Raw genomic sequence first — 55,527 nt, 5'->3', positions numbered from 1 at the left:
CGACGATGTCCCAGCAGGCGATCTCGAGCCCCGAGAGCACCGCCACCAGCGAGGCGTCGGGCCTGAGCGTGTAGCCCGAGCCGTAGGTCAGCCGCCACAGATGCTCGATCCGGTGCGGGTCGGCGCCCTCGAAGTGCCGGGCGAACACGTCGCGCACCATCTGCGCCACCACCTGCGGGCCGAAGGTCGCGGCATAGACCTCGCCCAGCCCGGTGATGCCGTCGTCGGTGCTCAGCCTGACGATGATGAAGTAGCGCCCGCCCTTCCTGGGCGGCGGGTTGCCCACGATAAACACCTCGCAATCGGTCAGCTTCATGTGCCCTCTCCGCTCGCTGGCGCGACCGGGGCCATTCTTCGGGCGATTCGACCGCCATTGCACCCCCTCGCGCGACCGCGACACCGCTTTTCGGCGTCGCATTCAGCCCTTCGCAGTCCGGGCGCCCTGGGGCATACTGGCCGGGAGGGGATGCGGCGGTGGAGCGATGTCGACGATGACTTCGGCACATTGCACGCATTGCGGATCGGAGATCGGCGCGGCGGACGAGTTCTGCCGCCTGTGCGGCCATGCCCAGCGCGCCGACGGCGAGATCTTCTTCCCGGTCTCGCCCACGAAGTTCGTGCTGATGAACCTCGCCACCTTCACGCTCTATTCCTACTACTGGGCCTATCGCTGCTGGGCATACGCGGCGGCCATATCGTCGCGGCGGATCAGTCCGTTCTGGCGCGCGACGCTGCTGCCGGTGACGGCGTTCTGGCTGCTGCGCCATGTCGAGGCCGCGAAGACGCGGGCCCGCAGACGAAGCGGGCAAGCCCGGCCCGAGGCCGGCGGGAGAAGCTCGATCAACGTCCTGCTGGCACTGTCGTTCCTGATCCTCAGCGCCGCCAGCAGGCTGCCGGACCCCTACAATATCGTCACAGTGTTCACCTTCGCGCCGCTTCTGCCGGCCTTGGGCGACATCAACAGGCTGAACCTCCGGCAGCCCGACCACTACCGGCGCAATTCCAGGTTCGGCATCCTCAAGGGCGCCTTCGTCTTGGTGATGCTCCCCGTCGTCGCCCTGCTCTCGGCCGAGACGGTGGGGATTCTCTCGCCCGGCGGGATCGCCAGCGACACCGGGCTGCTCGGCTGGGAGCAGCAGATGATCCACAAATACACCGGGCTCGCGTTTCAGTCCGACGGCAATCCCTGCCAGCCCGGAGGCGAGCTGGCGCTCAATTCCGTCTTCAAGCTCCCGGGACTGACGACCGATCGAAACGCGCCGGCCCCCCATCCCGACACCGGTCAGCTTCGTCTCGCGCAGGGACAAAGCTCCGCACTGCCCAAAGGGTTCAAGCGCGTCCCCGATGCCACGCCCGCCGCGGCGCCGGCGGCGCGGACCGCCAAACCGGCGGGCACCGCATGCCCTAGTCCATGATCAGGACATTGCGCAGGCCGATGCCCTTGCGCACGTTGTCCATCGCGGTGTTGATCTCGTCGAACGGGTAGCGGTGCGAGATCAGCTCGTCGAGCTTCAGCTGCCCGTCCCGGTAGAGCTCGGCCAGCCGCGGGATGTCGGCGCGGATGTCCGACTGGCCCATCTTCGAGCCCAGGATGCGGCAGGACTGGTCCGACAGCGCCAGCGGGTTAAAGGTCGAGCGCGCGTCCTTGTGCGCCATGCCCACCAGCACCGCCGCGCCCCCCGGCGCCAGCATCCGGTAGCTGTGGCCCATGGCCTCGGTGCTGCCGACGGTGACGAAGACATAGTCGGCGCCGCGCCCCCCGGTCAGCTCGCGCACCGCCTTGGCCGCGTCGGTGCTCGAGGCGTCGACCACGTGGCTGGCGCCGAACGCCTCGGCCGCGGCCAGCTTCTCGGCCGAGACGTCGACCGCGATCACCCGGTGCGCGCCGCCCAGCGCCGCCCCCTGCACCGCGTTCAGCCCGACGCCGCCCACGCCGATCACCACCGCATCCGTGTTCGGCCGCATGGCGGCGGTGTTGACCACCGCGCCCCAGCCGGTGATCACGCCGCAGGCCAAAAGCGAGGCGACGTCGAAGCCGATATCCTCGCCGATCCGGACCATCTGCGAGTTGTGCACCACCACCTCCTCGGCGAAGGCCGAAGTCCTCAGGCCCTGGATCAGCGGCGCACCGTCGGGAAAGCTCAGCGGGCTGTTCGAATCCAGCGGAAACCGCGTCTCGCAGCTGCCGCGCATGTTGCGCGCGCAGCACGGGCAGGCGCCGCAATTGCGCACCAGCGTGATCACCACGCGGTCGCCGGCGGCGAAGTCCTTCACATCGGCGCCGACCTCGGTGACCACCCCGGCCGCCTCGTGGCCATAGACCGCGGGCAGCTTGCCGCCCCAGCCGCCGTCGGCATAGGTCACGTCGGAATGGCAGATCGCCACCGCGTGCACCCGGGCGCGCACCTCGCCCGGCCCGGGCCGCGCCAGCCTAACCTCGCCGATCTCGAAGGGTCGCCCGAACTCTTTGCAAATGGCCGCGCGCATGGTTTTCCTCCCCCGGACTGCCGAGCCCGCGCCATTGTTCGACCGATTCGCCGCCGATTACAGCCCCCCGCGCGACGGAGGGGTCGTTTTTCGACCTTCCCGGAATCGAAAGGCCCGCCCCGGTGTGCCGGAGCGGGCCATCGGATCCGGCGCGGTCCCGGATCAGGCCCCGGGACCGATGGCGCGTCTCAGCCCTGCATCTTCGCCACCTCGGCGGCGAAGTCCTCCTCGGCCTTCTCGACCCCCTCGCCCACGGCGAAGCGCACGAAGCCGGTGAGCTCGATCGGCGCCCCGGCGGTGCCCTCGGCCTCCTTGACCGCCTTCTCGACCGACAGATCGGGGTTGACCACGAAGGGCTGCTTCACCAGGCAGACCTCCTGGAAGAACTTGCCCATGCGCCCGGTGATCATCTTCTCGATCACCGCCTCGGGCTTGCCCGAGGCGCGGGCCTGCTCGCTCAAGACCTGCTTCTCGCGCTCGATCAGCGCGGGGTCGAGGTCGGCCTCGCTCAGCGAGGCGGGGCTGGTCGCGGCGACGTGCATGGCGACCTGCTTGCCGATGGCCTCGACCGCGGCGCGGTCGCCGTTGCACTTGAGCCCCACCAGCACGCCGATCTTGCCCATGCCGGGCGCGGCGGCGTTGTGCACATAGCTCGAGACCACGTCGGCCTCGAGCCGGGCGAAGCGCCTCAGCGCCATGTTCTCGCCGATGGTGGCGATCTGCTCGGTCAGCGCCTCCTCGACCGTCTTGGCCCCGATCTTCGCCGTCTTCAGCGCATCGAGGTCGCCGCTCACCCCCAGCGCGGTGCGCGCGATGGCGCCGACCAGCTCCTGGAAGCTGGGGTTGCGCGCGACGAAGTCGGTCTCCGAGTTCACCTCGACCAGCACGCCGACGCCGCCCTCGACGGCTGCCGCGACCAGCCCCTCGGCGGCCGTGCGGCCGGCCTTCTTCTCGGCCTTGGCCAGCCCCTTGATGCGCAACAGGTCGACGGCCGCGGCCATGTCGCCCCCGGTCTCGGTCAGCGCCTTCTTCGCGTCCATCATGCCCGCGCCGGTCTTGTCGCGCAGTTCCTTCACCATGCCTGCGGTGATCGCCATCGCCTCGCCTCCATCTCGCGCCCGCGCCGCGTTCGTGTCAGCCCGACGTTCGGGTGGATCCGACCTTCGGGTGAACCCCGGGGCGGCTGCGCGGACTGTCCAACGTGAATCCGTCACGCCGCGGCGCCCGGGGCGGTCCCGGCGCCACGGCAAGGACCGCTCAGCCCTTCTGCTCGCCGACGGTCTCCTCGGCCTTCTCCTCGGCCTTCTCTTCGCCGGAGCCCTCGGTGGCGGTCTCGGTGGCCGCCTCGGCCGCCTCGCTCAGTTTCGCCTCGCTGCCGCCGGCGTCAGCCGCGACCTCGGGCGTCGCCTCGTTCGACTTGGCCTCGTCCGACTTGGCCTCGTCCGACTTCGCCTGCTCGGGCTTGGCCTCCCCGGCTGTCGGCTGCTCGGACGGAGACTCCTCAGCCGTGGCCTCCCCAGCCGCCGGCTCCTCGGCCTTCGGCGCCGCCGCCTTGGCCTTTGCGTCCTTGGGCGCAGCCTTGGCCTTCGCGGCCTTTGGCTTGTCCGCCTTTGGCTCGCTGGCCCCCGCCTCGGCCGCTGCGGCCACATCCTCGACCGGCGCCTCCTCCAGCTCGCCCAGGTCGAAGCCCGCGGCCTCGAGCTGGCCGGCCATGCCGTCGATCACCGAGCGCGCGGCGAGGTCGCAATAAAGCCCGATGGCGCGCCCGGCGTCGTCGTTGCCGGGGATCGGGAACTGGATGCCCTCGGGGTCCGAGTTCGAGTCGAGCACCGCCACCACCGGGATGCCCAGCTTGCGCGCCTCGGCGACCGCCAGCGCCTCCTTGTTGGTGTCGATCACGAACAGCATGTCGGGCAGCCCGCCCATCTCGCGGATGCCGCCCAGGCTCATCTGCAGCTTGTTGCGCTCGCGCTCCAGATGCAGGCGCTCCTTCTTGGTCAGCCCCGTGGCCCCGGCCTCGAGCTGCTCGTCCAGCGCCTTGAGCCGGCTGATCGAGTGCGACACGGTCTTCCAGTTGGTCAGCGTGCCGCCCAGCCAGCGGTGGTTCATGAAGTACTGGGCCGAACGCTCGGCCGCCTCGGCGACCGGGCGCTGCGCCTGGCGCTTGGTGCCGACGAACAGGATCCGACCGCCCTTCGACACCGCCTCGCGCATGGCGTTGAGCGCAGCGTCCAGAAGCGGCACGGTCTGGGTCAGGTCGATGATGTGGATGCCGTTGCGCTCGCCATAGATGAAGCGCCCCATCTTGGGGTTCCAGCGATGCGTCTGGTGGCCGAAATGCACGCCGGCCTCGAGCAGCTGGCGCAGGTTGAAGTCTGGCAGAGCCATTGCGTCTGTCCTTTCCGGTTTCAGCCTCGGCAGGGGTGAGAGCGTGGCGCCCAACCGGCGGACCCTCCGGGATGTCTCCCCGGACGGGCCCAGGAACCCTGCCTGTGGATTTGTGGGCGCGCATATAGCGGGGATCGCCACCCCGCGCAAGGGCCGCACACCCCGGCCAGCGCACCCGGCCAGCGCACCCGGCCCGCACACCCCGGCCCGCACACCCCGGCCCGCACACCCCGGCCCGCACACCTCGGCCCGCACACCTCGGCCCGCACACCCCAACGCCCCCCGGCCGTTTGCGGGTGACGGGGGGTGGCCCGGTCTGGTAGAACCAGTGCAACAACAGCCGAGCGGCAGGGCATGCAGGCGATCGAGAGCACAACGGAGCCCGAAGGGCCGGAGCACGGCGCCCGCAGCCCCGTCGATCCGCTCAGGAACGCCGCCCGCATCTGTCTCGTCGTTTTCGCCCCGGCCTTCGTCGGCTTCTTCGGCTCGCCGCTTTGGCAGCTGCACCAGCGCGCCGACCCGACCTGGGCGGCACCGACGCTCGGCCATCTGGCGCGCGAGGCGGGGATGGCCCGCGCCGTCTCCCTGCTCACGCTGCCGATCCTCACCGGCTTTTCGGTGCCGGTCCTGCGCGAGGCCGCACTGGCGCGGGCCGATGCGGCCGGCTGACAATTCTTCCGTCGGGCTCGCGCGCGCCGGCGACCCGGCGCTGCGCGCGCGCATCGAGGCCGCGTTCGGCGCCTCCGCCCCGCCGATCCGCCGTTTCGCCTGGATCGCCGCGGCGGTCATGGCCGCGGCCTATCTCAGCTACCTCGTGCAGATGATCGTCGAGGTCACGGCGCCCGGTTATGGCGGCCAGGCGATCCGCATCGACTTCACCGCCTTCTGGGCGGCGGCGAAACTGGCGGTCGCGGGTCACGCAGCCGCGGCGTTCGACCCCCGCACCCTGCAGGCGGCGATGCAGCTGCCCGCGACCCTGCCGCCCGGGGACCTGCTGTGGCTGTACCCGCCGGCCTGGCACATGCTGATCGCGCCGCTGGGGCTGATGCCGTTCCTGCCGGCCTATCTGGTCTACTCGGCCGTCAGCCTCGTCGCCTTCGCCGCCGCCGCCCGGCCGCTGGCCGCGCCGCTGCCGGGCGGCCTGCCGCTGGCGCTGGCGGCGCCGGCGGTGCTGATGGGGCTGATCCTGGGCAACAACAGCCTGATCTGGACCGCGGGGCTGTTCGGCGCGCTCAGCGCCCTGGCGGCGGGGCGTGCGGCGCTGGCGGGCCTTCTCATCGCCTGTCTCACGCTGAAGCCGCAGCTCGGCCTGCTGATCCCGGTGGCGCTGCTCGCCGGACGGCACTGGCGGGCGATCCTGTGGGCCGTGCTGGGCACGGCGGGCATCGTGCTGGTCTCGACCGCCGTGATGGGCCCGGCCTACTGGGCGCGGTTCTTCGGCGCGCTCGGCCTCATGTCGGGGCTCATGTCGACCGACGTGGTGCACTTCGAGCGCATGATAAGCTGGTACGCGCTGGCCCGCCTGGCCGGGGCGCCGCACGCCACCGCCATGGCCATGCAGGTCGTGATCGGCCTTGCCGCGGCCGGCGCCGTCGGCTGGATCTGGAGCCGCGCGCGGGCCGGCGCCGACCTCCGCGCCGCCGCGCTTTGCGCCGCGATCCCGCTCGCCACCCCCTATGCCTATCACTACGAGCTCACCCTGGCGCTGGCCGCAGCCCTGTTCCTCGCCCGCGACGGCTTCGGCGCCGGCCGCGGCCAGCGCGCCTGGCTGCTTGCGCTCTGGATTGCCCCGGCGCTGAATCTGGGGCTCGCGGGCACGCTCGCCCCCGCCGTCTACGCGGCGCCGATGTTGAGCGCGACGCTCGCCCTGTGCGCTGCCCGCGCGGCGCGCCTCGCGGCGCCGGCCACGGCCTGAGCGGCCATGGCGAGGCCGATCCTCCTGGCCGGGCCGACCGCCTCGGGCAAGTCGGCGCTGGCGCTGGCGCTGGCCCGGCGCCTGCGCGGCGCGGTGATCAACGCCGACTCGCAGCAGGTCTACCGCGAATGGCGCCTCCTCACCGCGCGCCCCTCGCCCGCAGACGAGGCCGCCGTGCCGCACTTCCTCTACGGCCATGTAACGATCGCCGCCAACTACTCAGTGGGCGCCTGGCTGGCCGAGGCGGGCCGCGCGCTCGAGACCTGCCGCGCCCGCGGCCTGCGCGCCATCGTCGCGGGCGGCACCGGGCTCTATTTCCGCGCCCTGACCGGGGGTCTCGCGCCGATCCCGCCGGTCCCGCCCCCGATCCGCGCGGCCGCCGAGGCCGCGCTGGCCCGCCTCGGCCCGGAGGCCCTGTTCCACCGCCTCGCCGCGCGCGACCCCGAGACCGCCGCCGGCCTCGACCGCGCCAACCCCGCGCGCCTCCTGCGCGCCTGGGAGGTGCTCGAGGCCACCGGCACCGGGCTGGCCACGTGGCACCGCCGCACGCCGGCGCCGCCGCTGCCGCCGCAGGCCGCCATTCCGCTCGCCCTGACGCCGCCGCGCGCGGCGCTCTACGCCCGCTGCGACGCGCGGCTCGAGGACATGGTCGCGGCGGGCGTGCTCGACGAGGTCGCCCGCGTCACGGCGCTCGGCCTCGATCCCTCGCTGCCGGGCATGAAGGCGGTGGGCGCGCCCGAGCTGATGGCGCATCTGACCGGCGAGCTGCCACTGGCCGAGGCCCTCGCCCGCGCCAAGACCGCCACGCGCAACTACGCCAAGCGCCAGCTCACCTGGATGCGCAACCAGATGCCCGGCTGGCACCGGCTGACCAGCGGCGATCCGGCAACAGACCTCGCGGGTGCGACCGAATGGATCGAAAAAGCCGGTTGACCGCCCGCGCGCGCGTGCTTATTGCTCATGGCCAAGCGGCAACTGGCCAAACAGAAACTGGCCAAGCAGCAACGGTGCGATGGATGACGCGGATTCTCGTAAGGCGGGCGCGTGGGGACCGGATGGGCTGAGGCCCACACGGAACGCGCGCGCATGGGCCCCTCTCGGGGCTCTTTTCGTTTCTGGCCACGGGAAATCCGCGCTATGCAGCGCAGCGCGAGGACGGAGAAGACCATGACGAGCGACGAGATGACCGGCGCGGAGATCGTCGTCAGGGCGCTGAAGGACCAGGGCGTCGACACCGTGTTCGGCTACCCCGGCGGCGCCGTGCTGCCGATCTATGACGAGATCTTCAAGCAAAACGACATCCGCCACGTCCTCGTGCGCCACGAGCAGGGCGCGGCCCACGCGGCCGAGGGCTATGCGCGCTCGACCGGCCGGCCGGGCGTGGTCCTGGTCACCTCGGGCCCCGGCGCCACCAACGCTGTGACCGGCATGACCGACGCGCTGATGGACTCGATCCCGATCGTCGTGCTCACCGGCCAGGTCCCGACCTTCCTGATCGGCAACGACGCCTTCCAGGAGGCCGACACGGTCGGCATCACGCGCGCCTGCACCAAGCACAACTGGCTGGTCAAGGACCCCGCCAACCTGGCCGACATCATCCACCGCGCCTTCCACGTCGCCACGCATGGCCGCCCCGGCCCGGTGCTGGTCGACATCCCCAAGGACGTGCAGTTCGCCTCGGGCACCTACATCCCGCCCGATCGGGCCCGCACCCACACCTACCACCCCCGGACCGAGGGCGACCCCGAGGCGATCCTCGCCGCGGTCGAGCTGATCGAGCAGGCCGAACGCCCGGTGATCTACTCGGGCGGCGGCGTCGTCAATGCCGGCCTCGAGGCCAGCCGGCTCCTGCGCGAGCTGGCCGAGGCCACCGGCTTCCCGCTGACCTCGACGCTGATGGGGCTGGGCGCCTACCCCGCCTCCGGCGCGCGCTGGATCGGCATGCTGGGCATGCATGGCACCTACGAGGCCAACATGACCATGCACGACTGCGACCTGATGCTGTGCATCGGGGCGCGCTTCGACGACCGCATCACCGGCAAGGTCGACGCCTTCTCGCCCGGCTCGGCCAAGGTGCATGTCGACATCGACCCCGCCTCGATCAACAAGAACGTGCATGTCGACGTGCCGATAATCGCCGACTGCGCCTCGGCGTTGGCCGACATCGTGGCGCTGTGGCGCAAGCGCGGCGCCAAGACCAGGACCCGCAAGCTCGCCGAGTGGTGGAAGCAGATCGAGGCCTGGCGCGCCGTCGACTGCCTGCGCTACCGGCCCTCGAGCGAGGTCATCAAGCCGCAATACGCGATCCAGCGGCTCGAGGCGCTGACCCGCGACCGCGACCGCTACATCTGCACCGAGGTCGGCCAGCACCAGATGTGGGCCGCCCAGTTCATGGGCTTCGAGGAACCGAACCGCTGGATGACCTCGGGCGGCCTGGGGACCATGGGCTACGGCGTGCCGGCCTCGATCGGCGTGCAGATCGCCCACCCCGGGAGCCTCGTCATCAACGTCGCCGGCGAGGCCTCGTTCATGATGACCATGCAGGAGATGGCGACCGCCGTGCAGCACCGGTTGCCGGTCAAGCAGTTCATCATCAACAACGAGCGGCTCGGCATGGTGCGCCAGTGGCAGCAGTTGCTGCACGGCGAGCGCTACAGCCACAGCTATTCCGAGGCGCTGCCCGACTTCGTCAAGCTGGCCGACGCCTTCGGCTGCAAGGGCATCCACTGCGCCGACCCCGCCGCGCTCGACGACGCGATCGGCGAGATGCTGGCCTATGACGGCCCGGTGATCTTCGACTGCCTGGTCGAGAAGCACGAGAACTGCTTCCCGATGATCCCCTCGGGCAAGGCGCACAACGAGATGCTGCTCGGCGAGGCCGCCACCGAGGGCGCCATCGGCACCGCCGGCGCCGTGCTGGTCTGAGCCGCGCGATGGCCGACCGACCGCGCGCGACCGTTGCATGGGTCCCGGCCGCGAGCCGGGACCTCCCTGCGCACCGCGCATAACCGAAGAGAGTTTCATGTCCCCCCTCGTCATCAAGCCCGGCTCGTCCAGCCACTCGGCCTACAACCTGCGCCAGACCCGCGTCGAGGCCGAGGAGCGCCACACCCTGTCGGTGCTGGTGGACAACGAGCCCGGCGTGCTCGCCCGCGTCATCGGCCTGTTCTCGGGGCGCGGCTACAACATCGACAGCCTCACCGTGGCCGAGACCGACCACGCCAGCCACCTCTCGCGCATCACCATCGTCACCACCGGCACGCCGATGGTGATCGAGCAGATCAAGGCCCAGCTCGGCCGTCTCGTGCCGGTCCACGACGTGCACGACCTGACTGTCGAGGGCTCGCATCTCGAGCGCGAGCTGGCGCTGATCAAGGTGGTGGCCACCGGCGAGCACCGGGTCGAGGCGCTGCGCATGGCCGACCTGATCGGCGCCCGCGTGGTCGACGTCACGCTCGAGAGCTTCGTCTTCGAGCTCGCCCGCACCACGCAGGAGATCGACGAGTTCATCGACCTGATGCGTCCGCTCGGCCTGGCCGAGGTGACCCGCACCGGCGTGTGCGCCATGCTCAGGGGCGCGGACGGCTTCCGCCTGCACGAGCCCCAGCCCGAGCCGCCGGCCCCGCGGCCGAAGAAGAAGCCGTCAAAGGCCGCGCCGGCGAGGTGAGCCCGAGATGAGACCGGTCGCCGTCGCCCTCGCCGCCGCCACGCTGCTGGCCGCCTGCGCAACCGTGGGGCCCAAGGCGCCAGGGCCGAACGCCCCGGCCGCCGGCGCCTCCGCCTCCAACGCCTCTGCCCCCGCTCAGGCCGGGGCCGAGGCCGGCCCCTCCATCGTCGATCTGCTGCGCGCGCCGCAGGGCCAGGGCAAGACCGCAGCGCAGGGCACCGCCGAGCCGTCGGCGGCGCCAGCCCCGCGCAAGGCCCCGCCGGTGCCCCGGATCTACATGGCGCTCCAGCCCGGCGCCTCGGGCCGGCCGCACTCGGTGATCTTCGCCATCGACGCCTCGCGCGACGGCACCCCCTCGGACGACCCGGCGATCCGGCTGAGCCCGCAGAACGGGCACTGCAACCCGCAGCAGATGCGCCACTACGACTTCCCCGCCGGCGCCAAGCCCGTGGTCAGCGAGGCCGAGCAGGCGCGCGGGCTCACCGTCACCGACCTGCCCAACTATCTCGCGGCCACCGTCACCCAGCGCATGATCGAGGCCCGCCTGGCCGCCACGCCCGAGGACACCCGCCCCCAGAACGTGTGCACCCGCAAGCTGTGGGAGCGCCTGGTGCTGGCGCGCAACCAAAGCCGCGTCGCGGGGGCCAAATAGCGCGGCGCCAGCGCGGCCGGGACCAAATAGCGCCGTGCCCGCGACGCGGGGGCTTCATTCGCGCCGCGATCCGCCCTAGCTTCGCGCGATGCTCACGGACCCGCTCCACCCCGCCGCCCTCCTGGCCGTCGTCGCCGGCGCGCTGGTCGCGGGCTTCACCACCGGCTTCTCGGGCTTCGGCACCGCGCTGGTCACCTCGGGGCTTTGGTACTACGCGCTGCCCGCGCCGATGGTGCCGCCGCTGGTGGTGATGGCTGCCGTGGCGGGCCAGGTCGTCGGGCTCATCACCGTGCGCCGCTCCTTCGACTGGCAGCGCACCGCGCCCTTTCTCGCCGGCGGCGTGGTCGGGGTACCGCTGGGCGTCGCCGCGCTCAGCGCCGCGGCGCCGGGCACGCTCAAGACCTCGGTCGGGGTCTTCCTGGTCGCCTATGCCGTGCTCCAGTTCAGCGGCCTGGGGCGCCTCTCGGTCGGCACCTGGGGCGGGCGCCGCGCCGACGCCGCCATCGGGCTCGGCGGCGGCATCCTGGGCGGCTTCGCCGGGCTGTCGGGGCCGCTGCCGCTGGTCTGGCTGCAGCTCAGGGGCGGCCCCAGCGCCGGGCAGCGCGCCACCTACCAGCCGTTCAACCTGGTGGTGCTGGCCGTGGCCGGCCTCGGCATGGCGCTCAGCGGGGCGATGACCCGCCAGGTCCTGTGGGTCGCGGCGTTCAGCCTGCCGGTGACGCTTCTCGGCGCCTGGATCGGCGCCCGCGTCTATGTCGGCGTCAGCGAGGCCGCCTTCCGTCGCGCCGTGCTGGGGCTGCTGCTCGCCTCGGGCGCCGTGCTGGTCGGGCAGGCGCTGGCGGGCTGAGCACGCCGCGGCCCAGCGCCGCGCACACGGCCGCTTTTTGCAAAACACAATAAAATCAGTATCTTACGGCGCTGTGCAATGTGCACACCCTTGCGCACGGCTTTCGCGACACCCGCGCAAGCTCCGAAGATGGCCGCGCCGCCCGGCCCTGCCGGCAGCGCGCCGGGCTCCCTTGACAACCTCGGCGCGCGCGGTCATGCCCGCGCCAGAGAAACGCCAGCAAAACGCTCATCGAAGGGGGCCCGGAGGACCATGCGCGTCTATTACGATCGCGACTGCGACATCAACCTGATCAAGGACCGGAAGATCGCCATCGTCGGCTATGGCAGCCAGGGCCATGCCCATGCGCTGAACCTGCGCGATTCAGGCTGCAAGAACGTCGCCGTCGCGCTGCGCCCGGGCTCGGCCAGCGCAAAGAAGGCCGAGGCCGCCGGGCTCGACGTCAAGACCATCGCCGACGCCGCGAAATGGGCCGACCTGATGATGATGGCCATGCCCGACGAGCTGCAGGCCGACACCTACTACACCCACATCCACGACAACCTGCGCGACGGCGCGGCGCTGGCCTTCGCCCACGGGCTGAACATCCACTTCAACCTGATCGAGCCCAAGCCCGGCGTCGACGTCATCATGGTCGCGCCCAAGGGCCCCGGCCACACGGTGCGCTCCGAGTTCGCCCGCGGCGGCGGCGTGCCCTGCCTCGTCGCGGTGGAAAACGATGCCTCGGGCCGCGCGCTCGAGGTCGGCCTCAGCTACTGCTCGGCGATCGGCGGCGGCCGCTCGGGCATCATCGAGACCAGCTTCCGCGAGGAATGCGAGACCGACCTGTTCGGCGAGCAGGCGGTGCTGTGCGGTGGCCTCGTCGAGCTGATCCGCAACGGCTACGAGACCCTGGTCGAGGCCGGCTACGCCCCCGAGATGGCCTATTTCGAGTGCCTGCACGAGGTGAAGCTGATCGTCGACCTGATCTACGAGGGCGGCATCGCCAACATGAACTACTCGGTGTCGAACACCGCCGAGTACGGCGAGTACGTCTCGGGCCCGCGCGTGCTGCCCCGGCGCGAGACCAAGGAGCGCATGCGCGCCGTGCTCGACGACATCCAGTCGGGCCGCTTCACCCGCGACTGGATCACCGAGTGCAAGGCGGGCCAGCCCTCCTTCAAGGCGATCCGGCGCAACAACGACGCCCACCACATCGAAAAGGTGGGCGAGAAGCTGCGCGGCATGATGCCCTGGATCAAGGCCAACCAGCTGGTGGACAAGTCGAAGAACTGAGCGAGATGCGGGCGGGCCGGCGCTGCGCCGGCCCGCCTCTGCCCCCGTCGATGGCACCGGCCCGAACGGTGCCGCCGGCCTCAGAAGGGAATGCTCAGACCCACCTCGCCGCTGATGCCCGGCGCCTGGGTGAACAGGCCCGAGCCGGTGGCCGAGGCGGACAGCCGCGCGTCCGTGCCCGAGATGGTGAACTCGAAGCCCGCCTTGACATAGCCGCCCAGCCGGTCGTTGTCATAGTTGGTCAGCGTCAGCGGCCCGGCGGTCGAGATGACGTTCGCGTTGACGTATTCGGGCCCCGCCGCGGCAAAGGCGTGCAGCGTGCCGGTGTTCAGAAGGTCGGTGGTGCGCGAGACCTCGACGCCGGCGCGGGCGACCATGAAGTCCTGGGTGTCGTTGCCGCCGGCCACGTCGAACTTCTCGGTTCCGCCGGCCACATATCCAAACGGCCCCGCCGTCACGCCGCCCATCACCGGCATGGCATAGGCCAGCGACAGCGAGCCGGCATAGCGGTTGCCCGAGTCGATGTTGTTCGTCGAGTCGTCATAGTTGGTGTGGGTGTAGATGAGGCTCGCCACGGCCGTCATGGGGCCGTTTACGTAGGCCGCGTAGGGCTGCACGAAAACGCCGTCGCCGTCGAGCTTGTCCGTCGAGGTCTGGGCCTTCGAGGTGATGCCTCCGACGCCCATGCCCACGGCGATCGTGGGCGTGAAGCCGTATTCCAGCCCCACCTGCCCGGCGAAGTGCGACACGTCGAGCGAGCCGCCGAAATCGGCATTCACGACGCCGCCGCCCATCCTGGCCCAGGTGCTGAATCTCGGCGTCGAGACCGAGTTCGAGGTCGCCACCATCGAGCTCATGCCGTCGGTCGCGGTCTTGTGGTTGGCCGCGTTCTGGCGCGCGGCGTGGTTGGCGCGGACCGTCTGGCGCATGCCCTCGCTCTGCGCCTTGGTGCTCGCGAGCGCCGTCTCGGCCGCCATGTAGCCGTCGTCGTTGCCGTAGCGTATGGCGATCATCCCGCCCTGGGAGAAGAAGATATATCGCCCGGGAACGTCGCTGTTCACGCTGTTGTGGATGAGCGAGGTCGCGACCGGGCCGCTGTCGAGGAAGGCGCCGTTCACGGCCGAGCCCGGCAGCTCGTAGTAGGTGCCCGGATGGCCGGTGCCGTTCGAGAATCCGGCCCGCGCCGATTGGCCGCCCAGCCCGTTCGCGTCGCCGCCGCTGGCTTCGCCGGCCTCCCACTGAATCTGATCGTAGTTGAACTCGATGTTGAAATCGCCGCCGCCGAAATTGATCAGAACCAGCTGGAAGCTGTTGCGGTTGGTGTGCGTCGAACTGCTGGGGAAATAATCGACGTTGACCCAGTTGACGCCGAAGGCGGCGTGCGTGCCGACCGTCCCGGTGCCATAGGTCACCGGGCTGCCGGCGCTGCTCGTGTCCACGTCGGCGAAGAACGGCGCGATGATCTGCCGACCGGTCGAGGTGAGGTCGAAGGGCGTGTAGGTGCCGAGCGGCGAGTCGAGCGTCACGTTGCCGTTGTTGTTGACGTAAAGCGTGTTGGTGACCACGCCGAAGAAGTTGATGCTGAAGCCGATGTTCACCGCCCCTGTCGAACCGTCGTCGTTCGGCGCAAGCGTGTTGGCGTCGAACCCGGGCAGGATGGCGCCGGCCTGGGCGGATGAAAGCCCGCATGCGAGCGCGAGCACCGAGGCGGTCGCAAAACAGCGCGCCTTGTCAAACATGTAATAGCCCCCCTTTTGCCAGGCTGGGCCAGGTCATGGATGGAAAAGCTGCATAACGCGAACGAAGGCGAAACCATTCCCCCGAGGCCCAACGCGGCCACGCTACCTCATAGGTTGAAATTGTGTTAACAGACTCGCGCTTTGCGTCAAAAAATGGCGGCAACTGTGGCCCATGAACCACGATTGACTGCCGATGCGCCGGCAATACGGCACAGACCGGGCTACGGCAGTGTGCAATGCTGTCCGGGCGACTTTTTCTTCGGGCGCCGGCCCGACCGGCGCTCGACCTGCACTCCACACGCATCGCGGCTCTGTCCCGGGACCGCAGAACAGCGAAAAGCGCGCTCCGTGCGGGGCGATGACCGGGGCAATGTGCAGCCGACATGCGGGGAATTCGGCCCCGGCGGCCGGCGGCCGGCCGGCCCGATCGCCGCTTACGCGGGCGCGTCCGCCCTCGTTTCGCGCTGCGGCGCCACGGCAACCGCTCCCGCCGAGACGATCAGCGCCAGCCCCGCAAGCCCCGTCGCGGTCGGCATTTCGCCCCAGATCATCGCCGAGACGATCGCCGCCCAGACCAGGTAGGAATAGTCGAACAGGGCGACGGAGGCATTCTCGCCCATCTGGTAGCCGCGCATCAACAGCCCCGCGCCCAGGATCGAGGACAGCCCGAGCGCCGCCGCGACCAGCAGCATCTGCACCCCGACCGGCGCCGGCGGCTCGAGCAGCGCCTCGGGCGCGGCCGTCGCCATCCCGCTCGCCCCGGCCCACAGCGCGACGGCGAGGCCCGCGAGCCCCAGGAGAAGAAAGCCGGCGATGCTCCAGAACAGCAGCGCGCAGGGGTCCTCCTCGCGGCAGTGCCGGTTGGTGATGAGGATCGAGACGGCGTTCAGCGCGCCCGCGGCCACCGGCACCAGCGCCAGCGGGTCGAGCGCGCCGGCGCCGCCCAGGCCCACCGCCAGCGCCGCGCCGCCGAAGCCCAGGCCGACCGTCAGCCACAGGCGCGCGTCCGGTGCGCCCCCGCCCGCCAGACTCATCGCCAGCACCACCCAGATCGGCGTGGTGAAGAACCCGGCCGCCGCCTGCCCCATCGGCACCAGCGGCAGCACCGCGAAATAGGCGCCGAGCGCCAGCACGTTGAGCGCCGTCCTGAGCGCCACCGCCCCGGGCGCCCTGGGCAGGATGCGCCGCCACGAGCCGAAACCCGCCGCCGCGGCCAGCGCCACCGGCAGCATCAACGCCGCGCGGATCGCCTGGAACTGCCAGATCGACATGTCGTTGGCGACGAAGGGGGCGAAGCTGTCGGTCAGCGCGAACAACCCCTGGGCGACGACCACGAGCAAGGCGGCGGCAGCGCCGGAGCCTGCCGATCCAAGCATCTGCCACGCACGCGCCATCGCAGCCAGCCTCGCCTGCTTGCCGCCGCCCGCCGTGCCGGGCGGGCGACGAAACCCCGCGAGGCTGCGAAAAAATGGTTAGCAAACGGTTACGATCGGCGCCGCCGCTCAAGGCACCTGCCGCCCGCGGGGCGCCGCCGCGCCCCCCTGCGCCGCGCCCCCCTGCGCCGCGCCGGCCGCGGCCCGCCGCTCGCCCGACCACACGGCCAGACCGCCGGCCGCCACGATCAGCGCCATGCCAAGGGCCATGCGCACCGTCACCGTCTGGCCCCACAGCGTCCAGGCGAAGAACGGCGCCCAGAACAGGAAGCTGAAGTCGAACAGCCCCATGATCGAGGCCGCTCCGCTCATGTAGCCGCGCGCCACACAGGCGGTGGCGACAAAGCCCGACAGCCCGATCAGGAACACCAGGCCCAGCATGGCGCTCCCCGGCGCGCGCCATGCCTCGGTGGCGAAGCGCGCGCCCTCGACCCCTGCCAGCGCCCCGCTCAGCCAGGGCAGCGCTGCCAGCCCGGCCAGCCCCGCCACCAAAAAGGCGACGAATTGCCACACCGCCAGGCCGGTCACGCTCTCCGCGCGGCAAAAGCGCCGCGTCCAGATCACCCCCAGCCCCCACAGCAGGCCCGCGCTCACCGCTACCAGCGCCATCGGCCGCACCGGCTGGGCGCCGCCCAGCCCCAGCACCAGGCACACCCCGGCGAAGCCCACCGCCACGCCGGCGATGCGCCGCGGCCCGACCCGCTCGCCGAACACCAGCGCCGAGACCAGCACCACCCAGATCGGCGAGGTGAACAGCCCCGCCGCGGCCTGCGCGATGCCCACCGCGGGCAGCGCCGCGAAATACATCAGCAGTCCCACGGTCGCGAACGCGCTGCGCAGCGCCACCGCCCGCGGCGCCCGCGGGCGCAGCATCTGCGGCCGCCGCGCCGCCAGCGCCGCCGCCACCGCGACCGGCAGGATCATCCCCGAGCGCAGCACCTGGAACTGCCACAGCCCGATCTCGCGCGCGACCGAGCCGACGAAGTTGTCACTGATGGCGACCAGCGCCATGCCGCCGGCGATCCAGAGCGCACCAAGGGTGGTCGGGTTCATGGCCAGGGTCCGGAAGATGACTCGCGGGGCTCGCGCCGCCCGCGCACCCTGCCCGGCGCCCGCGCGCCGCGCAAGCGCGGACTTGAGGGCGGCGGCCCGGCTGCTAGAGTGACCCCCGGGACAAGACGCCAGCAGGGAGACGCGCCGATGCTCGGGCTGATGCAGGACTGGCCGCTCCGGGTCACCTCGATCCTCGACCACGCCGCGAAATACCACGGGGCACGGCCCGTCGTCAGCCGCTCGGTCGAGGGCCCGATCACCCGCACCACCTGGGCCGGCATCCGCGCCCGCGCGCTGAAGCTGCGCCAGGCGCTGGCGCGGCTCGGCATCAAGCCCGGCGAGGTGGCGGGCTGCATGGCCTGGAACACCGCGCGCCACATGGAGGCGTGGTACGGCGTGCCCGGCGCCGGCGCGGTGCTGCATTCGCTCAACCCGCGGCTCAGCCCCGAGCAGCTGATCTACATCATCAACCACGCCGAGGACCGCTGGATCTTCTGCGACGCGGACCTCGTGCCGGTGCTCGAGGGGCTCGCGACCGACCTCCCCGGGGTGCGCGGCTATATCGTCCTGGCCGACCGTCCCCGGCTGCCCGAGACCAGCCTGCCCAACGCGCTCAGCTACGAGGAGCTGCTCGAGGCCGAGGACGGCGACGCCGCCTGGGAGCCGGTTGACGAGCGCGCCGCCTGCGGCATCTGCTACACCTCGGGCACCACCGGCGAGCCCAAGGGCGTGGTCTACTCGCACCGCTCCAATGTGCTGCACGCCATGGTCTTCATGCAGGCGGACATGCTGGGGCTGTCGTGTTGCGACGTGATGATGCCGGTGGTGCCGCTGTTCCACGCCAACGGCTGGTCCACCGGCTTCTCGGCGCCAATGGCCGGGGCCGGGATGGTGCTGCCCGGCTGCCAGCTCGACCCCGCCAGCCTCTACGAGATGCTGGGCCACGGGGTGACCATCACCGCTGCGGTGCCCACCATCTGGCTGATGCTGCTGCCGCATCTGCGCGACAATGGCCTGAAGCTGCCCACGCTCGACCGCGTGGTGATCGGCGGCTCGTCCTGCCCCAGGGCGGTGATCGAGGCGTTCCAGAACGAGTTCGGGGTGCGCGTCATCCACGCCTGGGGCATGACCGAAACCTCGCCGCTGGGCACCCTGTGCTCGTTCAAGCCCGAGATCGCGGCCCTGCCCGAGGCCGAGCGCCTCGAGACCCAGCTCACGGTCGGCCACCCGCCCTTCACGGTGGACATCGCGCTCAGGGACGAGGACGGCCACGAGCTGCCCTGGGACGGCCAGACGCAGGGCCGCCTGATGGTGCGCGGCTCGGGCGTGGTGCGCCGCTACCTCAAGAAGGAGGCCGACAGTATCGACGCCGAGGGCTGGTTCGACACCGGCGACGCGGCGACCGTCACGCCCCTGGGCTATGTGCGCATCACCGACCGCTTCAAGGACGTGATCAAGTCGGGCGGCGAGTGGATCAGCTCGATCGACCTGGAGAATTTCGCCGTCAGCCACCCCGACGTGGCCGAGGCCGCGGCGGTCGCCGTCGCCCATCCGAAATGGGACGAGCGCCCGGTGCTGGTGGTCGTGCCCCGCCCCGGCAAGAGCCCGCCGCCGGCCGAGATCATCGACCGGCTGCGCCCGCATTTCGCCAAGTGGCAGCTGCCTGACGACGTGATCCTGGTCGAGGAGATCCCGCACACCGCCACGGGCAAGATCTCCAAGCTCAGGCTGCGCGAGCTGCTCGACGGCATGGGCTACCGCCACCCGGACCTGCGCCAGGGCGGCTGAGTTCCGGGGGCAAACGACGGCGTAAACGACGGGGCGAACAACCTGGGATTGCATTGCCGGCACCGGCCTCGCGTCGGGGTCGCAAGCTGTGCGGCCGGAATGCCCCGCCGGCGCGCCTTTGCCACCGCACTTGGCCCGAGGCGCGATGACAAGCGGGCCGGAATCCGTCATAGTTTTGCGCCACCATACGCAACGTATCGGGCGGGGGCGCGCGGGCATGGACGACGGAACGGACGGGCGCAAGCCCTGGGACATCGAGCGCTACCGCGGGGTGCGCCGCTATGCCGAGCGCCGCAAGGACTGGGAGCTCGATGACGGCGACGAGCTCGTGCTGGGCGCCGACGGCCCGGGCGGCACCAGCGGGGGCGGCGGCGGCGGCGGCGGCCCGGGGGGCCCCGGAGGCGGAGGCCCCGGCGGAGTCACCGGCGGGGGCGGCGGACTGGGCGGCGGCCCCAGCGGCTTCGGGGGGGCCGAACAGGGCCCGTCGCAGCCACACTACGCGCGCTCCGGGCCATCGCTGTTGTGGCTGGCGCTGAAGGGCTCGCTCCTGACCGTCGTCACCGTCGGCATCTACCGCTTCTGGCTGATCACGGCGCTGAGGCGGCACTACTGGAACGCCATCCGGCTCGAGGGGGACCCGCTGGAATATACCGGCACCGGGCTCGAGAAGCTTTTGGGCTTCCTGATCGCCATCGTCATCCTCGCCATCTATCTGGGCCTGGTGAACCTGGGGCTCGCCTTCATCGGCCTGACCTATTTCGGCAGCAACCCGTTCGCGCTGCAGATCACGCTGCTCGCCGCGGTGCCCTTCCTGTTCTTCGCCATCTACCGGGCGCGGCGCTATGCCATGGCGCGCACGCGCTGGCGCGGCATCCGCCTCGGCATGGATACCGGCGCCTGGGGCTATGTCGGCCGCGCGCTGTGGTACTGGTTCCTGACCATCGTCACGTTGGGCCTGCTGTTCCCGCTCAAGCAGTTCCGGCTGGCCAAGTACATGGTCGACCGCACCTGGTTCGGCGATCGCAAGTTCCGCCAGGACGGCTCCTGGGTCGGGCTGTTCGCCTACTGGGTCTGGCTCTACATCGTGCTCGGGCTGATCGCGCTGGCCGGCTGGGGTGTGGCCGCGGACCCCGGCAATCCCTCGACCACGGTGTTCGGGGCCACGATCGGCTTCATTGGCTACCTGGCGCTGTTCATCATGTTCATGCGCTACGAGATCGTCGCTTTCCGCTACATGTGGTCGAACCGCGCGCTGGGTGAGACCCGCTTCCAGAGCGACGTCAGCCCGCCCCAGATCATCAGCCTCTATGTGGTGGGCACGCTCCTGGTCGGCATCTGCACGACGCTGGTGGCAATCGCGTTGATCGCAGTGCTGGGGGCAGTGGCCCTTGCGGTGGTCGGGCCGGGCCACCTGCCCCAGCTCGGCCGCGCGGTCGACAACCCCCTGGCCGCGCTCGGCCAGCTGCAGATGATCGGGCTCGCCGGCGCGGCCGCGCTCGCCTATCTGCTGGCGATGGCCTCGGCCTTCTCGTTTGGCCAGGTGTTCATCACCCGGCCGATCCTGATGCGCAAGACCGAGACCATGCTGGTGCACAACGTCGGCGCGCTCGACGAGGCCCGGCAGCGCCCGCACGACAAGGCCACTGAGGCCGGCGGCTTCGCCGACGCGCTCGGCGTCGATGTCGGGGCCGGCTTCTGATGACGGCGCTCGAGCGATACGCCAAGCTCGAGGCCGAAGCGCGCTATTTCGACGGCGAGTCCGCCGAGCCGCGCAACGTGGTCGTCAGCTTCGGCGAGCGGTCGCTGGTCATCATGGGCTTCGACGAATCGGCGCTGGCGCACTGGCCGCTGGCCAGCCTGCGCGCGCTCGGGCGCAAGGGCGACAGCGCCGTGCAGCTGGTGCCCCATGCCGACAGCGACGAGCGGCTGGTGCTCTCCGATCCCGACATGCTCGCGGCCATCCGTCAGGTCTGCCCCGGGCTCTACCAGCGGCCGGTCGACCGGCGCGGCATGCGCACCGTGGTGCTGTGGGGCGGCGGCGCCGTGGCGGCGCTGGTGCTGATGATGTTCGTGCTGATCCCCGCGCTGGCGGGGCAGCTCGCGCTCCTGATCCCGCCCCAGCGCGAGCAGCAGCTCGGCGACGCGGTGATCGAGCAGCTCAAGGGCATGCTCGGCTTTCTCGGCGCCGGCCATCGCCCCGGGACCTGCGACGCGCCCCAGGGCGTGGCGGCGCTAGAGGCGATGACCCACCGCCTCGCCCCTCACCCCGGCCTGCCCTACCCGCTCAGGGTCAGCGTGCTCGACCACCCCATGATCAACGCCGTGGCGCTGCCGGGCGGCCGGATCGTGATCTTCCGCGGCCTGCTCGACGAGGCCTCCTCGCCCGAGGAGGTCGCCGGCGTGCTGGCGCACGAGATCGGCCACGAGATGCACCACGACCCGACCCGCATGGCGCTCAGGGCGGCGGGCACCGCCGGCATCCTCGGCATGGTGCTGGGCGACGTGTTCGGCGCCTCTGTCGTGGTGGTCACCACCGACGCCGTGCTCAACGCCTCCTACCATCGCAAGGCCGAGGCAGCCGCCGACCAGACCGCCTTCGACCTGCTCGCCCGGGCCGGGCTGCCGAGCAAGCCCTTCGCCCGCTTCTTCGAGAAGATGCGCGCCAAGTACGGCGACTCCAAGGGCGTGTTCCGGCTGCTCGCCAGCCACCCCGGGCTGGCCCGGCGCGCCGAGCGCGCGGCCGCGGCCGACAGGATCGGCGACGGCCCCTACAAGCCCGCGCTCGACGACCAGCAATGGGTGGCGCTGCGCGGTATCTGTCAGGACAGCCTGCCCGGCGTGCGCCGCGGCGGCAGGCTGGAATAGCGCGCCGTCGCCTCAGCCCGCAGCCCGGGGGCCGGGGCCGCGTCAGCCCCGCGCGATGCGCTGCTCGGAGGGGTAGGCGATCTCGAACTTCGTGCGCACGAGCATGGTGACCACCACCAGCGCCCCGGCCTGGTGCAGCGAGGACAGGTCCACCGGCGCCCCGTGCATCAGCGTGGTGATGCCGATCACCACCTGCGCCAGCACCACCACGCCGACCCAGCGCCCCAGATTGCGCGTCCGCGCGTGGACCGCGCGCGTGCAGCGCAGGGCGAAGACGATGGCCAGCACAAGCACGAGATAGCCGATCATGCGGTGCACGAACTGCACCAGCGAAGGGTTCTCGAAGAAGTTGCGCCACCACGGCGTCAGGTCGAACGGCCCGGGCGGCAGGAACTGGCCCTGCATCAACGGCCAGTCGACGAAGGCGCGCCCCGCATGGTTGCCCGCCACCAGCGCCCCGGCCAGGATCTGCAGGAAGACGCAGGCCAGCAGCACCCCGGCGAAGCCGAGCAGGCGCGGCATTCGCCGGCGCCGCGCCTTCAAAAGCTCGACCTCGTCGAGCCGCACCTTCAGCGCCAGCCAGATCAGCACCATCAGGATGATCACCGCCAGCCCCAGATGCAGCGCCAGCCGATAGGGCGCCACGCTCAGCCGCCCGACCAGCCCCGAGGCGACCATCCACCAGCCGACCGCGCCCTGCAGCGCGCCCAGGACCCCCGGCAGCAGCAGCCGCCCGGTCCAGCCGCGCGGGATGCGCCGCGCCGCCAGGAAGGCGATGAAGCCCAGCGCCCAGACGACGCCTATCATGCGGCCCAGAAGCCGGTGGCTCCACTCCCACCAGTAAAGCGGCTTGAAGTCGGCCAGCGTCATCCACGAGTTCTGCACCTTGAACTCGGTGGTCTGCTTGTAGGCGTCGAAGGCGTGCTCCCACTGGGCGTGGCTCAGCGGCGGGATCACGCCCATCACCGGCTCCCACACGGTGATCGAGAGGCCGGAATCGGTCAGCCGCGTCAGCCCGCCGACCAGCACCATCGCCGACACCAGGACGGCGAGCAGCGCCAGCCACAGGGCGATGGCGCCGCGGGCGGCGCGCAGGCGCGCAGGCTGGGGCGCAGGCGCCTCGGCGCGCTCGGTGCCGACCTCCTCGAAAATCGCTCGCTTGCTCATCCGCCGCTCCCGGCCGCAAATTTCCGGCAGACCCTTAGCCGCCCGCCCCGCGGCAGACAAGGGACAGGGCGTCTCACCCGCGCCGGCGCTTCGGCCCCTCGGCCAGCGCGCGGATCACGCCCCAAAGCGTGCGCACCTCCTGGTCGGTCAGCGGCGCCCGGTGGAACAGGTTGCGCAGATTGGCCTCCATCGAGGCGCGCTTCTCCTCGGGCCAGAAGAAATGCGCTGCCTCCAGCTCGCCCACCAGGTGGTCGAGCATGCGCGCCACCTCGCCCGCCCCGGCCGGCTGCCAGCGGCCGGTGGCCGCGACCTCGGCAGGCGTCGCGTCGCCCTGCCGGCGCCACTCATAGGCCATCAGCAGCACGCATTGCGCCAGGTTCAGCGACGGGAACTGAGGGTTCACCGGCACGCTGACGATGGCGTTGGCGCGCACCACGTCGGCGTTTTCCAGCCCCGTGCGCTCGCGCCCGAACAGGATGCCGACGCGGCTGCCCCCCGCGATCATCTCGCGCGCATGCGCCATGGCGCGCTCGGGTGTCATCACCGTCTTGGCCATCTCGCGCGGGCGCGCGGTGGTGGCATAGACGAAGTTGAGGTCGGCCACCGCCTCGGCGGTCGTGCCGCACAGCTGCGCCGCATCCAAGACGCGGCCCGCCCCGCTCGCCATCGCCACGGCAGAGGGGTTCGGCCAGCCGTCGCGCGGGCTGACCAGGCGCAGCGCGCTCAGCCCGAAGTTCCACATGGCGCGGGCGGCCGCGCCGATGTTCTCGCCAAGCTGCGGCTCGACCAGGATCGTGACGGGCGCCGCTTGCGGGACCGGCACGTCCTCGCTTGGCATGTTCCGGCTCGGCATCTCTCGGCTCATGGCACCTCCTCGCCGCGCCCTCTAAGCCGACGCGCGGCAGCGCGCAACGTTGGCACGGGCGTCAGGTGCGCCTCAGCCAAAGGCTGGTCTCGACGGCGCCCGCGACCAGCGGCAGTTCCGCCACGCCCGGACGGCGCGCCGCGCCCATGCGGCTCACCGCATACTGACTGGCGAACACCGGCTGGTAGGCGCCGCCCAGGAACCACCCGGCCAGCGCGTGCTGCTCGGTATAGCCGCGCCAGGCCCAGCCCGCCGGATAGGGGTCGGGCAGCGTGACGTCATGCACATGCGCCAGCACGCCCGCGCGCAGCACCGGCAGGATCCGGTTCAGGATCGTGTCCACGTCCGAGCCCGGCCACAAAAGGTGCGAGGAATCGAAGAAGGCGATATCGCCCTCGCCCAGCGCCTCGAACAGGCCCACGTCCTCGGGCCCCAGCACACGCGCGCGCCACTCGACCTCCAGCCCCGCCAGCGCCGCGCGCGGCGCCGGGTCGATGCAGGTGATCCGCGTGCCCCTGCCCCCGTCGCGCGCCGCCCGCGCCAGGAAGCGGGTAGAGTGGCCCGAGCCCACCTCGACGATGCGCCGCGCGCGGCGCGCCAGCACATAGGCCGCCGCACCGTCGAGCCGGGGAAACCACGACTGCCCCCAGCGCGGCTCGGGCGGCGGGCCGTCGAAGCCCGCCAGCCTGGGCGCGTGCGCCTCGATCTCGTCGAGCACCCCGGCGAAGGCGGGCTCGGCCGCCCGCAACGCCGCCTCGATCGCCGGATAGGGCCCGGGCGGCGCGACGGTCGCCGCATAGCGGTAGGGCGAGAAGAACCCGCGCGGCCGCCCCGCCAGCGTCGCCAGCCCCAGCCCCAGCCGTCGCGCCCTGCCCCGCAGTCCCGTCACGCGTGCCTCCCTCGCGGCCCTGCCCCCGCCATCGCTGCCGCCCGTCCCGCCTCGATCCGCGGCATCAAGCCTTCCTTAACCATAAAAACCGTCCACATCGCAACTACAATGATTCCAACGGCTTAACATAGTGTCCACACGTGGACACCTCTCTTTGGCCCCAATCCCGGCCCCGACCTGGGCAATTCCGGGGCCCGCGCCCTGCGCCCCGGCGGCGGCACCACCCACCCACATTGCCGCCCGCGCGCGGCGCCGCTATTGTCCGCCGCGATTCCGCACCCAGCGCAGCCTCGGTGGAGAGAGACACATGGCGAAGATCAAGGTGGAGAACCCGATCGTCGAGCTCGACGGCGACGAGATGACCCGGATCATCTGGGCCTACATCAAGGAGAAGCTGATCCACCCCTATCTCGACATCGACCTGAAGTATTTCGACCTCTCGATCCAGGAGCGCGACCGCACCGACGACCAGATCACCGTCGACGCCGCCCACGCCATCCGCGAGCACGGCGTCGGTGTCAAGTGCGCCACCATCACCCCCGACGAGGCGCGCGTGAAGGAGTTCGGCCTCAAGCAGATGTGGCGCTCCCCCAACGGCACCATCCGCAACATCCTGGGCGGCGTGATCTTCCGCCAGCCGATCATCTGCAAGAACGTGCCCCGGCTGGTGCCCGGCTGGACCAGGCCCATCGTGGTCGGCCGCCACGCCTTCGGCGACCAGTACCGCGCCACCGACTTCCGCTTCCCCGGCCCGGGCACCATCACCATCCGCTTCGAGGGCAAGGACGGCAAGGTGATCGAGCGCGAGGTCACCCAGGCCCCCGGCGCCGGCGTGACCATGGCCATGTTCAACTACGACGAGTCGATCCGCGACTTCGCCCGCGCCTCGATGAACTACGCCCTGATGATGGGCTGGCCGCTCTACATGTCGACCAAGAACACCATTCTCAAGGCCTATGACGGCCGCTTCAAGGACCTGTTCGAGGAGGTCTTCGAGGCCGAGTTCAAGGGCAAGTTCGAGCGCGCCGGCCTCACCTACGAGCACCGCCTGATCGACGACATGGTGGCCTGCGCGCTCAAGTGGTCGGGCGGCTATGTCTGGGCGTGCAAGAACTACGACGGCGACGTGCAGTCCGACACCGTGGCCCAGGGCTACGGCTCGCTCGGCCTGATGACCTCGGTGCTGATGACGCCGGACGGCGAGGTGGTCGAGGCCGAGGCCGCGCACGGCACGGTGACGCGGCACTTCCGCATGCACCAGCAGGGCAAGGAGACCTCGACCAACTCCATCGCCTCGATCTTCGCCTGGACCCGCGGGCTGGAGCACCGCGCCAAGCTCGACGGCAACGACGCGCTCAGGGACTTCGCCGAGACGCTGGAGCGCGCCACCGTCGGCACCGTGGAATCGGGCCACATGACCAAGGACCTCGCGCTCCTGGTCGGCCCCGACCAGAAGTGGGAGACCACCACCGGCTTCCTCGACCGGGTGGCGGCGAACCTGGCGCGGCAGCTCGGGGCCTGAGCGCCCCCCCGCGCGGGGGCGCGCGGCCGTGCCCCCTGCGCTAGCGGCCGCGGTTGTGGGTGCGGGCGTAGAGCTCGGCCACCATCCGGCTCGCCGTGCGCTCGAAAAGGAACGGCAGCACGGCGTGCACCAGCGCCGCGCCGGCGGCCAGCATGAGCCGGGCCGAGAAGCGCCCGGCAAAGGCCATGTGCTCGAAATAACTCTCGTCCACCGTGCGCGGATGGGCGAGGAACAGTGTCTTGACGTTGGCGATCATGGCGGCCTCCCGGCTGTCGTTGTCTTGGGGGATTGATGCCACGACGCGCGCGGGAAATGTTCCCGTATTTGCAAGATTTGACTTCTATATCGGGAAATTTTCCCGCATTCTCTCCCGGCCATGGACATCGACGACATCGACCGCCTCCTGCTCAGGGAGCTCCAGCGCGACGCCGGCCTCGGGGTCGAGGAGCTCGGTGCCCGCGTCGGCCTGTCGCGCAACGCCTGCTGGCGCCGCGTGCGCCGGCTCGAGGAGACCGGCATCATCCGCGGCCGCGTGGCGCTGGCCGACCCGGAGGCGCTGGGCCTGCCGCTGATGGTGTTCATCTCGGTGCGCACCGACCGGCACGAGCCTCAGTGGCTCGAGCAGTTCACCCGCGCCGTGGCCGGCCTGCCCGAGATCATGGGCGCCTACCGGGTCACCGGCGACCTCGACTACCTGCTGACGGCGCGCGTGGCCGACGTGCGCGCCTATGACCGGCTCTACCAGCGCCTGATCCGCCGCGTGCCGCTCGCCGACATTTCCGCCAGCTTCGTCATGGAGGAGATCAAGGCGACCACCGAACTGCCCGTCGGCCTCGCCTGAGCGCGCGCCTGCGGGCTCTGGCGTGGCGCGGCGGCGCCGCGCTGACGCCTCCTCGACACGCGATGCCGCCTTCGGGCAATCCCTTTCCTCCGGCCGCCTTCTAACATAGATGTGCTGCGCGGCCCGGAGGCAGGCATGGACGACAAGACGACCGACCCGCTCGTTATCTTCACCCCCTCGGGCAAGCGCGGCCGCTTCGCGCCCGGCACGCCGGTGCTGACCGCCGCGCGCCAGTTGGGCGTCGACCTCGACTCGGTCTGCGGCGGCCGCGGCATCTGCTCGAAATGCCAGGTCACCCCCTCCTACGGCGAGTTCCCCAAGCACGGCGTGCATGTGCGCGAGGACGCGCTCAGCGCCTGGAACAAGGTCGAGGACCGCTACAACACCAAGCGCGGGCTGGCCCCGGGCCGCCGGCTCGGCTGCCAGGCCACCATCCAGGGCGACGTGGTGATCGACGTGCCGCCCGAGAGCCAGGTGCACAAGCAGGTGGTCCGCAAGCGCGCCGAGGCGCGCAAGGTGGTGATGGACCCCGCCACCAAGCTGCACTACGTCGAGGTCGCCGAGCCCGACATGCACAATCCCAAGGGCGATCTCGAGCGGCTCCTGCAGGCGCTCGACGAGCAGTGGGGCATCACCGGCATCATCTCCGACCTGCGCACCACGCGCATGCTGCAAAAGACGCTGCGCGACGGCCAGTGGAAGGTCACCGTGGCGGTGCACACCGGCCAGGGCCGCTCCACCGGCCGCATCATCCAGATCTGGCCCGGCTTCCATGAAGGGCCGATCTGCGGTGTCGCCGTCGATGTCGGCTCGACCACCATCGCCTGCCATCTGTGCGACCTGGTCTCGGGCGAGGTGCTGGCCTCGGCCGGCATCATGAACCCGCAGATCCGCTTCGGCGAGGACCTGATGAGCCGGGTCTCCTACGCCATGATGAACCCGGGCGGCGCGGCCGAGATGACCAAGGCCGTGCGCGGCGCGCTGAACACCCTGATCATCCAGGTGGCCGAGGAGGCCGGCGTCGCCGTCGCCGACATCGTCGAGGGCGTGTTCGTCGGCAACCCGGTGATGCACCACCTCATGATGGGCTTCGACCCGACCGAACTGGGCTGGGCGCCCTTCGCGCTGGCCACCTCGGACTCCATTACGCTGTGGGCCAGCGAGATCGAGGTCGCCATGCACCCCAACGGGCGGCTCTATGTGCTGCCCTGCATCGCCGGGCATGTCGGCGCCGATTGCGCCGCCGTGGTGCTGAGCGAGGGCCCGCACGTGCAGGACGAGATGATGCTGGTGGTCGATGTCGGCACCAATGCCGAGATCGTGCTGGGCAACCGCCACAAGGTGCTGGCCTGCTCCTCGCCCACCGGCCCGGCCTTCGAGGGCGCGCAAATCTCCTCGGGCCAGCGCGCCGCCCCGGGCGCCATCGAGCGCGTGCGCATCGACCCCCAGACCAAGGAGCCGCGCTTCCGGGTGATCGGCAGCGAGTTGTGGTCCGACGACGCCGGCTTCGCCGAGGCCGTGGGCCGCGGCGGCGTCACCGGCATCTGCGGCTCGGGCATCATCGAGGTGATCGCCGAGATGCGGCTGGCCGGCATCGTCGACGAGGACGGCGCCATCGGCAGCCGCGAGGCGGTCGGCTCGGAGCGCATCGTCGAGGACGGCCGCACCTGGGCCTATGTCCTGCACGACGGACGGCCCGAGGGCGGGCCGCTGATCACGGTGACGCAGAACGACGTGCGCAACATCCAGCTGGCCAAGGCGGCGCTCTATTCGGGCGCCCGGCTCCTGATGGACAAGATGGGCATCGAGACGGTGGACCGGGTTGTGCTCGCGGGCGCCTTCGGCGCGCATATCTCGCCCTTGCATGCCATGACCCTGGGCATGATCCCCGACTGCCCGATCGAGAAGGTCTCCTCGGCCGGCAACGCCGCCGGAACGGGAGCGCGCATCGCGCTGGTCAATGTCGGCGCGCGGCGCGAGATCGAGCGCGTGGTGCGCCAGATCGAGAAGGTCGAGACGGCGGTCGAGCCCCGCTTCCAGGAGCACTTTGTCAGCGCCATCGCCATCCCGCACAAGACCGCGGGCTATCCCAACCTCGAGACCCAGGTGACGATCCCGCGCATCTCCTTCGCGCCCTCAGGCGGCGAGGAGGGCGGCCGGCGCCGCCGCCGACCGCGCGGCTAGGGCGGAGCCCGCCGGGACGACGGAGCGCACCCGGCGGGGGACGATCACTGACGCGTCACTGAGGCGTCTGGTCGGTCTGCGGCAGCCACGGCTGTCCCGGCGGCGGCTGGCGCCGATCGCCGTATTTGCCGTTTTGCTGCTGATCCTGCGCGTTCTGCTTGCTGCGGTCCTGACCGCCCTGGGTCTTGGGGCGCTGCCACTGCGTGTTCTGGCCCTGCGCGCGGGCGCTTTCCTGGGAGCGGTTCTGCTGCCACTGGCGCTGGTCGCTCTGGCTGCGCTGGCGGTCGTAGCTGCGCTGCTGATCCTGGTTCTGCTGCCATTGGCGCTGGTCGCTCTGGCTGCGCTGGCGGTCATAGCTGCGCTGCTGATCCTGGTTCTGCTGCCATTGGCGCTGGTCGCTCTGGCTGCGCTGGCGGTCGTAGCTGCGCTGTTGATTCTGGGTCTGCTCCCACGGGTGCGGATCCGTGGTGTGCAGGCGCCGTCTGTTGTGCTCGTCCAGGTGGTAGCCTCGCGGCAGCGAGCGCGACCGGATCCACCGGCCGTTGTCGCGGTAATAGTAATACCTGTCCCGTGGAAGGAAGTAGACATCCGCTCCGGGATAATAATAGTAGTCGTAATAGGGCGCGCCGTAATAGCCGCCCCCTCCGTAATACCCGCCGTAGCCGCCGCCGTAGTAGTCCGCGGCGCAGCCGCTCAGGCCCAGGCCCAGCACCACCGCTGCGCCCACCGAGACAAGCCGAATGACGTGCCGTCTGTGCATGGGGTCTCCTTCCGGACTTGCCGGGTTTCAGCTCGGCGAGCCAATCGGACCGCCGTTTCATGGTTAAACGCACGCGCCGGCGCGTTCCGGCACAGGCCCGCGCCTGGATCGGCTGCGGCCCGCCTGGCCCGGGCACGCGGCTCTCTGGCGCCGCTCACCCGCGCGCGCACACCAGCTCAATCAGCCGCGCCGCGTCGAGGAAATCCCGCCGCCGGCGCTCGGCGGCGGCGGCGGCCTCGGCGTCCTCGCCCCATTCCTCGATGTTCCACTGCTCGTCGATCCGGCTCGCCGCCCAGCCCGCCTCGGCGCCGATGCGCCCGCGGCTGACCGCCAGCCCGATCACCAGCGAGCCCGACAGCGTCACCAGCTCGTGCAGCGCCGTCAGCTCCCAGGCGCCGTGGCCGCGCACCGCCTCGCCCAGCCGGGCCAGCGCGTGCGGCGGCTGGGCGACATGCATCACGCCCTCGACCATGATCAGCGGCGCCCCCAGTGCCTCGGCGGCCCAGTCGACCAGCGGGTCCCAGGCCTCGGCCTCGCGCTCTTTCAGCCCCTCGGGATGCGGCGCGCGATAGCACACCAGATCGTTCGCGCCATAGGCCGCGACGGTCTCGGCCACCGGCCCCGGATCGGGCGCGACGCGGTCGATCGCGGCGTTGGCCGCGCGCGTCAGCGGCATGGCCAGCGGGTTGACCTCGCCCTCCTGCGCCTGCCACTCGGCGGCCACCGCCTCGGCCAGCGCGCGGGTCGGCAGCACGCAGGCCGCCCCCGCGGGCGTGCGTACCGGCCGGTGATCGAGATGCAGCGCATGGCCGCCCTCCACCGGCTCCAGCCGCGCCGCCGTCCAGAACCGCCTCATGCCGCCTCCAGCAACTCGGCCAGCGCGGCCACGAGCGCGTCGAAATCCTCGACCACACGCTCGGCCCCGGCCGCGACCAGCCGCTCGGGGGGCTGGAAGCCCCAGCCGACGCCGAGCGCGCGCACCCCCGCAGCCCGCGCCATCTCCATGTCGAAGGTGGAATCGCCCACCATCGCAGCGCGGGCCGCCTCGACCCCGGTGGCGGCGAGGCAGTTCAGCACCATCGCCGGATGCGGCTTCGAGGGCGCGTCGTCCGCGGTCTGGGCGCCCACGAACAGCGCCTCCAGGCGGTGGCTCTGCAGCACGCGCGCCAGCCCGCGCCGCCCCTTGCCGGTGGCGACCGAAAGCAGGTAGCCCGCCGCCTCCAGCCGCGTCAGCGCCCGCCGCGCCCCGGGATAGAGCGGCGCCTCCGCCTCGGCCCGGCGCTCGGCGCGCAGCGCAGCGAAGCTTTGCTTGTACAGCGCCACCAGCCGGTCGCGCTCGGCCGCGGACAGTCCGGGCACCAGCGCCTCCATGGCCTCGGCCAGCGACAGGCCGACGATGCCCAGCGTCGCGGCGTCGTCGGGCGCCGGCAGGCCGGCTGCGGCGAAGGCCCCGCGCATCGCGCCCAGGATCGAGCGCCGGCTGTCGACCAGCGTGCCGTCGACATCGAAGATGACCAGTCGCAGCGGCGCCGTCGCGCTCATCTCCATGATCCTCGGCCCTCGTCCAGCATACCGCCCGCTGCGGCATGTAGGCGGCGCGGCCGCCGGGCGAAAGCCCGAGCCGCTATACAGCGCCGCGGTGCTGTGCTTATCTGGCTGTAAAATGACAGGCAACGGGGCAAGGAGGACCGGGCAGGCATGATCCAGACCCTCGACGCAGCCGGCGACCGCGCGGCGCGCACGCGTCTCGACCGGCCCCCGAAGGTGGACATGGCCACCCATTTCCGCGAGGCCAACGCTGCCGCGGGCAGCCCGGCCTGGATCGGCAAGCTGATCGCCGCCATCCGCAGCCCCTACGGGCTGACGGTGGACGAGTTTTTCTACTACCGGCTCTACCGTCCCGAGGTTAGCGCCGCCGACTGCCGTCTTTTCGTCGGCAAGAAGGGCCAGCGCCCTCTGCACATGGCGTGCAACGACACGGGCTGGTTCGCCGCCTCGCACGACAAGGCGCTGTTCTACACCATCATGCAGGGCGCCGGCCTGCCGGTGCCCGAAACCATCGCCCTCCTGGCCAGGGCGCCGCGGCACGGGTTCCCCGCCACCGTCTCGAGCCGCGAGGAGCTGGGCGAGCTGCTGGCGGGCCGCGACGACTTCCCGCTCTTCGCCAAGCCCGTCGACGGGATCTACAGCATCGGCAGCCTGAAGATCCTGGGCTTCCACGACGGCACCGCCCGGCTCGAGGGCCATGCCGACACGCCGCTCGCCGAGCTGTACCAGTACATGGTCGACAGCTCGGACTCGGGCTACCTGATCCAGCGCACGCTCGCTCCCGAGCCCGCGCTGGCCGAGGTCACGGGCGAGGCGATCGCCTCGGTCCGCGTCCTCGTTCTGCTGTCCGACCGGCCGCAGGTCGCCTCGGCGGTGATCAAGGTTCCCAGCAGCGACAACATCGCCGACAACTTCTGGCGCCCCGGCAACGCGCTGGGCGCCGTCGACCACACAAATGGCGAGATCACCCGCGTCATCGTCAGCCGTCCCGATGGCCACCCGCCCGCCGACCCCGAGGACGGCCGGCTTACGCGGCTGGTCGGCACGACCGTGCCGCACTGGGAGCGGGTCTTCGCGCTGGCCGCCGAGGCCGCCAGCGTCTTCCCGCGCGTGCGCACCCAGTCCTGGGACGTCGCGCTCGCCCGCGAGGGGCCGACGCTGATGGAGTTCAACTTCGGCGGCGATCTGAACCTGCACCAGCTCGCCCACGGCCGCGGCGCGCTCACCCCCGACTACGTGGCGCATGTGAGAAGCTGCGGCTACAAGCGGCGGCTGCCCTGAGCGGGGGGCGGCGCGCACAGCGCTTGATTTCGTCCCACCCGGGTGCTTCAAGATGGCGCAATGCGCCACGCTCCCAGGGGAGGGACACCCAATGTTACGCGCCTTCGTCGCTGCCGCGGCCCTTGGCCTCGCGCTCTGCGCGCCCGCGCAGGCTGCCGAAGTCAACCTCAACCTCGCCCATTTCATGCCGGCCTCGAGCTGGCAGCAGCAGTTCTTCACCTCATGGGCGAAGGCGGTGGAGAAGGAGTCCGGCGGGCGCATCCACGTCACCATCTACCCGGCGCAGACGCTGGGCAAGGCGCCGCAGGGCTATGACAACGCGCGCACCGGCGTGGCCGACATCGCCTGGACCGTGCAGGGCTACACGGCGGGGCGCTTCCCGCTCAGCGAGGTGGTCGAGCTGCCCGGCCTGTTCAAGACCGCCGAGGTCGGCTCCTGCGCCTTCCAGAAGCTCTACGATTCGGGCGTGCTCAAGGCGGAGTACAACGACACCCACGTGCTGTTCGTGCACACCCACGGCCCCGGCCACCTGCACACGCGCGGCAAGGCGGTGACCACGCTGGCCGACCTCAAGGGCCTGAAGATCCGCCGGCCCACCCCGGTGATCGGCAAGCTGCTCGAGGACCTGGGCGCCCAGCCGGTCGGCATGCCCGCGCCCGCGATCTACGAGGCCATGCAGCGCGGCACCATCGATGGCTACATGCTGCCCTGGGAGGCGGTGAAGGGCTTCCGCACCTACGAGGTCTCCGACCAGCATACCGAGTTCGGCTTCTACTCGCTGGCCTTCGTGCTCACCATGAACAAGGCCGACTACCAGCGTCTCCCGCCGGACCTGAAGAAGGTGATCGACGACAACAGCGGGCTGAAATGGGCCATCCGCGCCGGCAAGGGCTTCGACAAGGGCGACATCGCGGGCAAGGCGATCGCGCTCAAGACCGGCACGCTGCACAAGATCGAGGGCGACGAGCTGTCCAAGTGGCAGGCAGCCGCCGACCGGATCACCAAGTGGTATCTCAACCAGCTCGACTCCAAGGGCCTGCCGGGCACCCGGACCTACGACAAGTTCAAGGGATACGTCAGCGATTGCCGGGCCGAGCTGAAGGGGTGAGCGCGGCCCGGGCTCCGGGGGCGGCCGGGACGCTAAGGCCCTCGGGCGTCCCGCCGGCTGCGCCGGGGCATATGGCTGCGCGCGGCGCCTGATGTCGCGTCTGCTCCGCGTGTGCGATGCCGTCGCCTCGGCGGCGCTGGCGGTGCTTCTGGGCGTGGTCGCCGTCAACATCGCCGCGCGCTCGCTGTTCGACGCCAGCGGCCACGCCATCGACCTGATGATCCCCGGCGCCATCGAGCTCAGCCGCTACGCGCTGATGGTGCTGATCTTCGCCGCGCTGCCGCGCGCCGCCGAGGCCGGCATGGTGCGCGTCGACCTGCTCATCGAGTGCCTGCCCCGGCCCCTGCGCGGCGCGCTGGAGCGGCTGTGGCACCTCGCCATCGCCGCGTTCGGCGGCGCCGCCGCCTGGCTCCTGATCGCCGAGGCCTCGCTCGAGGCCGGCCGCGGCGACCTGACCCAGGACATGGAGCTGCCGATGTGGCCGCTGACCGGCTTCGCCGGCCTCGCCGCCGGCGTGCTCTGCCTAACCGGGCTGTGGCTCGCGCTGCGCCGGAGGCCGCGGTGAGCCCGCAGCAGACCGGCTTCGTCGCCATCGCCGCGCTCCTGGCGCTCCTGGCGCTGGGCTGCCCGGTGGGCATCGCCATGATCGGCGTCGGCTTCGCCGGCTTCGCCGCCATCGTCGGCCTGGGCCCGGCGCTGACGGTGCTGCAGCACGGCGCCTTCGACACCGCCACCACCTACTCGTTCACGCTGGTGCCGCTGTTTTTGCTGATGGGCTCGCTGGTCAGCCGGGCGGGGCTGTCGCGCGACCTCTTCCTCGCCGCGCGCCGCTTCACCCATGGCTGGCAGGGCGGGCTGGCGCTCGCCGGCGTCACCGCCTCGGCCGCCTTCTCCGCGGTCTCGGGCTCCTCGCTCGCCACCGCCTCGACCATGACCCGCGTGGCCTATCCCGAGATGCGCGCCCAGGGCTACGACCCCCGCCTTGCCGCCGGCTCGCTGGCCGCGGGCGGCACGCTCGGCATCATGATCCCGCCCTCGATTGCACTCCTGCTCTACGCGCTGATCACCGAGCAGTCGGTGGGCGATCTGTTCCTCGCCGGCTTCCTGCCGGGGCTGCTGGCCTACTGCCTCTACGCCATATGCGTCGCGGTGATGGCCCGGGTGTGGCGCCCGCTGGGCGAGCACGCCAACGCCGACCCGGGCCCGCTCGGCCTGGCCATCCGCCGCTTCGTGCCGGTGGCGGTGCTGTTCGGCCTGGTCATGGGCGGGCTCTACGGCGGCGTCTTCACGCCGACCGAGGCCGGCGGCGCCGGCGCCGCGATGGCGCTCGCCTTCGCGCTGTGGCGCGGCCTGGGCTGGGCTGAGCTGCGCGCGGCGCTGGCCGAGACGGTGCGCATCTCGGCGATGATCTTCGTCATCCTGATCGGGGCCGAGGTGTTCGGCTATCTGCTCTCGGTCAGCCAGATCTCGTTCGCCATGGCCGACATGATCCGCGCCGCCGGCTGGTCGCCGATGCAGCTCCTGCTCGCCATCGTCGCCTTCTACGTCGTGCTCGGCTGCTTCATGGAGAGCCTGGCCATGATCCTGCTCACGGTGCCGGTGTTCTACCCGCTGGTCACCGATGCGGGCTTCGACCCGGTCTGGTTCGGCGTCATCGCCGTGGTCACCGTCGAGACCGGGCTGATCTCGCCCCCCGTGGGCATGAACCTGTTCGTGGTGCGCGCCTCGGCCGAGGACCTCGCGCTCAGGGACGTGATCACCGGCGTGCTGCCCTTCGTCGTGACCGACATCATCCGGCTGGCCATCCTGATCGCCTTCCCGGCGATCTCGCTCACGCTGCCGCGGCTTTTGGGCGGCGGCTAGCGCCTCACTGCCCCGAGATCTTGCGCACCCGCTCGATCAGCCAGGGGTCGGAATAGCCCAGCCGCCAGGCCCGCAACAGGTCGGAATTGGCCGCCTCGGTCTTGCCCTGCCTGTCGAGGTAGCGCCCGCGCGCATACCACGCCTCGCCCCAATCGGGCCTCAGATCGATGGCGCGACCGAAGTCGTTGAGCGCGTCCTGCTTGTCCTGCGCCGCGCGCGCCTGGCCGCGGCTCAGCCAGGCCCCGGCATCGCGCGGGTTCATGCCGATCACCGCCGAGAACGCCTTCTCGGCCTTGGCGGGCCGGCCCAGCCGCATCAGCGCCACGCCGCGGTTGTAGTGCGCCGCGGACAGGTCGGGCGCCAGCTGCACCGCGCGGTCGAAGTCGGCCAGCGCCTGCTCGGGCTGGTCCAGCGACAGCCGCAGGTTGCCGCGCCCCAGATAGGTCCGGGCGCTCTTGGGATCGAGCCCGAGCGCCGCGGCATAGTCCGACAGCGCCTTGTCCACCTGGCCCAGCTTGGCATAGGCCAGCGCCCGGTTCTCGAACGCCGCGGCCAGCCCCGGATCGGCCTCGATCGCCTTGCTCTGCGCCTGCGCCGCCTGGTCGTACAGCTTCAGCCCATAGGCCGCGATGCCGGCGTTCATCCAGGCCAGCGCCTGGCGCTTGGCGTCCAGCCGGCCCTGCTCGGCCACCTTCTTGCAGGCCTGTAGGGCGTCGTGCGGCGGCGTCTTGGGGTCCGAGCACACGGCGATCAGGTTGTCCACCGCCCCGGCCGCAGCCGCGCCGCCCGGCACGGCCGGCAACAGCCCCGCGGCAAGCATCACCGCTCCCGACCATCGACGCATTCGTCTGCCTCCCTCGCCTGGCCACCGGCCCGATCGCGCTCACCGGGCTCCGCTTTTCCCGACATAATCCGCCGGCCGGGAAAATCATCGGCGCGGCGACTGCACGGACAAGCCATCACGTTAGACACTTGTTATCAATCCCCACCACCGTCTACTCGGAGACGATGCGACGAACCCGGCGCGGAGGAGCCATGCGACGCAGCCTGATACCAAGCCTCGCCTGGCTCGCCGCGCTCGTCCTCGCCCTGGCGGTCTGCACCCCGGCGCAGCAGGCCGCGGCCGGCCCGACCGCGACGCTTACCATCACGGTTAAGCCCGGCTCGGCACCGAAGGCCGCGGGCGCGGCGCCGGCCGGCTTCCCGCTGCACGCGCTCGCCCGCCGCGTGCCCGGCATCGATCTGTCGGGCGTCCGCCGCCCCAAGGGCCGGAACACGGCCGAAAGCTGGGCGCGCACGCTCGACGCCGTCTCGGTGGTGCTGCCCCGGCTGGGCCGCGGCGAGCTGCGGCTGTCCGAGCACGGGCTCGCGGTCGAGGGCCGCTTGCGCCCGGGCTTCAACGCCGAGGCGACGCGCGGCGCGGTGCGCCTGGCGCTCGGCTCCGAGCGGCCGCTGCGGCTCGACATCGCCGATGCGCCGCCGTCGGCCGCGCTCGCCGTCACTTGGTCGCGCGCCGGCATGACGGTCAGCGGCATCCTGCCCGGGAGCCTGGAACCGGCCGCGGCGCTGGCGCTGTTGCGCAAGCCGGTCGAGCGGGTGCGCGATGTCAAGCTCACCGATGCCGGGCTCACCAGCGGCGGCGGCGGCGACGCGGCGGCCTGGCGCAAGGTGCTCGCCCGGGTCGGGCAGCTGCTGCCGGCCTACCGCTCGGCCAGCGTGCGGGTGGCGCCGGGCCGGCTCACGGTCGACGGCACGCTGATGCCCGGCGAGCACAAGGACCGCCTGGGCCGCTGGATGGCCGACGGGCTCGACCACGGCTGGCAGGTCAGCGTCAACGGCTCGGAAAGCCCGGCCGGCGCCGGCGCGACCCGCTACGACCCGGTGAGCGGCCGCGCCGAGCGCCATGTCGGCAAATACTGGATCCCGCTCTATGGCTTCAAGCCCAGCCCCGCTTCCTGCGGCAAGCGCAGCAGCGCCGTCCTGGCCGCCAGTCCGCTGACCTTCGTCCCCGGCACCACGACTCTGACCGGTGGCGCGGGCCAGAGCCTCGACCGGCTCGCCGGCATCGCGCGTCGCTGTCTCAACGACGGCGGGCTGAAGCTCGAGATCGGAGGCCACACCGACAATGTCGGGGCGGCGGACCGCAACCAGCTCCTGTCGCAAAAGCGGGCCATGGCGGTGCTGCTTGCGCTGGTCGTGCGCGGCGTGCGCGCCGACGCCATGCACGCCGCGGGCTATGGCGAGACCCGGCCCGTCGCCAGCAACGACACGGCGGCCGGCCGCGCGCGCAACCGCCGCATCACCTTCGCCTGGTCGAACTGAACCGTCCCGGCGCGCCGCCTAGGCCACGCCCGCGGTCGGGTCGTGGCCATAGAGCCAGTCGAGCCGCCCCGCCGCCAGCCGCGGCGCGAGGCGCGAGACCATGCCGACCACGCCGTGCCGGCCGGCGCGCAGCAGCCCGCGGTGCTCGTGGAACATGCGCCCGTTGGCCAGGCTGCGCTCCTGCACCCGCGTCACCCGGTCCCAGCGCGCATGCTCGAAGGCCAGCACCGCCTTGGCCACGTCGGCCTCGGCCTGCAGCCGGCGCACCAGCACCGCCACGTCCTCCAGCGCCATCGCCGCGCCCTGTGCCATGAACGGCAGCATCGGGTGGGCGGCGTCGCCAATCAGCACCACCGGCCCATCGACCCAGCGCACCTGGGCCGGCCGGCTGAACAGGCCCCACACGAAGGTCTCCTGCACATGGTCGAGCAGCCCCGTGACGCCGCTGTGCCAGCCGGCGAAGCCGTGCCTCAGCCGCTCCGGATCGCCCGGCGCGGACCAGCCCTCGGCGGTCCACGCGCGCGACTCCTCGACGGCGACGAAGTTCACCAGCTCGCCGCCGCGCAGATAATAGGTGACGAGGTGCCGGCCCGGGCCGGCCCAGACGGTGGCGTCCGGCGCCACCAGCCCCTCGGGCAGGCGCGCCGCCGGCACGGTGCCGCGCCAGGCCAGCTGCCCGACGAACACCGGCTCCTCCGGCCCGTTCAGCCGCGCGCGCAGCGCCGAGCGGATGCCGTCGGCGCCGATCAGCAGCTCGCCGCTCTCGGTCCCCCCCGACTCGAGCTTCGCCGCCGGCCCCTCGGGCCGCAGCGCGTAAGACGCCACCGCGCTGGCGGTGCGCAGCTCCGCGCCCGCCGCTTGGGCCGCCTCGACCAGCACCGCCAGAAGGTCCGCCCGGTGCAGGTGGAGATAGGGCGCCCCCCAGCGCGCCTCGGCCGCCGGGCCCAGCGGCGCGCGGTAGACCTCGGCCCCGCTCAGCCCGTCGCGCAGCACCGCCGCGCGCGGCCGGAAGCCGCGCGCCGCCGCCGCATCCAGCACGCCCAGCCAGCGCAGCACGCGCGCGGCATTGGGGCTCACCTGCAGCCCGGCGCCGACCTCGGCAAACGCCGGCGCCGCCTCGCACAGCGTCACGCCCCAGCCCTCGCGGGCCAGCGCCAGCGCCGCTGCCGCGCCGGCAATGCCGCCGCCGGCGATCACTGCCTGCCTCATCCGGGCCCTCCCAGGCGCGCCGCCAGCGCGCCCCCCCGGCGCGCCTCGGCATACGCATCGGCACGCATCATGGCCGGGCAGCATGCCCCGGCGCCTTGATCTTTCGCAAGTCGGTGGATGCCGGGTGCCGCGCTACTTGCGGCCGGGCACGATCAGCTTCAGCCTGGGCTCGGGGCGCTCTGCCGCCTCGCCGCCCGGCGCCTCGTCCGCCGCGCCGAACAGCGGGCGAGCGCGGGCCGGGGCCGGGCGCGGCAGCAGCTCCCAGTAGGGCCCGCCATAGGGGCCGGACTGGCGGTAGTTCACGCGCACCATGATGTCGTCGGCCTTGCCATAGACGGCCCCGTCCTTCAGCTCGGCATTCTCGTCGATCACCTCGCTGGCCAGGGCGAACAGGTGGTCCAGCATCACGTCGCGCTCGAAGTTCGAGGGCGGCGCCACCAGCTCGGCGCCGATGAAGGGCGTCATGCCCACGGTTGCGACGCCTGGATTCAGCGCCTCGCCGGTCAGCTTGCCCAGCTCCACCTCGGACTGCACCGGCGGCGGCAGCACCTGCCAGCGAAGCCAGAACCTCAGCGGCGCCTGCCCGTCGATGAAGCGCTCCATCTCAGCGCCGAACACGCTCATCGGCACGGCGTTGCGCCCGGCCAGCCAGATCACCGATTCGGCTGCCACCACCTCGGCCACCACGGCAGTCGCCAGGGTCACGGCGGTCGCCCGGTCGAACATGGCGTCGCGCCCGCTTGCGCCCCCCTGCTCGACCTCGGCCACCAGCACATGCGCCTTGTGCTCGACCAACTGGGTGAGCGAGCCGCGCCACACCGCGGGGTTGACGAAGGCGTGCAGCACCGAGCCCTTGGCCAAGGGCCGCGCGGAGGCCTCGATCGACAGGCGCACGCCGGCGATCTCGCAGCGCACCTCCTCGTGCCGGCCACCCAGGGCCCGCAGCAGGCCGCGCCGCCCCGACGCCGCCGGGGCGTCGAGCATGCGCACCCGCGCGCCGGCCAGCCCCACCACCTCGCGCAGCTCGCGCGCCAGCCGCTCGCGGTCCAGGTGCAGCGCGTGCGCCAGCGGTACCGCCGCGCCGAACAACGCCTGCCTGCCCGCCCTTTCGCCTGATGCCGCCATGGAACTGTCTCCGGAACCGTCGCCGGTACCGCCTTCGCGCGCCGCGCCTCAGCGCGGCTTCTCACCAGTATAGTCCGAAACCGGGGTCAGTCGAAAGACCGGCGCCTCAGAGACCGCGCCGCGCGGGGCATGGGTCACGTGGTACCAGGTCCGCGCCGCGGTCCCCACCTGCGTTCCGTCGCCCGGCGCGGAGCCCTTCTTCACCCGCGCATGTGCGATCTCGAACAGGTCGCCGACCGTCTTCTCCAGCCCGAAATCGTTCGAGGTAATCTCCAGCTCCATGCCCAGAAGCGGTTCAAGCCCGCGCGAGGCGGCGCCGGGATTGCGCCCCGGAGCGGGCGGCACCAGGTTCCAGCGCAGCCACAGCGGCAGGGGAGCGATGCCGTCGACCAGCGACTGGATGAAATCCGGGATCACATCGGGCGGCGTGGCATTGCCCGCGGGGTGCCACACGATGCCGCTGGCCTCGGTCAGGATTGACACGGCGGCCGCGGTCACGGTCACCGCCACGGCGCGGTCGTAGTTCAGATCGGGGTCGGCGGGATCGGGCGGGTGCGCGTCCGCGATCATCACATGGCCGCGGCTCTGGCTCAGCCGCTTCACCCCCTCGGCCCACAGCGCCGGGTTCACCCGCTCCTCCAGCGCGCGGCCGACGAAGGCCGGCTTGTCGCCGCCGCCGACCAGCGTGCGCAGCCCGTTGACGCGCAGGATGGCGCTGGGCGGCGCGGTCAGCCGGCGCTTGAGCAGGCTGAAGCGCGGCTGCTCGTCGGCGTCCTTCATCTCCGGATCGAAGTCCGCCACGGCGCCGGTGTCCTCCAGGATGTCGTTCACCGTGTCCAGAAGCTCGCGCGCGGTGAAGCGCGGCGCTCCCCACAGCGCCATGGTGGCGCCGAACACCAGGTTGGGGTTGACCCTGGGCAGGTCGGGGTGCAGCTCGACCAGTCCCGGGTCGCCCGCCGGCGCGCTCGCACGGGCGGGCCCCGTGCGGGCGCCGCCCATGTCCTCGCCGATCTCGCGCATGGCCGTGCGGATCGCCGCCATCAGCCCGGCGCGGCCTTCCTCCGCGACCGGATCGGGCACCGCCGTGGGCGCCGCGCCCTCGTCCATCACCGGGTCGCCGCTGCCCCCGTCACGCTGCGCGCCGCCGGCCGCCGGGCGCAACTCGGATGCGGCCATATCGGGGTTTTCGCGCTGCTGTGCATTCTGGCTCATCTGCATCGCTCGCAGGGACCGCCGCGGCGGTCCTCAGGCCGCCCCGGCGGCCAGGTCAGGCGCCTGCGGCGCCGCCTCTTCCAGCACGATCGCCGGCGGCGCCCCCTCCTCGGCCCCGCGGTAGCGCACACTAAAGGTCAGGCTTTTGCTGTGCGCGGTCCGCATGCCCTCTGCCGGCGGCACCCCGGTGCCCAGGATCTCGGCCACCAGCATCATGGCCTCGCGCCCGGCACCCGCCTCGGACAGGCTCGGCGCGCGCACCTCGATCTCGGCGCCGAGCAGCGCGTAGAACCCGCGCGTCGCCACCACCCCCCAGGGCTCGACCGCGGCCCGGACCCACAGCGCGACCGGCGGCTCGCCGGACATCAGGGCGGGCAGCGCGGTGGCCAGTTCGTCGCGCGGCACCGCGACGCCCGAGGTCTCCCACACCAGACCCGCGGGTTGCGTCAGCTCGGCCGCGGCCTCGGCCACCGCGGTCAGCGCCGCCGCGCGGTCGTGGTTGAGATCGAGGTCGCTGCCCGGCGCCGGCTCGGCCTCGAAGATCCGCAGATGCGCCCGGCTCCGCTCCAGGTCGCGCGGGCCGGTGGGCCAGGACCGGAACTCCAGCTCGGCGGTCTCCCCGGCCGCCGGCGCCGGCCGGTCCTGGCCCTCCGCCACCAGCGTGATGCCCGCCACGGCCACCCCAACCCGCGGCGGCACCTTCGGGCGGTGCCACACCCGGGCGGAGCCCGGGCTCTGCTCAAAGCGTGTCAATCCGGGAACCAGCTCGGCGCTCGCGCCGGCCGGGCCCAGAATCCTGTTCAGCACGGCCAACAGTTCCGCGGGCGTGAAGCGCGGTAGCGCGCGCATCGGCAGCACCGCCGAGAATCCCATCTGCGGTTCCCGGCTGCGCGCAGGCTGCCCGGCAGCGGCGCTTGCGGGTCGCTTGAATGATCCATCCATGGCCGGCCTCCCTGCTGGCAGCCACCCGGGCCACCCACGACGCGCTCTGGTCCCCAATTCGCTACGCAGGGATTGGCCGGCCGGAAGCAGACAGGAGTCGGGGCCGCCAGCGGGACGCGCCCGCCCGCGCTCAAGCAGCCCGGACCACGGCCCGATTACATTCTCGTCACCTTTTGCCCGGAACCGCAAGCCCGCAACTCAGGCGCCCGAGATGAAAATTAGAAAGTGTTGCTTTTTCTAAATGTTGTAAGACATTGCTGAGACATCGTCTGAATACCGCCGCTCAGCCGCCAAGCGAATACGCTGCCCTGCGTTCCCCCCTTTGGCGAGTCCGGCGCCCGCTGGCGCGACTCACCCAGTTGCACGACGGCGCGGCGCGATCGCTCCGACTCTTATATGTTTCCTGTAAGAGTTAGCCCGCAAGCAACCATATTGTGCGGGTTTTTGGAGTCCGGGACGACTTTCCTCAGATTATCGGATTTCCTGTCAACCGTTGTTAACGCCGGGCTTCGGCGGCGCGGCGTATACCCGGGTCAACCCGCCCGGGCGACCGCGCGCCGCCGGCGTGCCGGGTCGCGCGTCGCGACGTCGGGGATCAGTTGTCGAGGAACGAGCGCAGCTTGCGGCTGCGGCTGGGGTGCTTGAGCTTCCTCAGCGCCTTGGCCTCGATCTGCCGGATGCGCTCGCGGGTGACCGAGAACTGCTGGCCAACCTCCTCGAGCGTGTGGTCCGAGTTCATGCCGATGCCGAAGCGCATTCTCAGGACCCGCTCCTCGCGCGGCGTCAGCGAGGCCAGCACCCGCGTCGTGGTGTCCTTGAGGTTGGACTGGATCGCCGAATCCAGCGGCAGCACGGCGTTCTTGTCCTCGATGAAATCGCCGAGCTGGCTGTCCTCCTCGTCGCCGATCGGCGTCTCGAGCGAGATCGGCTCCTTGGCGATCTTCATCACCTTGCGCACCTTCTCGAGCGGCATCTGCAGCTTGATCGCCAGCTCCTCGGGCGTCGGCTCGCGGCCGATCTCGTGCAGCATCTGGCGCCCGGTGCGCACCAGCTTGTTGATCGTCTCGATCATGTGCACGGGGATGCGGATGGTGCGCGCCTGATCGGCGATCGAGCGCGTGATCGCCTGGCGGATCCACCAGGTCGCGTAGGTCGAGAACTTGTAGCCGCGGCGGTACTCGAACTTGTCCACCGCCTTCATCAGGCCGATGTTGCCTTCCTGAATGAGATCAAGGAATTGCAGCCCGCGGTTGGTGTACTTCTTGGCGATCGAGATGACCAGGCGCAGGTTCGCCTCGACCATCTCGGTCTTTGCCTGGCGGGCCTCCTTCTCACCCTTCTGCACCGTGTGCACGATGCGGCGGAACTCGGGGATGTCGAGCCCGACATGCTGGCCGATCTGGCCGATCTCGTTGCGGATCGACTCCAGCCGCCCGCGCTCGCGCTCGACCAGCTTGCCCCAGTTCTTGCCGGGCAGGCCGGCCAGTTGCTCGATCCAGTTCGGATCGAGTTCCGAGCCGCGGTAATGCTCGATGAACTCGCGCCGGTTGACCTTGTGCTGATCGGCGATCTTCATCAGCTGGCTCTCCAGCGTCATCAGCCGGCGGTTGATGCCGTAAAGCTGGTCGACCAGCGCCTCGATGCGGTTGTTGTGCAGGTGCAGCGAGTAGACTTCCTCGACGATCTCCTTGCGCAGGCGCTGGTAGCTGCGCTCCTGCCCGCTGGAGAAATGCGAGGCCTCGTGCAGCGTGGCGTCGAGCCGCTTGGTCTGCATCTCGCGCAGCTTCTCGTAGGTGTGCGCGATGGTGTCCAGCGTCTCCAGCACGGAGGGCTTGAGCGCGGCCTCCATGGCGGCGAGCGACAGGCTCGCCTGCACGTCCTCCTCCTCCTCGTCGGTCTCGCCCTGGGCGGAGCCGTCCTCCTGCCCGTCGCCGTCCTCGTCGGCCGCCTCGTCCGCAGCGGCATCCTTGCCGTCGGGCCGGGGCGAGGCGGCGTCGGGACCGGCGGCGGCCGCGTCGACCGGCGCCGCGGGGCGCACCGCCTCGCCGGGCGTGACCGCGGCCAGGTCGCTGTCGTCGCTGGACTGGCCGAAGGTGGTCTCGAGATCGATCACGTCACGCAGCAGGATCTTCTCGTCGAGCAGCTCCTGGCGCCAGATGGTGATCGCCTGGAAGGTCAGCGGGCTTTCGCACAGGCCGTTGATCATCGTGGCCCGGCCGGCCTCGATGCGCTTGGCGATGGCGATCTCGCCCTCGCGCGAGAGCAGTTCCACCGAGCCCATCTCGCGCAGATACATGCGCACCGGATCGTCGGTGCGATCGACTTCCGTCGTCGTGGTCTGCTGCACCGCGACTTCGCGGTTGTCGCTCTCCTCGGCCTGCGGCGCCGACTCCTCGGCCTCGCCCTCGCCCTCACCCTCGCTCTCGCCCTCGACGACGTTAACGCCCATCTCGGACAGCAGAGACATGACATCCTCGATCTGCTCCGAGGAAAACTGATCCGAAGGCAACACCCGGTTCAGCTCGTCATAGGTGATGTAGCCGCGCGCCTTCGCCTTCGCGACCATGCGCTTGACGTCGGCCTGGCTCATGTCGAGCACCGGGCCGGACTGGCTTTCGGTCTGCTCGGTGTCGGTCTGCTCTTCGTCCTTGGACGCCATCAGGAACCTTTCGTCACTGATCGCCTACCGCAGCACGCTACGATCCAACATCACGCCATGCCCGCATAGCACATGTGATATCGAACCGCGCCGTTCGGTCGCCCCATCAAGTAAAGCCCTCAGGGCCCGCGAAGGGGCGATTCGCAAGCCGCGTGCCGGGCTATTTAAGAAACGAATCACTGATTCGGAAGCGATCCGCGGCGCTTTTTTCGCCGGTAGGCCTTCTCCTTCAGCAAGAGTTGAATTCCGCTCACACTTTTCGCCTCTTCCGCCTCCGACAGGACGCCAAGGCACCTGTGCTGCGCCTCCTCGAGCTGGCGGTGCGCCTGGCGCATGCGCGAGGTCCAGTCCTCGCCATCCGCTTCCTGATGCTCGCGGACCGCCTCCTCGATCTCGGCAGCGGTGGCAACAGCCATTTGGTGCAGATTGATCGCCTCCGCCAGCACCGCAGCGACCCTGTCGGCCGGCCGGCCGGGGCGCGCCAGCGGAAACTCGCGCGCCTGCGGCAGACGCGCGAGCATCTCGACCGGATCGGCGCCCGTTTGGTCGCGGGCTGAGGCCACGGGGTCCGAGCCCTCATGCAGGGCCGCGATCAGCGCATCATGGATCGGCAAGAACTCGGGAGTCGAGATTGTCATGTCTTCGAGCGCGGCTTCGAGCGCGCCGAGCGCCGCAGGGTTGCGATACGCAATCAGCAGGATCCCGGCCTCGCGCACCCGAGCCGCCGCCCGCGCGTCAATCGGGCCGGAACGAGCCAGCGCCGAGCGGAGCGTCTCGGGCATCGGCCGCGCCGGTGAAGCTGTGCCGGTCCAGCGCCGCCTGTCGCCATCGGGTCGGGGCGCGGCGTGCCGGCCGCCGAACAGCTCGGCACGGCGTTTGCGCATCTCGGCAGTGTAATGCGCCCGCACGGCCGGATCGGCGATGCGGTTGAGCGCCTCCTTCAGCCGGCGGTCCAGCGCGGCGCGGCGCTCGGGCGTGTCGATCGGCTCGCGCGAGGTTTCGCGCTGCCACAGCATCTCGAACAGCGGCCGGGCGGCTTCGAGCATCCTGCGCATACCGGCGGGCCCTTCCGCCCGGATCAGGTCGTCGGGGTCGCGTTGCGGCGGCAGCACGCAAAAGCGCAGCGACCGGCCCGGCTGAAGCTTCGGCAGCGCCAGGTCGATGATGCGCTCGGCGGCCCGCAGCCCGGCCTCGTCGCCGTCGAGGGAGATCACCGGCTCGTCGGCGATGCGCCACAGCAGGCCAAGCTGGTCCTCGGTCATGGCGGTGCCGAGCGGCGCCACCGCGTGCGCAAACCCCGCCGCAACCAGCGCGATCACATCCATGTAGCCCTCGGCCACGATCACCGTGCCGGCCTTGCCGGCGGCCTCGCGCGCGGGGCCGAAATTGTAGAGCGTACGCCCCTTGCTGAACAGTTCGGTCTCGGGCGAGTTCAGATATTTCGCCTGCGCGTTCGGCTCCAGCGCGCGCCCCCCGAAGGCGATGCAGCGTCCGCGCGGGTCGCGGATGGGAAACATCAGCCGGCCGCGGAACCGGTCATAGGGCGCGGCACCGTCCTCGGGCCGGATCACGAGACCGGCGGCGACGGCTTCTTCCAGCATGCCCTTGTCGCGGAAGGCCTGCACCTGGTGCTGGCGCGAGTCGGGCGCATAGCCGATCTCGAACCGCTTGAGGATGTCGCCGGAAAGCCCTCTGTGCGCTGTATATTCTCGTGCGGGCTGCCCGCCGGCGGAGCGGAATGCGAGGCCATAGAGGCCTACCGCCTCCTCCATGACCGCGGCGAGGCGGCCAAGGCGGTCCTTGCGCTCGGCGGCATGGGGATCGCGTCGCTCCTCAGGCATCTCCAGCCCGGCCTCGCGGGCGAGAATCTCGACCGCCTCGATGAAGGGGACGTTCTCGGTCTCCTTGACGAAATTGATCGCATCCCCGGAGGCGTTGCAGCCGAAGCAATGGTAGAAGCCGCGCCGGTCGTCGACGTGGAACGAGGGCGTCTTCTCCTGGTGGAACGGGCAGCAGGCCCAGAAGTCGCCCTTCGCCGGGTTGGTCTTCCTGCGGTCCCAGGCGACCTTGCGCCCCACCACGGCCGAAAGCGGCAGTCGGTCGCGAAGCTCGTCGAGAAAACCGGGGGGCAGCGACATGGCCCAACTATCGCCACAGCCGCGCGAGTCGGCAAGCCGTCAGGTCGAGAGCACCCGCCGCACCGCCGCCTCGCACTCGGCCCAGTCCTCCACCCTGTGCTGGGCGGCGGGGCTCTCGGTCAGGATGCGCCGGACATGGCTGGCACCGACGAAATGGACGCGCACGACCTCGGGCGCGCGCCGGGCGGCACTTTCGTGCTGCTTCGGCGAGTCGTCGATGAACACCACCGGCGCACGGCAGCGCGCCGCCAGCCAGCGCAGCGCCCGCCCCTTGCCGCCGGCATTCACCACCATCGGATAGCTCATGCCGAGCGCCGCCAGATTCTGCCGCCGCGCTGCGGAGGCGTGCGCCGGCACGTTCGTCAGTATCATCACCTGCGCCAGCGCCGACAGGCGTCCTAACGCCTCGGCCGCGCCCGGCACGGGGCGCTGGTTCAGGGTCTCCGCCTCGAAGAACCGGTCTATCAGCTCCAGGCAGGCGTCGAACGGCTCCGGCTCCTGCGATCCCTTCGCGAAGATCGAGCCCTCGAGCTGGTAATGCGTCAAGTGCATTCGATACCCGATGCCGTCGAGGAAGCGCACGAGATGGTCGGCGAGGTAGACCAGGACCTCGTCGGCATCGACGGCGATCAGCGGCGCCCCGGCCCGGATGGGCACGGCGCGAAGCTGCGCGACGATCTGCTCGTCGAGCTCCGACTCGATTTCCGCAAGCATCGCGCCTCAGGTCCAGTTGGGCACATCGCCGCCCGGCAGCGCCGCGCGGGCGCGTGCGACAAGGCCGGGCGGTACGGATTCGGCATCCGCGAAAGCGAGGAGCGCGGATTCGTCAGCCAGGACGAAATCGAGCACGAACCCGAGGAAGCCGGGATCGGCGGCGCAGACGCGAAGATCCGCCGGCCCGGCGCCGCTCCACGCCAGGAACCGGCCCATGCGTTCGGCATCCGCGGCCATCCAGGCCAGGGCCCGGACCGCCAGCACATCCGCCTCTGACTTTGCCATCGGTCCTGCCGCCATCTGCGCCCCCATGTCGTGCCGCGCGCACGCTTAACCCGGTGCGAGAAAGAATGCGTTAACGTTTTTGGCGTCTCCTTAACCGAAAGCGCAACGGCTTCGACCGCCGCGCGAGACATTGGCCCCGGTTCCACGCGCATGCCTGGCAGAGTTCTGGTCGTCGACGACGTCGCGAGCAATCGCCTGATCGCCCGGGCGAAGCTTGCGGCGAGCTATTACGACGTGCTCGAGGCGCGATCGGGCGAGGAGGCCCTGGCCACGGCCGAGCGCGAACAACCCGACCTGGTCCTCCTCGACGTGATGATGCCGGGACTCGACGGCTTCGAGACCTGCCGTCGACTCAAGGACTCCCCGGCCACAATGCACATTCCCGTAGTGATGCTGACCGCGCTCGAGGGCCGGGCCGATCGGCTCAAGGGGCTCGAGGCGGGCGCGGACGACTTCCTGACAGTGACCTGCCCGGACATTGCGCTCGTCACACGGGTCTCCAGCCTGATTCGCATGAAGCTGATGATCGACGAGCTGCGGCTCAGGCACGAGACCTCGCGGCAACTCGGTCTCGACATCGCAGCCCCGGAATGGCCGCCTAGGCTGGAGGCATCGTCGGTGCTGCTGATCGCCCGCGAGGACGGGCTTGCCACCGTTTTGGCGCGCGAGATTCGCGCCCGGCTCGGCTGTGCCGTGGAAATCGCCGAGGGAGAGGCCTCGGTCCGCGCGCTCGTCGCGTCGAACCGCTACGACGCCTGCCTGGTCGGGCCAGCCCTGGCTGACGGCGACCCCATGCGCACGGCCTCGCTGTTGCGCTCCCGCGCCGAAACGCGCCAGATCCCAATTATGATGATCTTCCCGGAGGGGAAACTGGCCGACGCCCACCTCGCGATGGAGATGGGGGTCGCGGACTACGTCACCGCCCCGCCGGACATCCCCGAGTTGATCGCGCGCCTGCGCGTCCAGCTGCGGCGCAAGCACTATTCCGACCGCCTGCGCAGCTTGATGGATGACACCCTCGCTCTGGCTGCCGTCGACCCCCTCACCGGGCTCTACAACCGCCGGTACGCCACGCACCATCTTGAGCTTCTGCTCACCCGTCAGGAGGCGGACGGCAAGGGCCTCGCCGCAATGACACTGGATCTCGACCGCTTCAAGGCGATCAACGACGGATACGGCCATGCGGCGGGCGATGAGGTTCTGCGAGAGTTCGCCCGACGCCTGCGCGCGAGTCTTCGGGGCGTCGACCTCGTCGCCCGGACGGGGGGCGAGGAATTCCTGGTCGTGATGCCCGATGTCGCCGCGGATCACGCCGAGCGCGTGGCCGAGCGCGTGCGCAGCGCCATCGAGCGCAAGGGATTCGCTCTCAACGGGATCTCCACCCCGCTCGGCATAACCGTCTCGATCGGGATCGCCTTCCACCGGCCGGGCGAAACGGCCGCCGGGGTTCTCGCGCGCGCCGATGCCGCGCTCTATGCCTCGAAGAACGCCGGGCGCAACAAGGTCACGCGCGCCGTGGCGGCTTGACGGAATTTCGCGGGTCTCACCCCTTCCTTGCGCTCAGCCGCTTCATCCACCGCCGGGTCCTCTGTTCGATTCGGTCGGCGAGCTGGGCGCGCTCAGATGCATTCAGCGTCCGCGCGATGGCGGCCATCTGCTCCATGCCGATGCGCCAGTAGGCGCCGCTCGCGGCATAGCGCTGCGCCAGCGCCTGGTCGAGCTTCTTGGGGTCGAGCGGGTTCTGCCGAATGGCCTCGAGGAACGCCTTGTGCGCCGCCCGCATCTCGTTCCGCGCCTTCCTCACCTCGTCCTGACGGGACAGGAGGATCGTCTTCGCCTGGGCCCGTCCGGCCTCGGGCACCAATTGAAGGATGCGCGCCTGCAAACGGTCCAGGCCGGACTTGGCCGCCAAAGCCGCGACCCTGTGCTGGTGCCACTCGCGCATGGCGTGGCCGCCGATCAACCCGGCCACCGCGAGGTTGAGCCCCAGCGATACGATCAATAGCCCCTTCATCCATCCCGGCGCCTTGCGCCAGCCGGATTTTCCCTCAGCCTCGCTCATCCGATACGCCTCCTCACAACACGTCGTCCGAGAAGAACAGCGGGTCGCCGCCACTTAACTGGCTGGTCTGGACGCTATTTCCGAGAACTGTCCTGGCTAGAAAGTTGCCGCCGGATTCGTAGCCCACGCCGAACCCGATCGCGAGGCTGAGGAGCACCGCCGCCACCGCCCCACCAACCCACAGGTCGAGGCCGCGCAGCCGATCTAGGAGGCCCGGCCTGCCGCCTTTCCTGCGCAAGCGCGGCGCCTCGGCCGGGCGTCGCTCGGCCGCGACTTGCGCCGCATCGCTCAGCACGCGGGCACGCAACTGCCCGGAGACTTCCGGCCAGGCAGCCCGCTCGGCCCGCGCCAGCGCCTCGAGCGCCTCGTCGAGATCCATCGGAGCCTTCCCAGTCATTGCCCTACGCCTCTGGTTCTTCGTTCAGTTGTGCCGCCAGCTGACGACGCGCCCGCGCCAGCAGGCTCTCGACGGCTTCCACCGAGCACTCCAGCCGCGCGCCGATCTCGGGGTTCGACAGCCCCTCGAAGTGCCGCAGCACCAGCGCCTGTCGCTGCCGATCCGGCAGACCCACGATGGCGCGCACGAGCGCCCGGCTCGCTTCCGAGTCCGCCAGACGGTCCAGAACCGCCGGGGCCGGGTCGGGGGGCTCGGCAACCTCCTCGATCGGCGCGGTCGGCCGGCGCCGGCGCAGCTTGTCGATACAGAGGTTCTGCGTGACCCGGTAGAGCCAGGTCGAGATGCGCGCCTCGCCGGCCCGCCAGTTGCCCGCCTGGCGCCACAGCCTCAGCATCGCCTCCTGCGCCACGTCCTCCGCCTCCGCCTCGTCGCCCAGAACGCGCCATGCCTGGCGCAGCACCGCAGGCAGACAATGCTCGGTCAGCTCCCGGGCCGCCGCCTGGTCGCCGCCTGCGAAGCGCGCCAGCAAAAGCGCGTCCTCGTCCGTGCTCTGCGCATCCAGCATGGCCGGCATCAGTCCTGCGCTGCCCTCTTCGGCGCCTTGCCGTCTCAGTTTCCAAACTGCTCAACGCTCGTGCCGCCATCTCGACGGACCCGCCAGCGGCCGCGCACCGCCTCGATCGAGAGAACGCCGTCGCCATCGGCATCCATCCGGTCGAAGCGGGCGAAGCCCGTGGCCCCGAGCTCCGAGTGCTCGATCCGACCATCGCCGTTCCCGTCCATCCTTGCAAACAACTTCGCCACGCGATGGGCGACGCAGCCCTGCGCCGCCTCAACCATTTCCTCCGCGTTCACCACGCTAGAGCGCTTGCGCCGCCAGCGCCGGACCGGCGCACACGTTGCATCCGGCGCACCTGGCAGGCGCCGAGCCTCACAGCAATCGATGACGCCGTGTGCGCCGCGTCCGCGCCGCTGATGCAGCCCTCCGCGCTGCCGGACACAGGCTGCCGCCGCCCCCTCCGCGCCCGCAGCGTCAAGGCCGCTGCCGCCAGGTTCGCAAATTCCGCCTTCATCCCGTCCTTGCCTTCCTCCGGCGCGCACCCGGCCCGCGGGGGGCTCCCGGGCGGCCCCGGGGAGCTCTCTTGCAGGTGCAAACGGACCGGCGCGGCATTTCCGTCGCGCGGCTTCGCGACATGGTGCCGCAAGGCGCATTGAGCGGGTGCGCTCGAAGCCTCGCCGGACTACTCTCGCAGCATGGATGGATCGATGTTCACGCTGATGGAAAATGCGCCTCCCGGACCCGCTGAAAACGGCTCCGAGCGTGCGCTGGGGCCGGCATTGCTGCGCGGCTGGCGCGGGCGCTGCCCCAGCTGTGGCGGCGGGCCGATGATGAGCGGGTATCTGCAAGTCCGCCAAAGCTGCGCCTCGTGCGGCGAGGAGTTGCACCACCACCGGGCCGACGATGCGCCCGCCTGGGCAACGATCCTGATCGTCGGCCACGTTCTGGTGTTCGGGCTGCTCTTCGTCGAGCTGAATTTCTCGCCGCCGCTGTGGGTGCATTGGGCGGTGTGGCCGGTATTGACGCTGGGTCTGACCATGTGGCTGCTGCCGCGGATAAAGGGAATGATCGTCGCCTTGCAATGGGCCTGGCGCATGCACGGTTTCGACGATCGGTCTCAGCGACAAGGCTGAGCCCGCTGGACAGCGCGGTGCAGTGCGCTCCATAGTCCGCCGCGCGACACTGGCCGGAGCCGCCCATGCCTGACCCCGAGACCCCGTCTGCGCCGAAGGATGCCTTGCGCGACGCCGCAAGCGTGATTCTCGTTCGCCGCGACGCGAGCGTGGCGCGGGTGCTGATGGGCCAGCGCGGCCGCGGTGCAGCCTTCATGGCCTCGAAGTTCGTGTTCCCCGGCGGCGCCGTCGATCCCGAGGACCGTGCCGTCCCTGCCACGCTGACGCCGGCCGCCGAGGCGCGCCTCGCCATGCGCGCCCCGCCGGGTATCGGGCACGCGCTTTCGATGGCGGCGATCCGCGAGCTGTGGGAAGAAACCGGCCTGGCGCTGGCCTGCGATAACGGCCCGTCGACAGAGGCGCCGCCCGCCAGCTGGCGCGGCTTCTTCGAGGCCGGCCACCGCCCGGCGGCCGACCGGCTCGAATTCGTCTTCCGCGCCATCACCCCGCCCGGCCGGCCGCGCCGCTTCGACGCGCGCTTCTACATGGTGGAGGCCGCTCATCTCGCCGGCGATCCCGATGACTTCAGCCGCGCCGGGGGCGAGCTGTCGCATCTGCGCTGGATCACACTGGCCGAGGCGCGCGCCCTCGACCTGCCGTTCATCACCGAGGTGGTGCTGGCCGAGGTCGAGGCGCGCCTTGCGCAGCCCGAGCGCGACCGTCCGGTGCCCTTCTTCTTGCACAGCGAGGGCCGCTCCTTCATCGATTCTCTCTGAGTCGGACCGTGCCCGCCCGCGCCGCTTCCGCCGCGCTCAGCGCCCAGATCGCGCCGATCGCGGCGATCACGCTTTTCGGCGTGTCCATGGCAATGAGCTATCCGCTGTTTGGCCTGGTTATCGACCGCGCCGGCGGCAGCGGTACGCTGATCGGGCTGAACTCCGCTGCGGCCGCGGTGGCGACGGTGGCCGGGGCGCCGGTGCTGCCGCCGATGCTGCGGCGGTTCGGGCTCGGCCCGCTGATGATCGCCGCGGCGCTGACGCTGGCCGCCACCATGCTGATGATCCCGCTGATCGAGAGCTTCTGGTACTGGACGGCGCTGCGCTTTCTTTTCGGCGTCGCCGGGACCGTGCTTTTCTTCGCCTCGGAATACTGGATCGTGGCCGCCGCGCCGGAGTTCAGCCGCGGGCGGATCATCGCCATCTATGCGCTCTCCGTCTCGGCGGGATTCGCGCTCGGCCCGGCTCTGCTCGGCCTGACGGGGCTCGAAGGCATGCTCCCTTTCGCAGTCGGCGCGGCGGTGATCCTGGCCGGGCTGTTGCCGATCCTGTGCGGGCTCGCCAATGCGCCGGACGTCGCCGACGACCAACAGTCGCTGCCCTTTGCCGCAATTGGCATGTTCGCTTCCGATCCAACGGTCGTGTTCGCCGTCGTCCTGTTCGGCACGATCGAGTTCGGCGCCATGTCCCTAATCGCCGTCTGGGGCGTCAGGAGCGGCCTGACCGAGGCCGAGGCGGCACTGCTGCTCACAGCCTTCGCCATCGGCTCGATGGTGTTGCAACTGCCGCTCGGCTGGGCCGCCGACCGCTTCGACCGCAAGGCCGTGCTGGCCGTCGTGGCTGCCGGCTCGGCGGCAGCGCCGATCGGCATGACGCTGGCTGCATCGTCCTTCGGCCTCATGGTCTTCATCGTCGGGTGCTGGGGCGCGATCTCGGTCGGGCTCTACACCATCGCGCTCACCGAGCTCGGTGCCCGCTACCGCGGCGCGCGGCTCGCCGATGCCAATGCCGCGATCATCCTCGGCTACGGGATCGGCGCCCTTGTCTCGCCGACGCTGTTCGGCTGGGCCATGGACGCAGTGCCCCCCGATGGGCTGATGATCGCCGCCGCGGCACTCGCGCTCCTCTACCTCGCCCTGGTCGCCGCGCGCATGGCGCGGCCGCGCTGCCCCTTGACAGGCGGCGGGGGATGAGTAGGTAACGGGCCTTGGATTATGTGCCCGCGGCCTCGGGCCGGGGGAAGGAACAGGGGCGGCGCCCCTCGGGAGACAGGACCATGGCGAAACCGACCACGGTGAAGATCCGCCTCAACTCGACCGCCGGCACGGGTTTCTTCTATGTGACCAAGAAGAACTCGCGCACGATGACCGAGAAGATGGCGGTACGCAAATACGACCCCGTCGCGCGCAAGCATGTCGAGTTCAAGGAAGGCAAGATCCGCTAACCTTTCGACCTCTTCGCACACGTCAAAGGGCGGCCCCCGTGCCGCCCTTCTTCATTTCTGCTTACCACGAAAAAGGAAAGGGCCGGGTCGCCCCGGCCCTTTCGGCATTCCGGACCTGCGCAGGTTACTGGCGGTTGCCCAGGAACTGCAGCAGGAACATGAACAGGTTCAGGAAGTCGAGATAGAGGCGCAGCGCCCCCATCACCGAGCCCTTCTCCAGATAGGCCTCACCCTGCGGCGTGCCGCGAAGCTGCAGATACTCGGTCTTGATCTGCTGCGTGTCATAGGCGGTCAGTCCGGCGAAGATCAGCACGCCGAGCAACGAGACCGCCCACTGGATCGCGGCCGAGTGCAGGAACAGGTTCACCACCATGGCGACGATCAGGCCGATCACGCCCATGATCAGGAACGAGCCCCAGCTCGAGATGTCCTTC

Annotated in this window: 52 protein-coding genes and 1 pseudogene (1 of these 53 only partly in view); 25 read left to right on the top strand and 28 right to left on the bottom strand. The window is 71.0% G+C overall.

What is annotated here, in order from left to right; translation table 11 throughout:
• Positions 1–316, bottom strand: partial view of a mandelate racemase/muconate lactonizing enzyme family protein gene (locus AC32QD_RS00400; protein WP_492008494.1) — the 5' portion only. 887 nt of this gene lie to the left of the window's left edge; the window shows 316 of its 1,203 coding nt (coding positions 1–316); its start codon is at positions 314–316; its stop codon lies off the left edge, out of view.
• 175 nt (positions 317–491) lie between these two features.
• Between AC32QD_RS00400 and AC32QD_RS00395 the strand changes: the two genes are divergently transcribed.
• Positions 492–1,415, top strand: a complete 924-nt coding sequence (locus tag AC32QD_RS00395; protein WP_492008493.1) for a zinc ribbon domain-containing protein — start codon at positions 492–494, stop codon at positions 1,413–1,415.
• Here the strand turns inward: AC32QD_RS00395 and AC32QD_RS00390 are convergent.
• The 3 genes and pseudogenes from AC32QD_RS00390 to rpsB form a co-directional block, all read right to left on the bottom strand.
• Positions 1,405–2,487 carry a zinc-binding dehydrogenase gene (locus AC32QD_RS00390; RefSeq protein ID WP_492008492.1) on the bottom strand — a complete coding sequence of 361 codons (1,083 nt, stop codon included), beginning with the start codon at positions 2,485–2,487 and terminating at the stop codon, positions 1,405–1,407. The two genes, AC32QD_RS00395 and AC32QD_RS00390, sit on opposite strands and share 11 nt — an antisense overlap.
• Before the next feature lie 188 nt (positions 2,488–2,675).
• Positions 2,676–3,584, bottom strand: coding sequence for a translation elongation factor Ts (tsf, locus tag AC32QD_RS00385; protein WP_492008491.1), 909 nt, complete (start codon positions 3,582–3,584; stop codon positions 2,676–2,678).
• 523 nt (positions 3,585–4,107) lie between these two features.
• Positions 4,108–4,875: pseudogene (gene rpsB, locus AC32QD_RS00380) on the bottom strand (30S ribosomal protein S2); the annotation flags it as partial.
• A gap of 354 nt (positions 4,876–5,229) precedes the next feature.
• Between rpsB and AC32QD_RS00375 the strand changes: the two are divergent.
• The 8 genes from AC32QD_RS00375 (at position 5,230) to ilvC (ending at position 13,231) form a co-directional block, all read left to right on the top strand.
• On the top strand, positions 5,230–5,544 hold the full coding sequence (locus AC32QD_RS00375) for a hypothetical protein (RefSeq protein ID WP_492008490.1): 315 nt from the start codon (positions 5,230–5,232) through the stop codon (positions 5,542–5,544).
• Complete coding sequence (locus tag AC32QD_RS00370; protein ID WP_492008489.1) at positions 5,531–6,790, top strand: glycosyltransferase family 87 protein; 1,260 nt, start codon at positions 5,531–5,533, stop codon at positions 6,788–6,790. The genes AC32QD_RS00375 and AC32QD_RS00370 overlap by 14 nt, the downstream gene beginning before the upstream one ends.
• Before the next feature lie 6 nt (positions 6,791–6,796).
• Entirely contained in the window at positions 6,797–7,723 is a 927-nt protein-coding gene (miaA, locus tag AC32QD_RS00365; protein WP_492008488.1) for a tRNA (adenosine(37)-N6)-dimethylallyltransferase MiaA, read from the top strand.
• A gap of 234 nt (positions 7,724–7,957) precedes the next feature.
• Entirely contained in the window at positions 7,958–9,715 is a 1,758-nt protein-coding gene (locus AC32QD_RS00360; RefSeq protein WP_492008487.1) for an acetolactate synthase 3 large subunit, read from the top strand.
• A 97-nt stretch (positions 9,716–9,812) separates the two neighbouring features.
• Positions 9,813–10,457, top strand: coding sequence for an acetolactate synthase small subunit (gene ilvN, locus AC32QD_RS00355; protein WP_492008486.1), 645 nt, complete (start codon positions 9,813–9,815; stop codon positions 10,455–10,457).
• A gap of 7 nt (positions 10,458–10,464) precedes the next feature.
• Positions 10,465–11,109 (top strand): hypothetical protein, encoded by a 645-nt coding sequence (locus AC32QD_RS00350; protein ID WP_492008485.1) that lies wholly within the window; start codon positions 10,465–10,467, stop codon positions 11,107–11,109.
• An 88-nt stretch (positions 11,110–11,197) separates the two neighbouring features.
• Complete coding sequence (locus AC32QD_RS00345; protein ID WP_492008484.1) at positions 11,198–11,956, top strand: sulfite exporter TauE/SafE family protein; 759 nt, start codon at positions 11,198–11,200, stop codon at positions 11,954–11,956.
• Positions 11,957–12,208: 252 nt separating this feature from the next.
• Positions 12,209–13,231, top strand: a complete 1,023-nt coding sequence (ilvC, locus tag AC32QD_RS00340; protein WP_492008483.1) for a ketol-acid reductoisomerase — start codon at positions 12,209–12,211, stop codon at positions 13,229–13,231.
• A gap of 80 nt (positions 13,232–13,311) precedes the next feature.
• Here the strand turns inward: ilvC and AC32QD_RS00335 are convergent, their stop codons facing one another.
• The 3 genes from AC32QD_RS00335 to AC32QD_RS00325 form a co-directional block, all read right to left on the bottom strand.
• The gene (locus AC32QD_RS00335; RefSeq protein ID WP_492008482.1) at positions 13,312–14,970 is read right to left on the bottom strand and encodes a nidogen-like domain-containing protein; all 1,659 of its coding nucleotides are present in this window, start codon (positions 14,968–14,970) and stop codon (positions 13,312–13,314) included.
• 434 nt (positions 14,971–15,404) lie between these two features.
• Positions 15,405–16,346: a DMT family transporter gene (locus tag AC32QD_RS00330; protein ID WP_492008481.1), complete on the bottom strand. Its 942-nt coding sequence runs from the start codon at positions 16,344–16,346 to the stop codon at positions 15,405–15,407.
• Positions 16,347–16,472: 126 nt separating this feature from the next.
• Positions 16,473–17,456 (bottom strand): DMT family transporter, encoded by a 984-nt coding sequence (locus AC32QD_RS00325; RefSeq protein ID WP_492008480.1) that lies wholly within the window; start codon positions 17,454–17,456, stop codon positions 16,473–16,475.
• Between the two features lie 147 nt (positions 17,457–17,603).
• Here AC32QD_RS00325 and AC32QD_RS00320 point away from each other — a divergent pair, with 147 nt between their 5' ends.
• From AC32QD_RS00320 to AC32QD_RS00310, 3 genes are all read left to right on the top strand, one after another.
• On the top strand, positions 17,604–19,244 hold the full coding sequence (locus AC32QD_RS00320) for a long-chain-fatty-acid--CoA ligase (RefSeq protein ID WP_492008479.1): 1,641 nt from the start codon (positions 17,604–17,606) through the stop codon (positions 19,242–19,244).
• Between the two features lie 217 nt (positions 19,245–19,461).
• Positions 19,462–20,943: a YjgN family protein gene (locus AC32QD_RS00315; RefSeq protein WP_492008478.1), complete on the top strand. Its 1,482-nt coding sequence runs from the start codon at positions 19,462–19,464 to the stop codon at positions 20,941–20,943.
• Positions 20,943–22,109 carry a M48 family metallopeptidase gene (locus tag AC32QD_RS00310; RefSeq protein WP_492008477.1) on the top strand — a complete coding sequence of 389 codons (1,167 nt, stop codon included), beginning with the start codon at positions 20,943–20,945 and terminating at the stop codon, positions 22,107–22,109. The genes AC32QD_RS00315 and AC32QD_RS00310 overlap by 1 nt, the downstream gene beginning before the upstream one ends.
• A gap of 42 nt (positions 22,110–22,151) precedes the next feature.
• Here the strand turns inward: AC32QD_RS00310 and AC32QD_RS00305 are convergent, their stop codons facing one another.
• The 3 genes from AC32QD_RS00305 to AC32QD_RS00295 form a co-directional block, all read right to left on the bottom strand.
• Complete coding sequence (locus AC32QD_RS00305) at positions 22,152–23,276, bottom strand: COX15/CtaA family protein (RefSeq protein ID WP_492008476.1); 1,125 nt, start codon at positions 23,274–23,276, stop codon at positions 22,152–22,154.
• A gap of 73 nt (positions 23,277–23,349) precedes the next feature.
• Complete coding sequence (locus AC32QD_RS00300) at positions 23,350–24,114, bottom strand: RNA methyltransferase (protein WP_492008515.1); 765 nt, start codon at positions 24,112–24,114, stop codon at positions 23,350–23,352.
• An 88-nt stretch (positions 24,115–24,202) separates the two neighbouring features.
• Positions 24,203–25,030 (bottom strand): class I SAM-dependent methyltransferase, encoded by an 828-nt coding sequence (locus AC32QD_RS00295; RefSeq protein WP_492008475.1) that lies wholly within the window; start codon positions 25,028–25,030, stop codon positions 24,203–24,205.
• A gap of 307 nt (positions 25,031–25,337) precedes the next feature.
• Here AC32QD_RS00295 and AC32QD_RS00290 point away from each other — a divergent pair, with 307 nt between their 5' ends.
• On the top strand, positions 25,338–26,552 hold the full coding sequence (locus AC32QD_RS00290; protein ID WP_492008474.1) for an NADP-dependent isocitrate dehydrogenase: 1,215 nt from the start codon (positions 25,338–25,340) through the stop codon (positions 26,550–26,552).
• 40 nt (positions 26,553–26,592) lie between these two features.
• On the opposite strand, the gene AC32QD_RS00285 is transcribed toward AC32QD_RS00290, so the two are convergent.
• On the bottom strand, positions 26,593–26,808 hold the full coding sequence (locus AC32QD_RS00285) for a DUF6356 family protein (RefSeq protein ID WP_492008473.1): 216 nt from the start codon (positions 26,806–26,808) through the stop codon (positions 26,593–26,595).
• 120 nt (positions 26,809–26,928) lie between these two features.
• On the opposite strand from AC32QD_RS00285, the gene AC32QD_RS00280 reads away from it, so the two are divergent.
• Together AC32QD_RS00280 and AC32QD_RS00275 are read left to right on the top strand one after the other, a co-directional pair.
• Entirely contained in the window at positions 26,929–27,393 is a 465-nt protein-coding gene (locus AC32QD_RS00280) for an Lrp/AsnC family transcriptional regulator (RefSeq protein WP_492008472.1), read from the top strand.
• Between the two features lie 135 nt (positions 27,394–27,528).
• Positions 27,529–29,577: an ASKHA domain-containing protein gene (locus AC32QD_RS00275; protein WP_492008471.1), complete on the top strand. Its 2,049-nt coding sequence runs from the start codon at positions 27,529–27,531 to the stop codon at positions 29,575–29,577.
• A 55-nt stretch (positions 29,578–29,632) separates the two neighbouring features.
• Here the strand turns inward: AC32QD_RS00275 and AC32QD_RS00270 are convergent, their stop codons facing one another.
• The 3 genes from AC32QD_RS00270 to AC32QD_RS00260 form a co-directional block, all read right to left on the bottom strand.
• Entirely contained in the window at positions 29,633–30,337 is a 705-nt protein-coding gene (locus AC32QD_RS00270; protein WP_492008470.1) for a hypothetical protein, read from the bottom strand.
• Between the two features lie 154 nt (positions 30,338–30,491).
• The gene (locus AC32QD_RS00265; protein ID WP_492008469.1) at positions 30,492–31,193 is read right to left on the bottom strand and encodes an ATP12 family chaperone protein; all 702 of its coding nucleotides are present in this window, start codon (positions 31,191–31,193) and stop codon (positions 30,492–30,494) included.
• Entirely contained in the window at positions 31,190–31,879 is a 690-nt protein-coding gene (locus AC32QD_RS00260; RefSeq protein WP_492008468.1) for an HAD-IA family hydrolase, read from the bottom strand. The genes AC32QD_RS00265 and AC32QD_RS00260 overlap by 4 nt, the downstream gene beginning before the upstream one ends.
• Positions 31,880–32,035: 156 nt before the next feature.
• On the opposite strand from AC32QD_RS00260, the gene AC32QD_RS00255 reads away from it, so the two are divergent.
• The 4 genes from AC32QD_RS00255 to AC32QD_RS00240 all read left to right on the top strand — a co-directional run bounded on the left by AC32QD_RS00255 (position 32,036) and on the right by AC32QD_RS00240 (position 36,137).
• Positions 32,036–33,166: a sugar-transfer associated ATP-grasp domain-containing protein gene (locus AC32QD_RS00255; RefSeq protein ID WP_492008467.1), complete on the top strand. Its 1,131-nt coding sequence runs from the start codon at positions 32,036–32,038 to the stop codon at positions 33,164–33,166.
• Positions 33,167–33,257: 91 nt separating this feature from the next.
• Entirely contained in the window at positions 33,258–34,274 is a 1,017-nt protein-coding gene (locus AC32QD_RS00250; RefSeq protein ID WP_492008466.1) for a TRAP transporter substrate-binding protein, read from the top strand.
• Between the two features lie 91 nt (positions 34,275–34,365).
• Positions 34,366–34,839, top strand: a complete 474-nt coding sequence (locus tag AC32QD_RS00245; RefSeq protein ID WP_492008465.1) for a TRAP transporter small permease — start codon at positions 34,366–34,368, stop codon at positions 34,837–34,839.
• On the top strand, positions 34,836–36,137 hold the full coding sequence (locus AC32QD_RS00240) for a TRAP transporter large permease (protein ID WP_492008464.1): 1,302 nt from the start codon (positions 34,836–34,838) through the stop codon (positions 36,135–36,137). Before AC32QD_RS00245 ends, AC32QD_RS00240 begins: the two co-directional genes overlap by 4 nt.
• A gap of 4 nt (positions 36,138–36,141) precedes the next feature.
• Here AC32QD_RS00240 and AC32QD_RS00235 read toward each other — a convergent pair whose 3' ends face one another.
• Complete coding sequence (locus tag AC32QD_RS00235) at positions 36,142–36,981, bottom strand: tetratricopeptide repeat protein (protein WP_492008463.1); 840 nt, start codon at positions 36,979–36,981, stop codon at positions 36,142–36,144.
• Positions 36,982–37,172: 191 nt separating this feature from the next.
• On the opposite strand from AC32QD_RS00235, the gene AC32QD_RS00230 reads away from it, so the two are divergent.
• Positions 37,173–38,459: an OmpA family protein gene (locus AC32QD_RS00230; RefSeq protein ID WP_492008462.1), complete on the top strand. Its 1,287-nt coding sequence runs from the start codon at positions 37,173–37,175 to the stop codon at positions 38,457–38,459.
• A gap of 18 nt (positions 38,460–38,477) precedes the next feature.
• Here AC32QD_RS00230 and AC32QD_RS00225 read toward each other — a convergent pair whose 3' ends face one another.
• From AC32QD_RS00225 to AC32QD_RS00190, 8 genes are all read right to left on the bottom strand, one after another.
• The gene (locus AC32QD_RS00225) at positions 38,478–39,668 is read right to left on the bottom strand and encodes an FAD-dependent monooxygenase (RefSeq protein WP_492008461.1); all 1,191 of its coding nucleotides are present in this window, start codon (positions 39,666–39,668) and stop codon (positions 38,478–38,480) included.
• Between the two features lie 132 nt (positions 39,669–39,800).
• On the bottom strand, positions 39,801–40,793 hold the full coding sequence (locus AC32QD_RS00220) for a hypothetical protein (protein WP_492008460.1): 993 nt from the start codon (positions 40,791–40,793) through the stop codon (positions 39,801–39,803).
• Between the two features lie 48 nt (positions 40,794–40,841).
• Positions 40,842–42,005, bottom strand: a complete 1,164-nt coding sequence (locus AC32QD_RS00215; protein WP_492008459.1) for a hypothetical protein — start codon at positions 42,003–42,005, stop codon at positions 40,842–40,844.
• A 33-nt stretch (positions 42,006–42,038) separates the two neighbouring features.
• Positions 42,039–42,878, bottom strand: a complete 840-nt coding sequence (locus AC32QD_RS00210) for a hypothetical protein (RefSeq protein WP_492008458.1) — start codon at positions 42,876–42,878, stop codon at positions 42,039–42,041.
• A 664-nt stretch (positions 42,879–43,542) separates the two neighbouring features.
• The gene (gene rpoD, locus AC32QD_RS00205; protein ID WP_492008457.1) at positions 43,543–45,606 is read right to left on the bottom strand and encodes an RNA polymerase sigma factor RpoD; all 2,064 of its coding nucleotides are present in this window, start codon (positions 45,604–45,606) and stop codon (positions 43,543–43,545) included.
• Positions 45,607–45,782: 176 nt separating this feature from the next.
• Positions 45,783–47,744: a DNA primase gene (gene dnaG / locus AC32QD_RS00200; protein ID WP_492008456.1), complete on the bottom strand. Its 1,962-nt coding sequence runs from the start codon at positions 47,742–47,744 to the stop codon at positions 45,783–45,785.
• A gap of 39 nt (positions 47,745–47,783) precedes the next feature.
• Positions 47,784–48,458: a hypothetical protein gene (locus tag AC32QD_RS00195; RefSeq protein ID WP_492008455.1), complete on the bottom strand. Its 675-nt coding sequence runs from the start codon at positions 48,456–48,458 to the stop codon at positions 47,784–47,786.
• A 6-nt stretch (positions 48,459–48,464) separates the two neighbouring features.
• Complete coding sequence (locus AC32QD_RS00190) at positions 48,465–48,758, bottom strand: DUF3572 domain-containing protein (RefSeq protein ID WP_492008454.1); 294 nt, start codon at positions 48,756–48,758, stop codon at positions 48,465–48,467.
• Positions 48,759–48,773: 15 nt separating this feature from the next.
• On the opposite strand from AC32QD_RS00190, the gene AC32QD_RS00185 reads away from it, so the two are divergent.
• On the top strand, positions 48,774–50,270 hold the full coding sequence (locus AC32QD_RS00185) for a PleD family two-component system response regulator (RefSeq protein WP_492008453.1): 1,497 nt from the start codon (positions 48,774–48,776) through the stop codon (positions 50,268–50,270).
• Positions 50,271–50,286: 16 nt separating this feature from the next.
• Here AC32QD_RS00185 and AC32QD_RS00180 read toward each other — a convergent pair whose 3' ends face one another.
• From AC32QD_RS00180 to AC32QD_RS00165, 4 genes are read right to left on the bottom strand one after another with little or no spacing between them, the layout of a single operon-like run.
• Positions 50,287–50,805, bottom strand: a complete 519-nt coding sequence (locus AC32QD_RS00180; RefSeq protein WP_492008452.1) for a periplasmic heavy metal sensor — start codon at positions 50,803–50,805, stop codon at positions 50,287–50,289.
• Between the two features lie 13 nt (positions 50,806–50,818).
• On the bottom strand, positions 50,819–51,184 hold the full coding sequence (locus AC32QD_RS00175) for a hypothetical protein (RefSeq protein WP_492008451.1): 366 nt from the start codon (positions 51,182–51,184) through the stop codon (positions 50,819–50,821).
• 22 nt (positions 51,185–51,206) lie between these two features.
• Positions 51,207–51,779 carry an RNA polymerase sigma factor gene (locus AC32QD_RS00170; protein WP_492008514.1) on the bottom strand — a complete coding sequence of 191 codons (573 nt, stop codon included), beginning with the start codon at positions 51,777–51,779 and terminating at the stop codon, positions 51,207–51,209.
• A gap of 32 nt (positions 51,780–51,811) precedes the next feature.
• A complete protein-coding gene (locus AC32QD_RS00165; protein WP_492008450.1) occupies positions 51,812–52,042 on the bottom strand; it encodes an EF-hand domain-containing protein in 231 nt (76 codons plus the stop codon).
• Positions 52,043–52,468: 426 nt separating this feature from the next.
• Here AC32QD_RS00165 and AC32QD_RS00160 point away from each other — a divergent pair, with 426 nt between their 5' ends.
• The 4 genes from AC32QD_RS00160 to rpmG all read left to right on the top strand — a co-directional run bounded on the left by AC32QD_RS00160 (position 52,469) and on the right by rpmG (position 55,093).
• Positions 52,469–52,894, top strand: coding sequence for a DUF983 domain-containing protein (locus tag AC32QD_RS00160; protein ID WP_492008449.1), 426 nt, complete (start codon positions 52,469–52,471; stop codon positions 52,892–52,894).
• Between the two features lie 65 nt (positions 52,895–52,959).
• The gene (locus tag AC32QD_RS00155) at positions 52,960–53,649 is read left to right on the top strand and encodes an NUDIX hydrolase (RefSeq protein ID WP_492008448.1); all 690 of its coding nucleotides are present in this window, start codon (positions 52,960–52,962) and stop codon (positions 53,647–53,649) included.
• A gap of 8 nt (positions 53,650–53,657) precedes the next feature.
• Positions 53,658–54,842, top strand: a complete 1,185-nt coding sequence (locus AC32QD_RS00150; protein ID WP_492008447.1) for an MFS transporter — start codon at positions 53,658–53,660, stop codon at positions 54,840–54,842.
• 83 nt (positions 54,843–54,925) lie between these two features.
• The gene (rpmG, locus tag AC32QD_RS00145) at positions 54,926–55,093 is read left to right on the top strand and encodes a 50S ribosomal protein L33 (RefSeq protein ID WP_492008446.1); all 168 of its coding nucleotides are present in this window, start codon (positions 54,926–54,928) and stop codon (positions 55,091–55,093) included.
• A 124-nt stretch (positions 55,094–55,217) separates the two neighbouring features.
• Here the strand turns inward: rpmG and AC32QD_RS00140 are convergent.
• On the bottom strand, positions 55,218–55,527 hold a 310-nt coding region (locus AC32QD_RS00140; RefSeq protein WP_492008445.1), incomplete at its 5' end, for a Bax inhibitor-1/YccA family protein.

It is taken from the genome of Thermohalobaculum sp., from assembly GCF_058622915.1.
This window is presented reverse-complemented; position numbering and strand designations above follow the sequence as displayed.

Coding starts and splice junctions, on each gene's coding strand:
- AC32QD_RS00165 (WP_492008450.1), bottom strand. CDS start 52,042: ATGGTTGAGGCGGCGCAGGGCTGCGTCGCCCATCGCGTGGCGAAGTTG.
- AC32QD_RS00250 (WP_492008466.1), top strand. CDS start 33,258: ATGTTACGCGCCTTCGTCGCTGCCGCGGCCCTTGGCCTCGCGCTCTGC.
- AC32QD_RS00175 (WP_492008451.1), bottom strand. CDS start 51,184: ATGGATCTCGACGAGGCGCTCGAGGCGCTGGCGCGGGCCGAGCGGGCT.
- AC32QD_RS00300 (WP_492008515.1), bottom strand. CDS start 24,114: ATGCCAAGCGAGGACGTGCCGGTCCCGCAAGCGGCGCCCGTCACGATC.
- tsf (WP_492008491.1), bottom strand. CDS start 3,584: ATGGCGATCACCGCAGGCATGGTGAAGGAACTGCGCGACAAGACCGGC.
- AC32QD_RS00315 (WP_492008478.1), top strand. CDS start 19,462: ATGGACGACGGAACGGACGGGCGCAAGCCCTGGGACATCGAGCGCTAC.
- AC32QD_RS00390 (WP_492008492.1), bottom strand. CDS start 2,487: ATGCGCGCGGCCATTTGCAAAGAGTTCGGGCGACCCTTCGAGATCGGC.
- AC32QD_RS00395 (WP_492008493.1), top strand. CDS start 492: ATGACTTCGGCACATTGCACGCATTGCGGATCGGAGATCGGCGCGGCG.
- AC32QD_RS00160 (WP_492008449.1), top strand. CDS start 52,469: ATGTTCACGCTGATGGAAAATGCGCCTCCCGGACCCGCTGAAAACGGC.
- ilvC (WP_492008483.1), top strand. CDS start 12,209: ATGCGCGTCTATTACGATCGCGACTGCGACATCAACCTGATCAAGGAC.
- AC32QD_RS00260 (WP_492008468.1), bottom strand. CDS start 31,879: ATGAGCGCGACGGCGCCGCTGCGACTGGTCATCTTCGATGTCGACGGC.
- AC32QD_RS00335 (WP_492008482.1), bottom strand. CDS start 14,970: ATGTTTGACAAGGCGCGCTGTTTTGCGACCGCCTCGGTGCTCGCGCTC.
- AC32QD_RS00320 (WP_492008479.1), top strand. CDS start 17,604: ATGCTCGGGCTGATGCAGGACTGGCCGCTCCGGGTCACCTCGATCCTC.
- ilvN (WP_492008486.1), top strand. CDS start 9,813: ATGTCCCCCCTCGTCATCAAGCCCGGCTCGTCCAGCCACTCGGCCTAC.
- AC32QD_RS00195 (WP_492008455.1), bottom strand. CDS start 48,458: ATGCTTGCGGAAATCGAGTCGGAGCTCGACGAGCAGATCGTCGCGCAG.
- AC32QD_RS00290 (WP_492008474.1), top strand. CDS start 25,338: ATGGCGAAGATCAAGGTGGAGAACCCGATCGTCGAGCTCGACGGCGAC.
- AC32QD_RS00330 (WP_492008481.1), bottom strand. CDS start 16,346: ATGCTTGGATCGGCAGGCTCCGGCGCTGCCGCCGCCTTGCTCGTGGTC.
- rpmG (WP_492008446.1), top strand. CDS start 54,926: ATGGCGAAACCGACCACGGTGAAGATCCGCCTCAACTCGACCGCCGGC.
- AC32QD_RS00325 (WP_492008480.1), bottom strand. CDS start 17,456: ATGAACCCGACCACCCTTGGTGCGCTCTGGATCGCCGGCGGCATGGCG.
- AC32QD_RS00225 (WP_492008461.1), bottom strand. CDS start 39,668: ATGAGGCAGGCAGTGATCGCCGGCGGCGGCATTGCCGGCGCGGCAGCG.
- AC32QD_RS00270 (WP_492008470.1), bottom strand. CDS start 30,337: ATGCACAGACGGCACGTCATTCGGCTTGTCTCGGTGGGCGCAGCGGTG.
- AC32QD_RS00265 (WP_492008469.1), bottom strand. CDS start 31,193: ATGAGGCGGTTCTGGACGGCGGCGCGGCTGGAGCCGGTGGAGGGCGGC.
- AC32QD_RS00255 (WP_492008467.1), top strand. CDS start 32,036: ATGATCCAGACCCTCGACGCAGCCGGCGACCGCGCGGCGCGCACGCGT.
- AC32QD_RS00360 (WP_492008487.1), top strand. CDS start 7,958: ATGACGAGCGACGAGATGACCGGCGCGGAGATCGTCGTCAGGGCGCTG.
- miaA (WP_492008488.1), top strand. CDS start 6,797: ATGGCGAGGCCGATCCTCCTGGCCGGGCCGACCGCCTCGGGCAAGTCG.
- AC32QD_RS00210 (WP_492008458.1), bottom strand. CDS start 42,878: ATGGGATTCTCGGCGGTGCTGCCGATGCGCGCGCTACCGCGCTTCACG.
- AC32QD_RS00245 (WP_492008465.1), top strand. CDS start 34,366: ATGTCGCGTCTGCTCCGCGTGTGCGATGCCGTCGCCTCGGCGGCGCTG.
- AC32QD_RS00370 (WP_492008489.1), top strand. CDS start 5,531: ATGCGGCCGGCTGACAATTCTTCCGTCGGGCTCGCGCGCGCCGGCGAC.
- AC32QD_RS00275 (WP_492008471.1), top strand. CDS start 27,529: ATGGACGACAAGACGACCGACCCGCTCGTTATCTTCACCCCCTCGGGC.
- dnaG (WP_492008456.1), bottom strand. CDS start 47,744: ATGTCGCTGCCCCCCGGTTTTCTCGACGAGCTTCGCGACCGACTGCCG.
- AC32QD_RS00280 (WP_492008472.1), top strand. CDS start 26,929: ATGGACATCGACGACATCGACCGCCTCCTGCTCAGGGAGCTCCAGCGC.
- AC32QD_RS00230 (WP_492008462.1), top strand. CDS start 37,173: ATGCGACGCAGCCTGATACCAAGCCTCGCCTGGCTCGCCGCGCTCGTC.
- AC32QD_RS00310 (WP_492008477.1), top strand. CDS start 20,943: ATGACGGCGCTCGAGCGATACGCCAAGCTCGAGGCCGAAGCGCGCTAT.
- AC32QD_RS00305 (WP_492008476.1), bottom strand. CDS start 23,276: ATGAGCAAGCGAGCGATTTTCGAGGAGGTCGGCACCGAGCGCGCCGAG.
- AC32QD_RS00155 (WP_492008448.1), top strand. CDS start 52,960: ATGCCTGACCCCGAGACCCCGTCTGCGCCGAAGGATGCCTTGCGCGAC.
- rpoD (WP_492008457.1), bottom strand. CDS start 45,606: ATGGCGTCCAAGGACGAAGAGCAGACCGACACCGAGCAGACCGAAAGC.
- AC32QD_RS00350 (WP_492008485.1), top strand. CDS start 10,465: ATGAGACCGGTCGCCGTCGCCCTCGCCGCCGCCACGCTGCTGGCCGCC.
- AC32QD_RS00180 (WP_492008452.1), bottom strand. CDS start 50,805: ATGAGCGAGGCTGAGGGAAAATCCGGCTGGCGCAAGGCGCCGGGATGG.
- AC32QD_RS00345 (WP_492008484.1), top strand. CDS start 11,198: ATGCTCACGGACCCGCTCCACCCCGCCGCCCTCCTGGCCGTCGTCGCC.
- AC32QD_RS00190 (WP_492008454.1), bottom strand. CDS start 48,758: ATGGCGGCAGGACCGATGGCAAAGTCAGAGGCGGATGTGCTGGCGGTC.
- AC32QD_RS00235 (WP_492008463.1), bottom strand. CDS start 36,981: ATGCGTCGATGGTCGGGAGCGGTGATGCTTGCCGCGGGGCTGTTGCCG.
- AC32QD_RS00375 (WP_492008490.1), top strand. CDS start 5,230: ATGCAGGCGATCGAGAGCACAACGGAGCCCGAAGGGCCGGAGCACGGC.
- AC32QD_RS00285 (WP_492008473.1), bottom strand. CDS start 26,808: ATGATCGCCAACGTCAAGACACTGTTCCTCGCCCATCCGCGCACGGTG.
- AC32QD_RS00215 (WP_492008459.1), bottom strand. CDS start 42,005: ATGAGCCAGAATGCACAGCAGCGCGAAAACCCCGATATGGCCGCATCC.
- AC32QD_RS00220 (WP_492008460.1), bottom strand. CDS start 40,793: ATGGCGGCATCAGGCGAAAGGGCGGGCAGGCAGGCGTTGTTCGGCGCG.